General features: G+C 37.4%; 42 protein-coding genes, 2 tRNA genes, 3 rRNA genes, 1 pseudogene and 1 CRISPR repeat array (2 of these 49 running past the window's edge). Of the genes and pseudogenes, 13 read left to right on the top strand and 35 right to left on the bottom strand.

All coding sequences use genetic code 11. From position 1 onward, the window contains the following. Positions 1–167, top strand: partial view of a hypothetical protein gene (locus tag J4O15_RS05005; RefSeq protein ID WP_208099920.1) — the final stretch only. Its footprint begins 322 nt before the window's first position; the window shows 167 of its 489 coding nt (coding positions 323–489); its start codon lies beyond the left edge, outside the window; the stop codon is at positions 165–167. A gap of 236 nt (positions 168–403) precedes the next feature. Continuing rightward, a CRISPR array of direct repeats spans positions 404–1,497; the repeat unit is 36 nt; unit sequence GTTTCCGTCCCCTTATCGGGGTTATCATCTTTCAAC. Positions 1,498–1,846: 349 nt separating this feature from the next. Here the strand turns inward: J4O15_RS05005 and J4O15_RS05000 are convergent. From J4O15_RS05000 to J4O15_RS04900, 22 genes and pseudogenes are all read right to left on the bottom strand, one after another. Beyond that, complete coding sequence (locus tag J4O15_RS05000; protein WP_208099919.1) at positions 1,847–2,059, bottom strand: PF20097 family protein; 213 nt, start codon at positions 2,057–2,059, stop codon at positions 1,847–1,849. 236 nt (positions 2,060–2,295) lie between these two features. After that, a pseudogene (locus tag J4O15_RS16425) lies at positions 2,296–2,427 on the bottom strand (prevent-host-death protein); the annotation flags it as partial. A 594-nt stretch (positions 2,428–3,021) separates the two neighbouring features. After that, positions 3,022–4,302: an L-cysteine desulfidase family protein gene (locus J4O15_RS04995; protein ID WP_208099918.1), complete on the bottom strand. Its 1,281-nt coding sequence runs from the start codon at positions 4,300–4,302 to the stop codon at positions 3,022–3,024. Next, positions 4,286–5,950, bottom strand: coding sequence for a GAF domain-containing protein (locus tag J4O15_RS04990; RefSeq protein ID WP_208099917.1), 1,665 nt, complete (start codon positions 5,948–5,950; stop codon positions 4,286–4,288). Before J4O15_RS04990 ends, J4O15_RS04995 begins: the two co-directional genes overlap by 17 nt. Next, positions 5,951–6,964 carry a uroporphyrinogen decarboxylase family protein gene (locus tag J4O15_RS04985; protein ID WP_208099916.1) on the bottom strand — a complete coding sequence of 338 codons (1,014 nt, stop codon included), beginning with the start codon at positions 6,962–6,964 and terminating at the stop codon, positions 5,951–5,953. Positions 6,965–6,976: 12 nt separating this feature from the next. Next, positions 6,977–7,999 carry a uroporphyrinogen decarboxylase family protein gene (locus J4O15_RS04980; protein WP_208099915.1) on the bottom strand — a complete coding sequence of 341 codons (1,023 nt, stop codon included), beginning with the start codon at positions 7,997–7,999 and terminating at the stop codon, positions 6,977–6,979. Next, on the bottom strand, positions 7,999–8,643 hold the full coding sequence (gene dhaL, locus J4O15_RS04975; protein ID WP_009219233.1) for a dihydroxyacetone kinase subunit DhaL: 645 nt from the start codon (positions 8,641–8,643) through the stop codon (positions 7,999–8,001). Before dhaL ends, J4O15_RS04980 begins: the two co-directional genes overlap by 1 nt. A gap of 15 nt (positions 8,644–8,658) precedes the next feature. Continuing rightward, entirely contained in the window at positions 8,659–9,648 is a 990-nt protein-coding gene (gene dhaK, locus J4O15_RS04970) for a dihydroxyacetone kinase subunit DhaK (protein ID WP_208099914.1), read from the bottom strand. Between the two features lie 11 nt (positions 9,649–9,659). Beyond that, a complete protein-coding gene (locus J4O15_RS04965; RefSeq protein WP_009219231.1) occupies positions 9,660–10,367 on the bottom strand; it encodes an ABC transporter ATP-binding protein in 708 nt (235 codons plus the stop codon). After that, on the bottom strand, positions 10,360–11,136 hold the full coding sequence (locus J4O15_RS04960; RefSeq protein ID WP_208099913.1) for an ABC transporter ATP-binding protein: 777 nt from the start codon (positions 11,134–11,136) through the stop codon (positions 10,360–10,362). The genes J4O15_RS04965 and J4O15_RS04960 overlap by 8 nt, the downstream gene beginning before the upstream one ends. Continuing rightward, positions 11,133–12,167 carry a branched-chain amino acid ABC transporter permease gene (locus tag J4O15_RS04955; RefSeq protein WP_208099912.1) on the bottom strand — a complete coding sequence of 345 codons (1,035 nt, stop codon included), beginning with the start codon at positions 12,165–12,167 and terminating at the stop codon, positions 11,133–11,135. The genes J4O15_RS04960 and J4O15_RS04955 overlap by 4 nt, the downstream gene beginning before the upstream one ends. Positions 12,168–12,169: 2 nt before the next feature. Further along, the gene (locus J4O15_RS04950) at positions 12,170–13,045 is read right to left on the bottom strand and encodes a branched-chain amino acid ABC transporter permease (RefSeq protein ID WP_009219228.1); all 876 of its coding nucleotides are present in this window, start codon (positions 13,043–13,045) and stop codon (positions 12,170–12,172) included. Positions 13,046–13,068: 23 nt separating this feature from the next. Then, a complete protein-coding gene (locus J4O15_RS04945; RefSeq protein WP_009219227.1) occupies positions 13,069–14,214 on the bottom strand; it encodes an ABC transporter substrate-binding protein in 1,146 nt (381 codons plus the stop codon). Between the two features lie 643 nt (positions 14,215–14,857). Continuing rightward, a complete protein-coding gene (locus J4O15_RS04940) occupies positions 14,858–16,468 on the bottom strand; it encodes an ABC transporter ATP-binding protein (RefSeq protein WP_208099911.1) in 1,611 nt (536 codons plus the stop codon). 258 nt (positions 16,469–16,726) lie between these two features. Beyond that, positions 16,727–18,679 (bottom strand): PTS beta-glucoside transporter subunit IIBCA, encoded by a 1,953-nt coding sequence (locus J4O15_RS04935; RefSeq protein WP_208099910.1) that lies wholly within the window; start codon positions 18,677–18,679, stop codon positions 16,727–16,729. A 248-nt stretch (positions 18,680–18,927) separates the two neighbouring features. Then, complete coding sequence (locus J4O15_RS04930; protein ID WP_208099909.1) at positions 18,928–19,830, bottom strand: sugar ABC transporter substrate-binding protein; 903 nt, start codon at positions 19,828–19,830, stop codon at positions 18,928–18,930. Next, complete coding sequence (locus J4O15_RS04925; RefSeq protein ID WP_009219223.1) at positions 19,827–20,537, bottom strand: response regulator transcription factor; 711 nt, start codon at positions 20,535–20,537, stop codon at positions 19,827–19,829. Before J4O15_RS04925 ends, J4O15_RS04930 begins: the two co-directional genes overlap by 4 nt. 24 nt (positions 20,538–20,561) lie before the next feature. After that, a complete protein-coding gene (locus J4O15_RS04920; protein ID WP_208099908.1) occupies positions 20,562–22,283 on the bottom strand; it encodes a cache domain-containing sensor histidine kinase in 1,722 nt (573 codons plus the stop codon). A 178-nt stretch (positions 22,284–22,461) separates the two neighbouring features. Further along, on the bottom strand, positions 22,462–23,526 hold the full coding sequence (locus J4O15_RS04915) for a substrate-binding domain-containing protein (RefSeq protein WP_009219221.1): 1,065 nt from the start codon (positions 23,524–23,526) through the stop codon (positions 22,462–22,464). Positions 23,527–23,600: 74 nt separating this feature from the next. Beyond that, entirely contained in the window at positions 23,601–24,596 is a 996-nt protein-coding gene (locus J4O15_RS04910) for an ABC transporter permease (RefSeq protein WP_208099907.1), read from the bottom strand. Between the two features lie 2 nt (positions 24,597–24,598). Continuing rightward, entirely contained in the window at positions 24,599–26,125 is a 1,527-nt protein-coding gene (locus J4O15_RS04905) for a sugar ABC transporter ATP-binding protein (RefSeq protein ID WP_208099906.1), read from the bottom strand. 217 nt (positions 26,126–26,342) lie between these two features. Further along, entirely contained in the window at positions 26,343–27,701 is a 1,359-nt protein-coding gene (locus tag J4O15_RS04900; protein WP_208099905.1) for an MATE family efflux transporter, read from the bottom strand. A gap of 270 nt (positions 27,702–27,971) precedes the next feature. Here J4O15_RS04900 and secA point away from each other — a divergent pair, with 270 nt between their 5' ends. The 5 genes from secA (at position 27,972) to J4O15_RS04875 (ending at position 36,243) form a co-directional block, all read left to right on the top strand. Beyond that, a complete protein-coding gene (gene secA, locus J4O15_RS04895; RefSeq protein WP_009219217.1) occupies positions 27,972–30,545 on the top strand; it encodes a preprotein translocase subunit SecA in 2,574 nt (857 codons plus the stop codon). Positions 30,546–30,561: 16 nt separating this feature from the next. Continuing rightward, entirely contained in the window at positions 30,562–31,605 is a 1,044-nt protein-coding gene (locus tag J4O15_RS04890) for a hypothetical protein (RefSeq protein ID WP_208099904.1), read from the top strand. Positions 31,606–31,763: 158 nt separating this feature from the next. Next, entirely contained in the window at positions 31,764–34,121 is a 2,358-nt protein-coding gene (locus J4O15_RS04885; RefSeq protein WP_208099903.1) for an endonuclease MutS2, read from the top strand. 17 nt (positions 34,122–34,138) lie between these two features. Next, a complete protein-coding gene (locus J4O15_RS04880) occupies positions 34,139–34,846 on the top strand; it encodes a response regulator transcription factor (RefSeq protein WP_208099902.1) in 708 nt (235 codons plus the stop codon). Continuing rightward, on the top strand, positions 34,843–36,243 hold the full coding sequence (locus J4O15_RS04875) for a sensor histidine kinase (RefSeq protein WP_208099901.1): 1,401 nt from the start codon (positions 34,843–34,845) through the stop codon (positions 36,241–36,243). The genes J4O15_RS04880 and J4O15_RS04875 overlap by 4 nt, the downstream gene beginning before the upstream one ends. A gap of 66 nt (positions 36,244–36,309) precedes the next feature. Here the strand turns inward: J4O15_RS04875 and J4O15_RS04870 are convergent, their stop codons facing one another. The 5 genes from J4O15_RS04870 to J4O15_RS04850 all read right to left on the bottom strand — a co-directional run bounded on the left by J4O15_RS04870 (position 36,310) and on the right by J4O15_RS04850 (position 41,586). Beyond that, positions 36,310–37,221 carry an SPFH domain-containing protein gene (locus J4O15_RS04870; protein WP_009219212.1) on the bottom strand — a complete coding sequence of 304 codons (912 nt, stop codon included), beginning with the start codon at positions 37,219–37,221 and terminating at the stop codon, positions 36,310–36,312. 24 nt (positions 37,222–37,245) lie between these two features. After that, the gene (locus J4O15_RS04865; protein WP_208099900.1) at positions 37,246–37,647 is read right to left on the bottom strand and encodes an NfeD family protein; all 402 of its coding nucleotides are present in this window, start codon (positions 37,645–37,647) and stop codon (positions 37,246–37,248) included. A 144-nt stretch (positions 37,648–37,791) separates the two neighbouring features. Next, positions 37,792–38,166 (bottom strand): choline-binding protein A, encoded by a 375-nt coding sequence (locus J4O15_RS16135; RefSeq protein WP_208099899.1) that lies wholly within the window; start codon positions 38,164–38,166, stop codon positions 37,792–37,794. A 137-nt stretch (positions 38,167–38,303) separates the two neighbouring features. Next, complete coding sequence (locus J4O15_RS04855; RefSeq protein ID WP_208099898.1) at positions 38,304–40,679, bottom strand: clostripain-related cysteine peptidase; 2,376 nt, start codon at positions 40,677–40,679, stop codon at positions 38,304–38,306. Between the two features lie 109 nt (positions 40,680–40,788). Beyond that, on the bottom strand, positions 40,789–41,586 hold the full coding sequence (locus J4O15_RS04850; RefSeq protein WP_208099897.1) for a class I SAM-dependent methyltransferase: 798 nt from the start codon (positions 41,584–41,586) through the stop codon (positions 40,789–40,791). Positions 41,587–42,057: 471 nt separating this feature from the next. On the opposite strand from J4O15_RS04850, the gene J4O15_RS04845 reads away from it, so the two are divergent. Beyond that, positions 42,058–42,885, top strand: coding sequence for a hypothetical protein (locus tag J4O15_RS04845; protein WP_208099896.1), 828 nt, complete (start codon positions 42,058–42,060; stop codon positions 42,883–42,885). 261 nt (positions 42,886–43,146) lie between these two features. Here J4O15_RS04845 and J4O15_RS04840 read toward each other — a convergent pair. The 5 genes from J4O15_RS04840 to J4O15_RS04820 all read right to left on the bottom strand — a co-directional run bounded on the left by J4O15_RS04840 (position 43,147) and on the right by J4O15_RS04820 (position 48,706). Further along, positions 43,147–43,219: transfer RNA gene (locus J4O15_RS04840), tRNA-Gly, on the bottom strand. A gap of 134 nt (positions 43,220–43,353) precedes the next feature. Next, a 23S ribosomal RNA gene (locus J4O15_RS04835) occupies positions 43,354–46,242 on the bottom strand. Between the two features lie 458 nt (positions 46,243–46,700). Then, a tRNA-Ile gene (locus tag J4O15_RS04830) sits at positions 46,701–46,774 on the bottom strand. A gap of 106 nt (positions 46,775–46,880) precedes the next feature. Then, a 5S ribosomal RNA gene (gene rrf, locus J4O15_RS04825) occupies positions 46,881–46,998 on the bottom strand. A gap of 176 nt (positions 46,999–47,174) precedes the next feature. Beyond that, a 16S ribosomal RNA gene (locus J4O15_RS04820) occupies positions 47,175–48,706 on the bottom strand. The 16S, 23S and 5S rRNA genes sit together here with 2 tRNA genes alongside, the layout of an rRNA operon. Before the next feature lie 760 nt (positions 48,707–49,466). On the opposite strand from J4O15_RS04820, the gene holA reads away from it, so the two are divergent. The 6 genes from holA to J4O15_RS04790 are packed head-to-tail and all read left to right on the top strand — an operon-like array spanning position 49,467 to position 53,881. Continuing rightward, entirely contained in the window at positions 49,467–50,435 is a 969-nt protein-coding gene (gene holA, locus J4O15_RS04815; RefSeq protein ID WP_208099895.1) for a DNA polymerase III subunit delta, read from the top strand. Positions 50,436–50,478: 43 nt separating this feature from the next. Further along, positions 50,479–51,066, top strand: a complete 588-nt coding sequence (locus tag J4O15_RS04810) for a xanthine phosphoribosyltransferase (RefSeq protein ID WP_009221059.1) — start codon at positions 50,479–50,481, stop codon at positions 51,064–51,066. A gap of 18 nt (positions 51,067–51,084) precedes the next feature. After that, positions 51,085–51,639 (top strand): phosphodiesterase, encoded by a 555-nt coding sequence (gene yfcE, locus J4O15_RS04805; RefSeq protein ID WP_208099894.1) that lies wholly within the window; start codon positions 51,085–51,087, stop codon positions 51,637–51,639. Further along, complete coding sequence (locus J4O15_RS04800; RefSeq protein ID WP_208099893.1) at positions 51,623–52,783, top strand: THUMP domain-containing class I SAM-dependent RNA methyltransferase; 1,161 nt, start codon at positions 51,623–51,625, stop codon at positions 52,781–52,783. The genes yfcE and J4O15_RS04800 overlap by 17 nt, the downstream gene beginning before the upstream one ends. Positions 52,784–52,800: 17 nt before the next feature. Beyond that, positions 52,801–53,406: an RdgB/HAM1 family non-canonical purine NTP pyrophosphatase gene (gene rdgB, locus J4O15_RS04795; protein ID WP_208099892.1), complete on the top strand. Its 606-nt coding sequence runs from the start codon at positions 52,801–52,803 to the stop codon at positions 53,404–53,406. After that, entirely contained in the window at positions 53,387–53,881 is a 495-nt protein-coding gene (locus J4O15_RS04790) for a metallophosphoesterase family protein (RefSeq protein WP_009221055.1), read from the top strand. The genes rdgB and J4O15_RS04790 overlap by 20 nt, the downstream gene beginning before the upstream one ends. 735 nt (positions 53,882–54,616) lie before the next feature. On the opposite strand, the gene J4O15_RS04785 is transcribed toward J4O15_RS04790, so the two are convergent. From J4O15_RS04785 to J4O15_RS04775, 3 genes are all read right to left on the bottom strand, one after another. Further along, complete coding sequence (locus tag J4O15_RS04785; protein ID WP_208099891.1) at positions 54,617–55,465, bottom strand: MurR/RpiR family transcriptional regulator; 849 nt, start codon at positions 55,463–55,465, stop codon at positions 54,617–54,619. A 33-nt stretch (positions 55,466–55,498) separates the two neighbouring features. Further along, a complete protein-coding gene (locus tag J4O15_RS04780; protein ID WP_330638690.1) occupies positions 55,499–55,984 on the bottom strand; it encodes a class II fructose-bisphosphate aldolase in 486 nt (161 codons plus the stop codon). 467 nt (positions 55,985–56,451) lie between these two features. Beyond that, positions 56,452–57,671, bottom strand: partial view of an IS110 family transposase gene (locus J4O15_RS04775; RefSeq protein ID WP_208099890.1) — the 3' portion only. Its footprint extends 73 nt past the window's final position; only the last 1,220 of its 1,293 coding nucleotides appear in the window; the start codon falls outside the window, past its right edge; the stop codon is at positions 56,452–56,454.

Here is a 57,671-nt window from a genome sequence, read left to right as displayed (position 1 = left end):
TGAACGGGAAAAGAAATGTAAAAAAAATTGACTGCTCCACCGGAGATTTGAATACTTCCTACTCCCTTTTTCTTCCACAAAACGGAGAGAATATTCTTTTGCTTATCACTCCCGATGATAAGATGCTTGATATGCTAAAGCGCATAGCTCCGAGGGCTTTTATGTAGACAAACCTGCTATAGCGGTGGGGGATGGGGGGTAGCATAAAATATTGTAATAAGGGATTGCTATTAAATAATAATTTTAATCCCTCTAAAAATAGAAATATCCTGACAAGTACAAGTTTTTTAACTCTGTGGCTTGTCAGGATTTTTTTTGCCTAATTGAGGCATCTATTCTCTCTAATCAAATTTTCACTTTTTTCTTATGCTGTTTTCTCCCATAGCCCTTCAGTAAATAAGTGAATTTCGTCCCCTTATCGGGGGTATCATCTTTCAACTACAATCGGCTACTATGCAATGTTTGAGTATACAAAGTTTCCGTCCCCTTATCGGGGGTATCATCTTTCAACAATTATATAAATGCTAATACAGTAGGCAACTTTGATTGTTTCCGTCCCCTTATCGGGGTTATCATCTTTCAACTCTTTAACTGATGAATCTTTTAATTGTATAATTTGGAAATTCTGTTTCCGTCCCCTTATCGGGGTTATCATCTTTCAACAGTTAATAATTCTACACAGGTAATAAATATGGCTTATCCTATGTTTCCGTCCCCTTATCGGGGTTATCATCTTTCAACGTTCCATCTATTTGATGTTTTAAATCACCATTTGCAACCTGTTTCCGTCCCCTTATCGGGGTTATCATCTTTCAACTGGAAATTCAATCATAACTAAAGCTAAAGCAACATCGTTTCCGTCCCCTTATCGGGGTTATCATCTTTCAACTCTTATAATCAAGATAATATTTCAGGTACTGGATTTTAGTTTCCGTCCCCTTATCGGGGTTATCATCTTTCAACGTTCCATCTATTTGATGTTTTAAATCACCATTTGCAACCTGTTTCCGTCCCCTTATCGGGGTTATCATCTTTCAACGGTTGCTAAGGCGACTGCTGTATGTGCGGTAATTGGGTTTCCGTCCCCTTATCGGGGTTATCATCTTTCAACAATTACCCAAGTGCAGCAGAACTCTACAAGTTAGAGAATGGTTTCCGTCCCCTTATCGGGGTTATCATCTTTCAACTCTATTAGAGAATTTCTTATCACCAGTCTTTTTATACTGCTCTGTTGCTGTTTCCGTCCCCTTATCGGGGTTATCATCTTTCAACATTGTTTAAATCTATCTAAATATGAGCTATTTGCTTGTTTCCGTCCCCTTATCGGGGTTATCATCTTTCAACAATTCTATAATTTTCTCAACCACATCATCTGGTAAATCTATAGTTTCCGTCCCCTTATCGGGGTTATCATCTTTCAACTCACTAACTTCTGTTGAATAGAATAAAGCATCATATAAAGTTTCCGTCCCCTTATCGGGGTTATCATCTTTCAACCCTACCCCCTTTTAGCCCTTATTCTATAAGGCTTCCAAGGGGCTTTAGCGTGCCTAAAATTTAACAATCGTTTTTCGCCCAAAATCTCGTAACATATATTACTCGAGGTGCTTCAAAACCTTTATTTACAAGGGCCGTCTCAAAATTGTAAATTTTAGAATATATATGCAGATTAAAGTATGAATGAATGCATAATTAATCACACCAATATTGGATTCTTAAGACTATTCTATTCTAGCACATACTTCCTTTTTATCCAAGTATATAAATTTATTGTTTATTTGTGGAGACATCTATAATCCTCATCAATATTTTAAATAGCCAATAAAATATACAAGTACCTTACCCTTTATCCAACATCTATAACAATTTTTTTACAATCTCTACATAAATAAGCTACACATTGTTTATTATCTAAAAATGAAGTCAATTCTACATTTTTCTTCCCTATATTAAAAACACTTTGAATAATACCTCCATCCATTGGTTCCCACTTTAAATTGTATCTATCTGTAGGAATTCTCCCCTCTTCCATATCCTTACCACAATAAGGACATTTCATACTCTACCTCCAATCGCCATTACTTATTTGCACTGTAAATTTTTTACTACTTCTTTTGTTGAATCTTTTTATACGCAGTGTAGGTAAAATCTTTTTATTGTCTACACTATCTCCTTATTACATAGCCCTAAATTCAATGTATATCACAAACAATTTGTAATAACATTCAGTTTGTAATTTTAGTATTATTCACACTTTTCAAATTCACCAAAAATTTCTTTTATCGTCTTTGCAGTATAATCTTCAATATCCATAATTACAAAACATCTTATGCCGTTCTTGGTCAAATATACAGGTTCTCTTTTCTGACAGCTTTTTTAAACTTCATTATAATTTATCAAATCAGATGCAGGTAAAATATTTGCCATATTCCTTTGACTTCACATTTCTTCTACTGCTTTTAGTATACACAAGAAGCTGTAATATTCAACTTAAGTTTTTACAGCTTTTTGTGTTTTATAAATCCACTTTATATTCTGTTACCTTCATAATCAATGCAACAAAAATATAATACCTGTGTACAGTAATTAAACCCTTCATAGCTGTATTGTATGCCCTGCACTTGCACTCTTTATTTGCAGTTTGCTATAAAAAAATTATTATACAAGGTGCAAATATATCAAACGCAAATCTTACATTGAGAATGGATAGTGAGCTGAAAGAACAGGCATCAGAACTTTTTAAAGCAAAATGAAACTGCATATAAGGCTATTGAATCTGCAAAGAATAATGAAGTTATATATTGACTATTTGATATGGTAAAGTATTTAATGAGTACTTTAGATGCTTAAACTCATGCACACATTTGTTACGATTTTATAATAAAAAAGAGACTATACAGTCCCTTTTTTATTACTATCTTGATAAATCACCTGCTTGAACTTTAACATGTTTTTATACTTTATAAAAATAAAGACAAAAAATAACTTTATCTGTTTTAATCATCCATAAAGAACTTCCATTTACTCCTTACCGATCATCATATCTATAATTTCATCATTGGTCGCCTTCATTCCCTCTCTGCCAAGTCTTCCAACATTCTTTATAGTAGGCTCTATCCCGTTTGCAACAATTCCGTCTCCTGAATAAAACTGCTGCCCGGATTTATACATAGTATAACCGAAGATGCCGGCATCCACCGCCGCAGCAATCTTTGCAGCACAGGAAGATTTTGCACCGTCACATATCATCCCGGAAAGTATTGCCACAGCATTTACAACTGTGTGCTCCACTTCTTCAAAGCCTCCTCCGCATAAATATGCTATTCCGGCTCCACTTCCTGCACCTGCACTTACCACTCCGCAGTAAGCTGAGAGTGTGCCTATACCTGTCTTTTGATGTATTGCGGTTAAATTGGAAAGTACCAATGCCCTGTAGAGTTTCTCTTCATCTACACCAAGTTCTTTTGCATAAACTATTACAGGAACCGAAACCGTTATACCCTGATTTCCACTTCCGGAATTTATAATTACAGGCAGTTCACAGCCATTCATCCTTGCATCCGAACCGGCAGCTGCCATTGCCTTTGCTCTGGTTTTAACACTGTTTACATCACTCTCCAGCAAAACCTTCCCTATGTTTGCTCCGTAGTTATTTTTCATACCCTCTATGGATATATTCATATTGCAATCTATCTGAGCTTTTATAATTTCCCTTACATCCTCTAAATCCACACTTTGGGCAAAGTCCCAAATATCTTTCATATTTAATATACTTCTATCAGTGTTTTTCTCAGAAGAATCCGTATATGCCAAGTCTTTTTTTAGTATTTTCCCGTCCTTTTCTATAGACACAACATTTGTATGCTTATCCAGTATATGTACCTTAACACATGAACCTTTTGCATAAGCAAAAAGTATTATTTCAAATGTTGCCCCTCCTTTTAGATGTTCCACCTCAATACAGACAGTCTTTGAATATTTTTGTATTTCATCCGACTTTTCTTTAGGCATATAGGCTATTACTTCCAATTCTTTATCCGGATCTCCTCCTATTACACCTGCACAGATTGCAGCTTCTATACCCTTTAGCATGCCTGTATTAGGTATCACAACAGATTTAACATTTTTAATTATACTTGTGCTGACCTTTACCTCCAATTTTTCAGGTAGAGTTTCCAAATATTTTCCGGCCAATGCCGCCGCATAGGCTAAAGCAATAGGCTCTGTACAGCCCATGGCCGGCTTTAATTCTTCCTTTAATATTTGTAAATAGGAATTATACTTATCACTGTTTTTTTCCATAGCTTGTATTTTTCCCCTCCATCTTTTTTAATCTTCTGTATAAGGTTGAACGTGACATTCCCATAATTTCATATATTTCTTTTTGAGTTTTCCCCTGTTTTATCAGCTTTTGCAGATACTTTTCCTCAAATTCGCTTACAGACATCTCCATAACAGACTTTTTTTTGACAAACTTTTTATATTCACTTGAATTTGACCTTACCATACTCTCTATCAAAGTATCCAATTCTGTAAGACTGTAGTTTTCTTTTATTTCCCATAAATCTGTAATTGTATTTTTTGATAAAGAAAAGCCCTTATTCTTATAAATGCCTGAATAATATTTCACTGCATTTTTTATAAACCCGTCAAAAAGTTCATATTCATCATCTATATTGTCTATGCCTATTTGTGAGATATCGGACAGATATTGATATAATTTTTTGCTGAACAAACCGTTTTCACTGAGATCATATAAATTTTCCGAGGTACAAAATATAAGTCTTACCCTTTCTTTAAATGCCCTGTCATTTTCTTTTATAAAATCCGCAAATCTGTCCTGAATATGCAAATTCATTCCCTCAGGTTGTACTATTACAAAAGCCCCTTTTTGTGTCATCTTTAATATTCCATACTCACTTATAAAAAACTCATCAAGTAAATCCCTATAGATGTTTTGCATATATATTACTCTAATATCTTCAAGCCTTCTTTCAGAATAATTAAAGATAGCCTTTGCTAAAAGTTCGTTCAGTGCATTATCCTTGCTGTGTATTAAAATATCCCCTGTTTTTCCTGCAAGGATTTTTGCCTCATCCAAAACTTCCTGCTTTATATATTTTGCAAGCCATGTAAATGTTACTAAAGAACCACTTAAATAAAATTTTTCTTTTTTCTCAGAATTTTCGTATTCATCAAAACGACATATAAAACCCTTATCTTCTATAGTCAAATTTACAGGTTCTAAACTCAGCCTGCCATAAAAAAGCCTTTCATTATATTCTAAAGACAGTTTTATATTTTCAATTTTTTTATTCTCGGCATATAAGCTTAAAATATCTTTGTATATTTCCTTTAAATTTCCGGGTCTGTAAAGTATACTGTCCTTTTTTTCAAAGAGTTTTCTAAAAGCTTTATTGAAAAATATTATATTTGCGTATTGATCAGTATACACTAAGGCTTCATTTGTAAAATTAAGTATTGATTCTATCTTTTGCATTCTATTTTTTAAAGATTTTCTCTCATTAATTTCATTTATGCGTATACCAATCAAATCCGCCATATTTTCCATAAAAAACAAAGCTGATTCAAGTTTTTCAAATAACTTTTTTACCTTGGATTTTTGCAATATAAGTGCCAGTACACCTATAATTTTGTTTTCATATTTTATAGGCACCCCTATAAATCCCCTCATCTTGCAAATTTTATATTCCTTACATTTTCTGCAACTGTCTATATCGGATTTGTCCTGTACATATATTTTCTCATTCTCACTAAGAACTTTCGCAATTAATGAACCTATCTTTATATCATTATACACGGAAAAGTACTTCAAAGACTTTCCTATAATATCCATGTCATCATCCACAATAATTACATCTGTATCAAGCACATCCGCTATAACAGCCGCAAAGTTATCCACAAAACTCTTAATCTTTTTACTCTTCACTTATTCGGCCTTTGTTTTTACATATTCCCTTGCTATATTTCTTATTAACTCAAGCCTTGACTTATCTATATCCTCAGATATTGTACAGTCGGCTCCCAATCCTACACCTTTTGTACCGGCTTTATCAAGAATATCATAAATATATTCTTTTAAGTCATTTTCACTTCCTGTATACAATATACTTCCCTTTGCATTGTCAAAGCCTCCTATCACAGGTTTTCCGCCAAAGATCTTTTTTCCTTCTTCAAGCGAAATATTCTCAGTAAATACCGCCCAGTTAAAAGCTTTTACAGGGTAATCCTTATACCATTCCAGATTATTGGTATATTTAGCATAACCGCAGATATGCAGTATTATATTATTTGTAAACTCATTTATATAATCCAGTAATAGTAAATCAAGGCTTTCAACATACTTTTTATGAAATTCATGATTTATGCTTTTATCCTGCACCGCCTGAACACTGTAATATACACCGTCTACCTTGGTTTCTTCAAACAACCTTTTTACAAGTATTTTTATATCATCCGCTATCCGTTTTGCAGCTTCACATACCGCATCCGTATCCTCTCTTAAAAGTCTGACAAATTTTGTAAAATCTTCATCATACTCCTCAAAACGAAGTCTTATATATTGAAGAGGAGAGAAAATATTATAATACTTATAGACCTCATCTCCTGCATATTCGCAAATCTCTTTTACATACTCCACCTGCTTATTTATCCAATCATGATCCTTACCTACCGATTTAATTTCTTTAATTTCTTCTATTGTCTGTATATTTTTTTCACAAAGAGAAGGGTGTCCGAAAAATCCGTCTGACATTATCTTTACAAAATCCGGCTTTACCTCATCTATGTATTTCTTTTGTTCATTTACTACTGTTTCATACACTTTACTGTCATCATAATTGTAATGATTGTGGAATGAAACAAAGTGATGCCAGAAAGCTACAGGTACTGTTTCAGATTTTTCATTTTTTAAAAAGCTGTCTAAAAGTTCTTTTCTGTTCATATTAATAATCCTTTATTTATTGTATTTTATTTTTTGATATTTATGTGAAGCATCCGATATGATTCTAAGTCTGTCATCATCTATGTCATTTGGCACTGAACAATCAGCTCCTATTATATATCCCTTATATCCGTTATTTAAAATCAAGTTATGTGTATATTCTGAAAGTTCATTATCACTTCCGGTATCTATCAGTGTACCCGGGCTGTTGGCAAAGCCTCCCATCACACATTTTGCACCGAATATTTTTCTTCCTTCTTCAACTGAGATATTCTCAATAAAAGATGCCCAGTTATAGGCTCCGGCTTTATAATCCTTATAATAAAGCAAGTTGTTCTTATGTCCGGCATAACCGCAGATATGTAAGATATTATACTTACTGTATTGATTTGCAAAATCAAGCAAATCAAGTTCTGTAGTCCTTATATATTTGTCATAAACTTCCTTACTGTATTTTTTGCTCTGAATATTTTGAACACAGTAGTATATTCCGTCCAAGTCCGTTTCTTCAAATAACTTTTTTACCAATATCTTTAAGTCTTTTTGTATTTCCAATCCTGCCTCATTTAGTTCTTTTGGAAAATTTTCCGCTAAATACACAAATCTGTCAAAATCCAAGTCATGAAACTCCAGTTTTATCCTTATTACCTGTAATGGAGCAAACACATTGTAAAATGTCAAAACTTCATCTTTAAATAAATCAACAAGTTTTTTTACATGCTTTACCTGCTCCTTTATCCACGGATGATCCTCACCTATACTTTTGATTTTAAGTAAATCCTCTCCGTTTTGTAATTTATTTTCCATCACCGGCGGATAACCCATAAAACCTTCATTCATAAGCTTCATCATATCAGGATTAATTGTTTCATAGTATTTTTTATGTCCGTCAACTGCTCTTTTCAGTATGTTTTCATCTTCTAATCCTCTGAACTGCTCTTTTCCCAGTATAAAGTGATGCCAAAAACCTACAGGAACTCTTTTCACTTCCTCGTTTGCAAATACTTTTTTTAAAAGTTCCCTTTTATTTTCCATCAAAGCTTTTCCTCCACCGCTTCCATTAGACAAACAAGCTGGTATGACATTGTAACGGCTCCCGGATCCAAATGCCCTACACCTTTGTCCGCCTGATAAGTTGCTCTCCCCTTTACAGCTTCCATCTTTGCCGTCTCATTGGCACCGTCTATAGCAGCTTTTTTAACTTTCTCACACAAAGTTTTATCATCATCATTTTCTCTTAAAGCTTCTTCATAAGCTTTAACAGCCGGATAAAGACTGTCTATCATAGTCTTATACCCCGCCTTTGCCTGACCTCTTGACATAATCGCTTCAAGCATTGCCTTTAAAACTTCATATAAACTTTCTCTATCAAGAAGTTCTACTTCCTTTAAGGTTTTTGCCGCAGCCAGATATGCACTTCCGTATAATACACCTGAAGATCCTCCTATAACGGACATCATTGTCTTTCCTATCTCTTTCATTCCTTCGGATAAACTCATCGCTTCAATGTTTTTTATGTTTTCGGATATTTTTCCAAAACCCATATCCATATTTGCCCAATGATCCCCATCTCCTGTAGCCAAGTCCAAGTCTGTAATATACTCTTTATTTTCATGTATTTTTGTATATGCCTTCACCATATATGAGGCATAATCTTTCATGCTTAACTCAAATCCCATAATCTCACCTATTATTTAGCAGTTTTTCCATGCCGGAGTATCACATGGAGCATCTAAAAGTTCTTTAAGTTCATTATCAAGTTTCATTAAAGTTAGTGAACAACCCGACATATCAAGAGCTGTTGTATAATTTCCGACCATATTTTTGTATACCTTTATATTTTTTTCTTCTAAAAGATTACAAACCTCTCTGTTCAAAATATAAAGTTCCATAAGCGGAGTTGCTCCAAGTCCGTTTACCAAAAGAGCTACCTCACTGTTACTGTAATCATAGTCTTTTAAAATTTTTTCAAGCAAAGTCTTGGCAGTTTCTTTTGCAGACTTTATGGAAGTTCTTTCTATTCCCGGTTCTCCATGTATGCCCATTCCCACTTCCATTTCATTCTCAGCCAGCACAAATCCGGGTTTACCGACTGCCGGCAAAGTACAGGCACTCATTGCCATACCCATACTTCTTATATTTGCTATAGCTTTGTTTGCCGCTCTTTCCACCTCTTCCAAAGATGCACCTTTTTCAGCCATGGCACCTGCTATTTTATGAACAAAAACTGTTCCTGCTATGCCTCTTCTTCCTGTTGAGTAGGTGCTGTCTTCTACAGCCACATCATCCTTTACTATAACAGTGGCAACCTTTTTATCATCCGCCTCCGCCATATCTTTTGAAAGTCCGAAATTCATAATGTCTCCGGAGTAATTTTTAATAACAAGCAATACTCCCTCGCCTTTATCAACTCTTTCTATAGCTTCACTTATTCTGTCCGGACTTGGTGATGAAAATATATTTCCCGCCACTGCCGCATCAAGCATACCTTCACCTACATAGCCGGCATGTAAAGGCTCATGTCCTGAACCTCCTCCTGATATTATACCCACTTTATTTTTCAGTTCTTTTCTGACTATAAGTTCAAATCCGGGAACATACTCCAATTTATCCTTATATGCCATTTGCATACCTTCCAATGCTTCTTTTACAACATCATTAGGATTGTTAATTATTTTCTTCATTTTTTCCCCTTCTAAGCTATTCCTAAATAAGCTTTTCTTATCCTGTCATCCTTTGCTATATCTTTAGCATTTCCGCTAAGACTTACAGTTCCGTTCTCAAGAACATAGGCTTTATCTGATATTGATAATGCCATGTTTGCATTCTGTTCTATCAAAAGTATGGTAACTCCCTGCTTATTTATTTCTTTTATCATATCAAATATCATCATTACAAAATTCGGAGCTAATCCAAGAGACGGCTCATCCAATAAAAGCAGTTCCGGAGCTGACATAAGTGCTCTTCCTACGGCAAGCATCTGTTGTTCTCCTCCTGATAAAGTACCTGCACTTTGCTTATATCTTTCCTTTAATCTTGGAAAAAGCTTATATACTCTTTCATAACCTGTACTTATATCATTTTTTGAACTTACAGTATAAGCTCCAAGTCTTAGGTTTTCTTCAACGGATAACTCAGGGAATACCTCCCTTCCCTCGGGAGATATTCCTATTCCCAGCTTACTTAACTTATATGTGCTTATATTTGTTATATCTTTATCCTTAAAACTTATTTTTCCATTACTGCTTTTGCACACTCCCATGACAGAATTAAGCAAAGTTGTTTTTCCGGCTCCGTTGCTTCCGATCAGTGATACAATTTCACCCTTTCCGACTTCCATATCTATGCCTTTTAACGCATGTATAACACCGTAATATGTATGTAAATCACTTATTTTAAGCATTTGCCACACCTCCCAAATAAGCCTTTATAACATCTTCATTTACGGCTATTTCTTCAGGCAATCCGTTTGCTATAGGTTTACCGTGGTCTATAACATATATTTTATCCGATATATTCATAACAACACTCATGTCATGCTCTATCATTAAAACTGTATATCCCATAGTCCTTATCTTTTTGATAAACTCCATAAGCTCAGCGGATTCCTTTGGATTCATTCCTGCCGCAGGCTCATCAAGTAATATAAGTTTTGCTCCGGTTGCCAGGCATCTTGCAATTTCAAGTTTTCTCTGTTCCCCATAAGGCAGATTCGAAGCATATTCGTCTCTTCTATGATCAAGTCCTATAGCTTTTAACAATTCTATTGCTCTTAAAGTCTCTCTGTCTTCTTCCTCTTTAAATTTCCCGTTTCTAAAGATAGCTGAAAAAAATCCGTATTTAGTATTAAGATGTGCACCTATTAATACATTTTCTATTACACGCAAATCATTAAAAAGCCTTATATTTTGAAAGGTTCGTGATATGCCGGCCTTTACAATATGTATAGGGGCTTTGTTTTGTATCTCTTCACCTTTAAAGATTATGCTTCCCTCATCCAGTGTATAAACTCCGGTTAATATATTAAAAACCGTTGTTTTTCCGGCTCCGTTTGGCCCTATTATACTTACTATCTCCCCCTCATTCAGTTCAAGACTTACTCCGTCAAGAGCCAGTATTCCGCCGAAACTCTTTTTTATTCCCTCTATTTTAAGCATTACTTCTTTTTTCATAGGACATTTCCCTCAAGCTTATCCGCTCTTTCCTTTACGCTTTTTGAAAGAGCATAAGGTAATACGCTTTTATAACCTAAAATCCCCTGCGGCCTGAATCTCATCATTAATACAAGTATAATTCCGTAAAGTACAAATCTGTATTCCATAAGAAATCTTGATACTTCAGGGAATGCTATAAGTATAATCGCACCGACAAACATTCCCCTAAGTGTTCCCATACCTCCAAGTATAACTATACTCAGAATGAGAGTTGACACATCAAAGTTGAAAGTATTAGGATCTATATATCCTATCAAAACTGAATACAGGCTCCCACCAAAAGCACAAATCATGGCAGATACGACAAATGCAATTATTTTATAATAATTAATATTTATACCCATCATGGTTGCAGCAAGTTCATCGGTTTTTATGGCCTGCAAGGCTCTGCCTGTCTTTGATTTTACAAGTAAGTAGCAAAACAAACTTATCAAAATAACAGTTATAAGCATCATATAATATAAACCATAATTCGTAACATTAAGAGTGAAGCCGAAAATACCGGGCTTTGGTATATTCTTTATTCCTAATGTACCGTTTGTCAAAGCGGTAAAATTCATTGCCGTCATCTTTATTATTTCACCGAATCCAAGTGTTATTATAGATAAATATGTTCCGGACACTCTAAGACTTGGAAGTCCCAGTATCATCCCTATGACACCTGCTACAATCATTCCTACAAGGCTTGCAGCAAAAAAATTAAATCCATGCCTTACAACCAATATAGAACTTGCATAAGCCCCTATGGCAACAAATCCTGCATGTCCCAGTGAAACCAGCCCGGTATAACCCGTAAGTATATTAAGCCCCATTGCCAGACATACATATACACCTATTTTTATAATTATGGTCAGAAAATACTGATTGGAAAACACAAATGGCAAAATTGCAAACAATATAAGTGTAATTAAGAGCAAATATATCCTGTAGGTATATGTAATTTTTTGGAATTTATACATTAAATTTCCTTCTTTTGCATCTTTATTCATATCTATACCTTTTTGATACCTTCCCTTCCAAAAAGTCCGTTCGGTTTTACTATAAGTACTATTATAAGTATAATAAAAGCTATGGCATCTCTGTATGTGGAACCTAAAAAGGTTGCCGCCATACTTTCAGATACTCCGACTATCAATCCTCCAAGCAAAGCACCCGGTAAACTTCCTATCCCTCCAAGTACCGCTGCGGCAAATGCCTTTAAACCTGCCATAAATCCCATATTCGGGTATACAATCTGATAATATCCGCCTACAAGTGCCCCTGCTATTGTTGCACACACACCTGCTAAGAAAAAGGTAAATGCAATTACAAAGTCCACATTTATACCCATCATCGCCGCCGCTTTTGAATTTTGCTGTGTTGCTCTCATAGCAAGCCCTATTTTAGTTTTATACACAATAAACATTAATATAAGCATAAGTGCCAATGACACAAGACACATCATTATCTGTGTATGTGTTAAAACTGTATTCCCAAACTTTATACTTCCATCTCCGAATATATTGTTAAAATTTCTTTTTTCCGAACCTAAAAACACTATTAAAAGGTTTGTTATTATATTTGAAATACCTATCGTTGTTATAAGAGAGGCTATAGGTTTGGATTTTTTCTTTCTAAGCGGTTCAAGTGCCAGCTTATCTATACATATACCAAGGACTCCTGTTAGTATCATTGCTGTAACTATACCGGCAGTTATGCCAAATCTCATTCCTATAAATATCATTGCCATTTCCGCACCAAAGGCATATATGGCTCCATGTGAGAAATTAACCAATCGTAATATTCCGAATATTAAAGAATAACCTACAGCTATCAGTGCATATCCCATTCCAAGAGCCAAGCCGTTAAATATTTGTTGTACAATCATTGCATTCCTCTTTTAATAATCCCTTAATTCATCTTTATGAACTTACCGTCTTTGATTGTCACTTTTATAAAGTCTTTGTCCACATCACCGTTTGCATCAAATTTTGTATCTCCGGTCACTCCTTTATAATCCATTTCGTATAGCTTATCCTTAACTTTTTCAGAGTCTGTTGTGTCACATTCTTTAATTGCAGTAAGAAGTAAACCTACTGAATCATAGGCCTGTGCTGTGAGTGCTGAAGGTGCTGCCCCGTAAGCCTTTGTATATTCATCTACAAATTTCATTACATTTTCATCATCTGATTCTGAGAAGAATATTACAGGGAAACAAACTCCTTCCACCGCACTTCCTCCAAGGTCTATAAGCTGTTGGCTATATGCATTTGAAAATCCTACTATGGCTATATCCGGATTAATTTGCTTATACTGTTTTGCTACAGGAGCTACCAAGTTATACATTCCACAACAAATAACTACATCAGCTCCTGCTTCATTAAGCTTTGTTATAGCCAAAGAGTAGTCATCCGAGCCTTCCATTATCTCCTCATGTGCAACAACTTTAGCTCCGTTTCCCTCTTTTTCTACAAGTTCCTTTATTATCTTTGATGTATTGGTTCCCCAATCAGTCATTATGGATATTATTCCTATGTTTTTCTTCCCTAGGTCATTGACTGCTATATCAACACTTGCAGCTGCTTCTTTTGATATAACTGTATTATTTCTGAATATATAATCTCCTATTAACGAATACTCAGGATGAGAAGCTGAAGGTGAAATCTCTATTATTTTGTTTTCCTGATATAAAGGAGCTGCCGTCATACAAACTCCTGATGAAAAATGACCTATTACACCTGCTACTTTTTTATCTGATACTATTTTTTGTGCTATAGTAGTCGCTTCTTCTGCCGTATTTTTGTCATCATAACGAACAATTTCTATTTGTCTTCCAAGCACTCCTCCATTGTCATTCCACTCCTTGGCTTTTTGCATTGCAGCATTATAAAATCCTATGCCATATTCTGAATTATCTCCTGTCATAGGTGCTGCAACCGCTATCTGTATACTGTCTCCTTTAGCCTGACTCGATGCATTACCCTGCTCCTTTGAACATCCCATTGATAAACCTGTCAACATAGTAGTTACTAAAAATATAGCTATTTTTCTCTTCATATGAAGTTCCTCCTTGTTTTATATATCTGCATTATATATATATTTACAATATAGTTCTATACATTTATAAATACTCATCAAAGTTCGTATAAAGACCACAGATAACACTACTTAATATTTAAATAAATCTATTCTAAATATACAAGTTTTCCTTAGTTGATGTTTCATTTTGATACATCTTGATACATCTGCTAACTATACCTATTGCAAAACATAAGTAAACCTGCATATTCTTGCCTTAGGTATAGCACCGGCAATAAAAGTATGGCATATTTAGAATCATGTAACTGATGTCTTAAGTGGTAAATAACTTTTCTAATATCTTATTTAAAAGCTTTTCTTGCAAAAATTCGCTTAATGCATCATAACAGTTCAGTTACCCATTGAAATTTGTCTATTTATGAGTTTTTGTATACACTTCTAGTATAAACTGAGGAGGTTTCCGTGTTCACTATGGTGGCTATTTTAAAAGATAATATTATGTATTGCTAAGGTTATGCCATTTCTGACTGGATTTTATGGTGAAAAAAGTATTAAAAAGTGAGTGTAAAGTATTTAATGAGTGCTTTAGATGCTTAAACTCATGCACGCATTTGTTACGATTTTACAATAAAAAAGAGACTATACAGTCCCTTTTAAATTACTATTCTGATATTAATTCTATTTTCTTTTTTATTATTCTACGCAAATCACTGTCATGGGAGATAATTATTAATATAGTATCTTGAGTATCGCATATAAATTTACATAAATTGTTTTTAGTCTCTTCATCAAGGTATGTAGTTGGTTCATCAAGTATTAACACACTTGGTTTCTTTATTAGAGCACGTGCAATAGCTATCATGCGTTTTTGCCCACCTGATAAATTCCTTCCACCCTCAATAATGCTTATGTTTAATATTTCATCAATACTAAGTCCCGGTAAATTTCTTACCAACCCAACTTCTTTTATTACATGTATAACTTCATCTCTACCTATATCTCTGTTTCCACAAATTATATTGCTATACAAAGTTCCGTCAAATAAGAATGTTTCCTGAAATACAATTGATATTTGCTCTCTTAGACTTTTTAGGGAATATTTTTTTGAGTCCATATTATTTAACTCAATCATACCATTATAGTTATCATATAATCTTACAAGTAATTTTACTATTGTGGTCTTTCCTGAACCATTCTCTCCATCAATTAAGACCTTCTCATTTTCCTTAATTGTAAAACTGATATTTTTTAGCACCTCTTTAACATCATAACTAAAGCTTACTTTATCAAACTTAATTGAGTAAATTGTGTCTAAATCTGTACCGGTGTCATCCTGTCTTTCAGCTCTGTCAAAAAAACTCAGTCGCTTAATTATAACTATGATTGGTTGTATCATACTTATTCCGGAAGAAATCATTTGTGCAGGTGCCATTATCAATCCTGTATACTGAGTTAATGCAATATATGTTCCCAAAGTAAAGTTTTTTCCGCAGAAAAAATATGCATATAATGCAGTAATGCTTAATGAGGCAGCCACATTTATCAAAGTAATTATCTCCACATTAAATGCATAACAAGAGTTTTGAGCTTTTGTTTTCTCATAAATGTCCTTATTCAATACACTAATTGAATTTCTTTTAAGATTTGACAAATTATTTGTTTTTATCTCATTCATTCCTACTATGCTTTCATTAACAATCCTGCTAAAATCCGTGTTCAGCCTTACCAACTCATATGTAAACTCTTTATATTTGTTGGAGAATTTACATGAAACAGTTAACAGCAATAAAAAGGCAATAATATAAATTATAACCATTCGTATATCTAAATATACAACCTTAATTAAAGATAATACTCCTGTTATAACAGAGATGATAATTGATAAAAGCTGAGGGTTAAAAATCCCGGATATTGCATCTACTTCTTTGATCCTCTGTACCAACTCACCGGTTCTGACTTTATCAAAAAATTCATATGATGAATTAAAAACTTTTTTAATTGTATTTTCCTTCAATTCTTGTGAAACATATAATCCTATTTTATTTATAGTAATACTATTATAAATTTTTATTATGCTGTTTAATACTGTCAGAGCCAAAATACTAACAAGTATTTTATAAATATATCTTAGGTTAGATGTCATAATACCATTATCAACAATAGAACTATACAAACCCGGAATTGTACTTGTTATAAAAGATGACAAACCTGCCAACAACAGCATAAAGAAAAAATGAGCAAATGCTCTTTTAGGCACAATATCTTTAATCATTCTATCCTTATATAGTATACCGACAATCCAATATACCACTTTCCCCTTTCTTATTGATGCTGTATTCAAAACAATTCATATATTTTAAGTCTTATTTATTTCTGACATATAAGCCACTTAATACTATATATTACTGTTATCACTATTCCTATTTTTGATAAAAAAAAGCCGGGCTTACCACAGACTGACTGCATGGCCTTCATATCAAAAAATAGGCTGTCTATTGACAACCTATTATACCAATTTCTATTTAATTTATCATCCTTTAATCGCCGTAATCAACTTATCTCCTACCGACACATCACCGAAAGGTGCACAGCTTACATCATTGTACTCAAAGCTGTTTGTCACGAGCACAGGGGTGGTCATCAGATATCCCGCCTCCAAAATCGCCTTTGAATCAAACTTCATAAGGGCTTGCCCTTTCTTTATCTTATCACCGTTTGATACCAATGATTCAAAGTATTTTCCGCCAAGCTCCACTGTGTTTACTCCAACATGTACTATAAGTTCCACGCCGTTATCAAGCTTCATACCTACCGCATGTCCCATAAGAGCTATTACAGTGCCGTCATCAGGAGCATATACGGTATCTCCGTCAGGTATAATACATACGCCTTTCCCGAGTATACCCGCTATAAAGGTCTCATCCTTTGTTTCTTCCATAGAAACTATCTTACCGCTAAGAGGTGATGCCACATCAGCCTCTTTATCATTAGTCTCCTTTTTAATATCAACCCTTAAACCGCTGTCAACTTCTTTTGAATCCACGCTTCCTACAGCCTGTGCGTCACTGTTTTTCTCTACTGCCGGAGCAAGATTTGCATCTATAAGACTTGAAGGAGTCATTATCCAGCTTGCCGCAAATGCCACTGCCATTGATATGATAAACATAAGTACATATCCTATCGGGTTTGAGAGTGTAAGGAGAATTCCGAATATACCTGTAACTCCTGTTCCCGTAGCTCCAAGCCTTATGATGGAAGCGAACATTGCACCTATAGCACCTCCAAGACAGCCTGCTATAAACGGTCTGAAAAATCTTAAATTCACACCGAATATTGCCGGTTCTGTAATACCCATAAATGCTGAAAGTGATGACGGAAAGCAAAGACTCTTAATCTTTGGATCCTTGGACTTTACAGCGATTGCAAGACATGCACCTCCCTGCGCTATATTTGCTGCGGATGCAAGTGGCAGCCAGTATGTTACTTTGTATTTTGCAATCTGTCCGAAGTCAATAATGGTATACATATGGTGAATACCCATTACAACTGTCGGGGCATATAATGCACCCATTATAAATGAACCTATTCCAAGAGGTATTGCTATAAGAATCTGTACCGCATTTAAAAATCCGTTTTCCACAAACACAAATACCGGTCCGATAATTGCAAGTGCCAGATAGCCTGTAGCAAATACCGATACAAGCGGAGTGACAAATAAATCAAATATTGCAGGCACTATCTTATGCAGCCTTTTTTCAATCTGACACATTACCCAAACCGAAATCATTATCGGTATAACATGCCCCTGATATCCCACCATCTGAATTTTCCAAAGTCCGAAAAATACGCTTTGAGTTGCTATATCGGTAGCTGTTGCGACATTCCATGCATTTGTAAGATTCGGGTGAATCATAATCATTCCTATAACCGCACCCAGATACTGATTTCCGCCAAATACTCCTGCTGAAGAATATCCTATCAATATCGGCAGGAATATATATGCGATATTTGAAAACAGATTTGCAAATACATATATTGATGATGAAGTATTTATATTTAAAAATCCGTTTTTTACCATGAAATCCAATGCATTCATAATACCCATCAAAAATCCCGAAGCAACGATTGCCGGAATAATCGGAACGAAAATATCGCCCAAAGTCTTTATAAATCTTTGGAAAACATTTATATTGGCTGCTGCGGCAGCCTTTGCTTCTTCCTTTGTGGCACCCGATATACCTGCCACATTTATAAACTCATTATATACCTTATCCACCGTACCTGTACCATAGATAATCTGTAATTGTCCCGAAGCCTCAAACACTCCTTTTACGCCATCCACATTTTCAAGCGTCTTTTTATCAACCTTGGAATTGTCAACAATTACCAAGCGCAACCTTGTGGCACAATGTGCGGCAGAAGCAATATTGGAGCTTCCGCCTATCGCAGCCAATACTTCTGTGGCAGATTTGCGATAATCCATAATTTTCCTCCATATCCTTAAAATACGAAACAAAAGCATCCTGAGAAATATTTAAGAAGCTGTAGAAAGTCTACATTTTCTTTAATTTTCTTTGTATATTATAAAATAAATAAATTAACAACGCAATCTTAAACAAAGTCAACATATATAACTATTTGTTTTGCATATTATTTCAATATTATATTTATATATTTTGATTATTATTTTCATCATTTTTATTTTTATCTTTGTTGTAATAAAAAGGGGGATTAATTTCCCCCGATAGTAATTCTTTCTTTTACTTCTTTGCCAAGATATAGCGCCTCTCCTGTATCCAAAATCTCCTTTGCCATACTTTCATAATTTATCCAATGAAAATCCACATCGCCTAATTTTTCTATACTTTTTTTGGTATCCATACCGTAAAATTCCATATCAAAATTTCTAAGTTTTTCCGCTGCCAGATATGCACCATATATGCTCTGAGCACTTAATCCCGCAACAGCTTTTATATCATTATTTGAAATAAGAAAGTATTTCATTGCTCTTTCCGCCTCATCCCTGTTTTCTCCTGCCTCAAGCATGGTAAGCTTTTGCCTTTGCTCGAGTGTAAGTGCTTGTAAAAAACCTTCTTTTCTTTGTACACTTACGGGATTTTCCTCCGGACCTGTAAGCAGCAAAATCTCTTCTACAACCGGATATTTATTTAAAATCATCTTTGCTAAAGCTCTTCCTCCTTCGATATTATCATATTCCATATAAACTCTGCCGACATCACTAAACTCGGAATTTTCAAGAATAATCACCGGAATATTAAGCTCCTTTATAGCCTCCCTCACCTCTTCACTGCTTATCGGAGAAATAACCATCACATCCACTCCATAGGATGCCAGTTGGCGTATATCCATGCATTGCTGCAAATCATCCCCTCCGGCTTCCTTCATAATCACATTTATATCCCTGTTCTGCTTTTTTTCATGTATCTCATCCATCAGCTCTCCATATGACGGATTCTCCACCTCGGGCAAACTAAGTCCTATCAAACAGGAATAGGATTCCACCTTTTTATAGCTTTCCCCATAGAGTTTTTCCGTAAGGAAAAGTCCTGATATACATAGTAAAATAAAAGCAAGAAGAATCGCTCCCCTTGTACGGGAAAGAATTTTTTTCATGTTTTTCCTCCATACTGCTTTGGTGACTTGCCCATATATTGCTTAAACACCGTAGAAAAGTAATGCTGATTGGCAAATCCCACCATATCAGCCACGGCATTTACAGAATATTCACCCGTTTCCAAAAGCTCCACCGCCCTTTGTATCCTTAACTTAACAAGCCACTGTGTAAACCGAAGTCCCGTTTCTTCTTTCAGCTTATGTGAAAGATAATCGGGGCTTACAAAAAGCTTTGCTGCGGCATAGCTTAAATCCATATCTCTGTTGGTATACTGCTCCTTTAAAAGTTCCAGACAGTCCCCTACAAATCCCTTTCTTTGCTTTTTAGGCTCTTTAAAAGGTACTTGAAGCCTTTCCAAAATACTTTTTAACTCATCCTCCTTTACAGGTTTTAAAAGATATTCTCTCACACCTAAAGAAATAGCCTGTCTTGCATATTCAAACTCATGGAATCCCGAGATAATAATAATATCCGTCTTTGTTTCTTCCACCTCACGGAGCTGACTCACAAAATCAAGCCCCGACAGCTTTGGCATACAAATATCCGCAAGAATAATATCAGGTCCCAGTGTTTTAGCCATATTTAATGCTTCTATTCCGTTTTTAGCTTTTCCTACAATATTCAGTCCCATATCAAAATCGGTCAGCATATCCGACAATCCGTCCCTAATCATAGGCTCATCATCTGCAATCAATACTTTTTTCATTCCTACCTCCAAAGGCAAAAAACTTTATTCTTCCTTTAAAATCAATAAAGTTGCCACGGTAAATCCCTGCTCATCCTTTGAATAATGCAGTCCGCTTCCCTTTGCAAAACTGTGCCAAAGTCTTCTGCCCACATTTTTAACACCGAATCCTCCATGCCAATCATCCCAATTATTTGCCGCCAGGCAGGAGTTTAAATGCTCCATCACGGTATCATCCATTTCACAGCCGTTATCTCTTATTTGTATACACATTCCACCCAAAACCTCTTCTGCCAGAATCTGTATTCTTGCATGCGGATTATCCGATTCCTTGATGCCGTGATACAGGCAATTTTCAACCAATGGCTGAAGGCACATCCTAAGTACCATCTCATCTCTGATTCCCGGCGAGCAAAAGATTTCATAGGAAAAAATATCCTTATATCGCATACTTTGAATCTCAAGATATGCCTGTATCATTTTAAGTTCCTCTTTTAAAGGTATCTTCTCTCTTCCCTTGCTTAAGCTTATGCGGAAAAACTCCGACATGGTTTCAACCAGATGTACAATATCTGTCGCACTGTGTTTTCTTGCCATCCATGCAATCATATCCAATGTATTATATAAAAAATGCGGCTTTATCTGCTCCTGCATTACCATCAGTTCCGCCTCTCGCTTTTGTTTTTGTTCAAGTCTCATCATTTCCATAAGACGCTTTAGTTTTTCCACCATCTTATTAAAGGCATCACCCAAAATACGGATATCATCTCTTGATTCCTCTTTAAACCTCACATCCAGATTTCCCTCGGAAGCCGATTGCATCAAATATGAGAGTTTTGTCAAAGGCTTTGTTATCTCCAAAAGAAAGCAAACCGACCATATCATTGCCGCCACAAAACAAACCGCTGCCATTACAATTGAAATCTGAGTCATACGAAGAGGTATTACGCTCTCCTTGTCCATATCATAGGCTCCAACTATCAAAAGCTTATTGTCACGAAAGCGGTTAAAGACAAATTTATAATTTTTTGAGTCTATCGAGGCAACCAATACTCCCTCCTCACCTATAAACCACTTCGGATTAACCCTGTATACTATTTTATTTACCGGGCTTAGAATAATTTCACCGCTATCATCCATTAAAAAGAAAAAATTTTCTGTATCCGTTTCGAGATTTTGATATGCCTCTTTAAATTCCTCCAAAGATACATCAATCATCAATACGCCAAGAGCTCTTCCGTTCTCATACACCGTCCTTGCAATGGAAATATAGCTGTCGCTGTCATAATGTTTCCAGCTTTGCAAATTTCTAAGTCCGCTGTCAAACCTGTAAGAATTTCCGTTTTGTATAGCCTGTAAAAACCACTGTTCACCATAAAAACTCTCATGTACCGGTCTGTATAAATCATTGGAAATATAGCTTTCACCGTCTACCGATACCAAAATCATATTCAAATAATCGGTATGGATTTTTTCATAGGTATCAAATAAATCACGCACAGCCTGTTCACGGCGAATCTTTATTTCTCCGGCTCCTCCATACAGGCAATCCTTTACCTCCCTGCTGCTTGCCAAAATCTCCAAAGAATCATCCACAGAACGGATTTTAACTTCAAAGGAGTGTGCAAGCTGTCTTTGCAACTCGGTAATATATCCCATTCTGGAGTGTAGCATCTCTCTTTTGTAAATATAATTTCCTGCCAAAGTCAGCAAGGCTACCACAAATAAAATCATTGCACCCTGAAATATTAAAAGATCTCTTTTCATGCATTTACCTCTGCCTTAATTGTATCATAAAATCGCCTGTATTTTATTTGTTTTTTAGTAATAAATCCGACTTGCATTATAAAAGGGGCATAAAATATGCCCCCTTTAAAAAAATTGCTATAATAAATGTTTTATTATCCTCTTTTAAATTTTAAATATACTTACTAAATATCCCGAATTATTTTCCGCCGTACTTTGTTAAAAGCTCTTCGGCATTTTCAGGTACTACCACTTCAGACTTTAAAGTAATATTCTTTTCAAGTTCCTTACCTTCAACCAGCAGTTCATAAGCACTCTGGATAGCCTCCGCTCCACCTGTAGGATATACCTGTGTCATATTGATTCTCTTATCTATAACACTCTTGATTCCGCCGTCAGGAGTAGGCAATCCGTCAAAGCCTACAAACATAATATCCTTTTCTCTGCCTGCCTGCTTTGCCGCAATATAAGCACCCTCAGCCATAGGATCGTTTAAGGCGATGAAAAGATCAATTTCCTTATTGGTCTGTAGCATTTCCTCAGCCACTGTAATAGCCTTTTCTCTTAACCAGTCGGCATTGTTTACCGCAACGATTTCAATATTCGGATTAGATGCTATACCCTCTCTAAATCCCTTATCTCTGTCGATTCCGCCTGAGGTACCCTCAAGTCCTTTAATCTCGCAGACTTTTCCTCCATCCTTTAAAAGAGTGTTGGCAACATATTCTCCGGCAACTCTACCCATATCCACATTGTCGGCACCTATAAACTGAGTATAGCTGTCACCGTCAATCTTACGATCAAGCAGTATTACAGGGATTCCTGCATCATAGGCTTCTTTAACAACATTTGTAAGAGGTGTCGCCTCATTTGGAGAAGTGATAATCAAATCCACCTTCTGCTGTATAAAGTTTTGAATATCCGCAATCTGCTTTGAATTATCCTGTGCGGCATCCGCATAGATTATCTTAAATTCAGGATGCTTTTCAGCCGCCATCTTAATCTGATCATTCATTGCCACACGCCATGGCTCTCCCAGATTACATTGTGACATACCTATTACAAATTCCTTTTTATCCTGTGTACCTGCAGCCTCACTTTTACTCTCAGCCGCCTCGCTCTTGCTCTCTCCGGCTTCGCTCTTTGCCTCCTGACTCTGCGCTGTGGTCGATGCACTTTGTCCGCCTCCACAGGCACTAAGTCCGAAAGCACATACAGCTGCCATACCAAGACCTAACATTCTTTTAAAACCTTTTTTCATCATACGATTCTCCTTCCTATAGTATCTGCCACTATAAAGATTATTTATAACACCGGAAACTCCGGTATAAAGGGGATCTAATCCGCCTTTCTTTCAGATTGCATAAATACAGCGACGATTATAATAAGTCCCTTCACCATCAACTGCAAATTGGAGTTTACTCCCTTTAATCCAAGTACATTATCAAGTAATCCCAAAATCACCGCACCTACCAATGTACCAATCATTGTTCCCTTACCGCCTGCCAATGAAGTTCCACCGATTGCACAGGCTGCTACAGCATTTAATTCATAGCCGATACCCTCATTAGGACCGCCCTGACTTATCTGTGCCGCATGAATCATTGCAGCCACCGCCGATAACATGCTACAAAGTACAAAGGCAATAATCTTTATTCTGTCTACCGGTATACCTGCCAGATAGGATGCATTTTTATTTCCTCCGATTGCATATACCTTTCGACCGAATGAGGTCTTTGAAAGAACACATTGGAAAATCAAAAGCAAGCTTATAAATATAATTACTGGTGCAGGTATTACTCCGAAAGCCTTTTCCTGAAGCAGTCCGAATGCCGGAGGTGCAAAGCCCTCTCCCTCTCCATATGCCAGAGGTATTCCGACTCCGTTTGACCAAAATCTTGCAAGTCCTCTTGCAATATTCATACTTGCAAGAGTTACTATAAATGCCTGCAATTTAAGCTTGGTTACACATAGACCGTTAAAAAGTCCGTACAGCCCTCCGATTAAAAGACTTAAAAGTACTGCCGGAAACATTCCCAGTCCGTTTCTTACCATTAAAGAAGCGCAGCCTGTGGAAACCAGTCCGACAATGGAACCTACAGACAAATCAATATCTCCAAGAATCAGAATCATTGTCATACCTATAGCAATAATTCCCGTTTCAGAAACCGCACGCAGCACATTCATAATGTTTGGAACACTTAAGAATACATTTTCCCCGTCCTTTATATTTATAAGGGTAGCCACCACTACAATAATAATCAGAGCGATATAGCTTTGAAACTGTTTTAAAAAGCCTTCTATTTTTTGAATCTTTAACCTTTGTGCATCCATTATTATGCCCCCACATCCTTTCTCTTAGTGGCTGCCGCCAGTAATATCTCCTGAGTAGCCTCTTTTTTTGAAATCTCTCCTGTAAGTCTTCCCTCACAAATAGTTATAATGCGATCACATATTCCTATAACCTCGGGAAGTTCCGATGAAATCACCACTACAGCCAGCCCCGATGCCGCAAGTTCATTTATTAAAAGATAGATTTCCTCCTTGGCACCTACATCAATACCTCTTGTAGGTTCATCCAGTAAAAGCACCTTGGGTTTTGTTAAAAGCCATCTGGCAAGAATAACCTTTTGCTGATTTCCTCCGGATAAAGAACCCACAGGCACCCTTGGGGATTTTGCTTTAACTCTCAGCTTTTCCATATATTCAAGCCAATCTTTTTTTTGTATGCCGTCCTTCATAAATCCGAAGGTCGCATAACTGTCATATAGGGGTAGTGAAATATTATCTCCTATGCTTCTTCCAAGCACCAGACCTGTACCCTTTCTATCCTCGGTCGCAAATGAAATACCTGCACGAATCGCATCCCTTGGAGAGCGAATCTCTAAAACCTTACCCTCCATCAGTATCTCTCCCGAAACACATGCCGCATTCTTACCTACGATACTCTCAAAAACTTCAGAGCGTCCGGCACCTGCAAGCCCTGCAATACCAAGTACCTCTCCCGCTCTTACCTTAAATGAAATATCACTGAGTGAACGCTTAAAACTTCCCTTTGGCGGAGTGAAGCTTAAATTTTTTACTTCCAGTACAACATCACCTATTTTTACATCTCTTGGCGGATATTGGTCCTCCACCGAGCGACCTACCATCATAGAAATAATTTCTTCATTGTCGGTTTCGGATGCCGTTTTGGTACCGATATACTCACCGTCTCTCATTACACTGAGCCTGTCTGAAATTTTAAAAACTTCTTCCATACGATGTGTAATGTAGATAATTCCACATCCTTTTTTCTTTAATTTTTCAATCACACGAAAAAGTTTCTCCGCCTCAGGTTCACTAAGTGCCGAGGTCGGTTCATCCATTACAATGATTTTTGCCTCACAGGAAATAGCCTTGGCAATCTCCACCAGCTGCTGCTCACCTATACGCAAATCTTTAAGCTTTGTATGGGTGTCTATATCCCATTCAAGCATCTTTAAACATTCTTTTGCCATCTCATGCATTTTTTTCTTTTGTACAAAGCCGAGTGTAACACTCTGCCATCTCCCAAGAAAAATATTTTCCGCAATATCAAGCTCCGGTACTATCTGTAGCTCCTGATGAATCTTTACGATTCCCAGTTTTCTTGCTTGAATAGGGTTTTTAATCTCTCTTTGCACCCCTTCAAGTAAAATCTCGCCCTCATCCGGATGCAATGAGCCGCTTAATACATTCATCAAGGTGGATTTTCCCGCACCGTTTTCTCCCATCAATGCGAGCACTTCCCCCCTCTTTAAATTCAGGGATGCCTTTTTTAATGCCTTTACCGCTCCGAAGGACTTGCTTATCCCCTTCATCTCCAATAAGTAAGATTCCATTTCCCCTCCTACTATCAGTTTTTATAAATAGATTATATATTTTTTATTTTAATATCGGTTCTTTACGAATATATCCTACTCATTTCTACTATATCCGATTTCACTCTGAAAGTATTTGCAAAAATCCAAGGTGTTTTTATAATTTTCTTTGCTATAATTCTTCCCGACATAAAAAATCCCGAAGCCATGACTCCGGGATTTTCATAATATATTATTTTTATAAATTCGCTATTTTCTTATCATATATCTTTTTCATTAAATATATATCAAAGAATGAACAGCCAAGTTCTGCAAGAGGTATCGCATACCATACCGTTTCAAGCCCGTATACTTTTGAAAGTGCGTAGGCAAAGGGCAGTATCAATACCAGCTGTCTTAAAAATGAAGCATATAGTGCATATAAGCCGTTTCCAAGAGACTGGAAGGTCGCAATGGCTATTACATCAAAAGCCGCCAGTATAAAGCACAGACTACATATCCTAAGTGCAGGTATACCAAGCTTAAGCATTTCCTCATTCGGACTGAAAAGCAGCATAAGCTCCTTTGGAAAAATCCAAAAGATTGCAGTTCCTATCACCATTATAATAATTGAGGTCAAAAAAGAATATTTAAGAGCTTTCATTATTCTGTCCTTATTTCTTGCTCCGTAATTATATGCTACAATCGGTGTCATTCCGTTGTTCAGCCCAAATATAGGCATAAATACAAAGCTTTGAAGCTTATAATATATTCCAAGCACATTAACAGCCATATCGGAATATGCAACAAGTATTTTATTTAATCCCAGCATCATAATAGTTGACATAGCCTGCATTGCAATGGAGGGCACTCCCACCCTGTATATATCCTTGATTATAATAAAATCAGGCTTAAATATATGTTTTCCGAGGCTTATATCCACCTCTTCATTATATTTTACATTAAAAATATAGGATAAAATCATAGCTATAATCTGCCCGATTACAGTAGCAATGGCTGCTCCGGCTATACCCAGCTTTGGTGCTCCAAGGAGTCCGAAAATAAGTATGGGATCCAGTATAATATTTATAATAGCACCTATGCCCTGGGTAATCATATTGTAGATAGTCTTTCCCGTAGACTGTAAAATCCTTTCAAAAGCTATTTCAAGCATCAGACCGAATGAAAATATGCTTACAATGGAAAGATATGAATATCCGTAGTTTCTTACAATCTCACTGTTTGTCTGTGAATCGAAAAATATCTTTGTAGCCAGTACTCCAAATATTGCAAAAGCGACAGATGAGATTATAGCCAAAAGTATGCAATTATCCGCAGTCTTTTTAGCCCTTTCTTTTTTTCCTTCTCCAAGCAGTCTTGATAAAAGTGCATTTACACCTACTCCGGTACCTACAGATACGGCTATCATAAGTATCTGTATCGGATATGCCAAAGACACCGCCGCGAGTGCATCCGGACTGTATCTTGCCACAAATATACTGTCAACTATATTATATAATGATTGTACCAAAAATGAGATTACCATAGGTGCACTCATTGTGAAAAGTAGTTTGCCCACCGGCATAACTCCCATGCGATTTTCTTTTTCTACTGCCATATTATCTCCTAACAAATGTTTATCATACTATTCTACAACTTATAAAAAAAATTTTCTATTCAAAATTGATTTATACCCCTTTATCTCTTTATTTTTGACTTTTATTTTACTTTAAACCGTCTATATATGAACATAATATGAATATTTCTTCTAAAAGTTGCTAAAGTACTCGCTAAGTGCTAAAATAGCTTGATTAGTAGACAATTTTACAATAATCTATATTTGGTGTATTATTGTATTATAGTCTAATTTATTTTTGGAGAAACCATAATGAATTTTATTGAGAAGATATTTGGCACACATAGTGAAAGAGAACTTAGAATAATAGAACCTGTTATTGATAAGATAGAGAGTTTACGCCCTGCTATGCAAGCCATGAGTGATGAGGAATTAAGAGAACTTACACCAAAGTTCAAACAAAGACTGGCTGATGGTGAGACTTTAGACAGCATTTTGCCTGAGGCATTTGCTGCCGTTCGTGAGGCTTCAGTCAGAGTTACAGGTATGGAGCATTTCAGAGTGCAGCTTATCGGAGGTATGGTCCTTCATCAGGGACGTATTGCAGAGATGAGAACAGGTGAGGGTAAAACCCTTGTTTCCACCTGTCCTGCATATTTAAATGCCCTTGCAGGTAAAGGCGTACTTATAGTAACGGTTAATGATTATCTCGCACAGCGTGATGCTGACGAGATGGGACAGATTCATAAATTCCTTGGACTTAGCGTAGGCTGTGTTTTAAACGCTATGACCTCGGAGCAAAGACAGGAGCAGTATGCCTGTGATATCACATATGTCACCAACAATGAGCTTGGTTTTGACTATCTTCGTGATAATATGGCAATCTATAAAAAGGATCAGGTACTTCGTTCACTCGATTATGCGATTATCGATGAGGTGGACTCCATCCTTATAGATGAGGCAAGAACCCCTCTTATTATTTCAGGTCAGTCCGGCAAATCCACAAAGCTTTATGAGATTTGTGATATGCTTGCAAAGCAGCTTGAAAGAGGTGAGGCAAGTGCCGAGTTTACAAAGATGGGTGCCCTTATGGGTGATGAAATCGAAGAGAGCGGAGATTTTATCGTAAATGAAAAGGATAAGGTGGTAAACCTTACAGAAGAAGGTATCAAAAAGGTAGAAAAATATTTTAATATAGATAACCTTGCAGATCCTGAGCATCTTGAAATACAGCATTGTATCATCCTTGCCCTCAGAGCAAATAACCTTATGTTCAGGGATAAGGACTATGTTGTAAAGGATGACGAAGTTCTTATAGTAGATGAGTTTACCGGTCGTATTATGCCCGGTAGAAGATACTCTGACGGTTTGCATCAGGCTATAGAAGCCAAGGAGCATGTAAATGTTCAAAGAGAATCAAGAACTCTGGCTACCATCACATTCCAGAACTTCTTTAATAAGTTTAAAAAGAAAGCAGGTATGACCGGTACCGCTCTTACCGAGGAGAAGGAGTTTAGGAATACCTATGGCATGGATGTTATTGCCATACCTACCAATAAGCCTATAGCAAGAATCGACCATGAGGATGCCGTTTATAAGTCCAAAAAAGAAAAATTCAATGCGGTCGTACAGGATATCAAGGAGACTCATGCCAAGGGACAGCCTGTTTTGGTGGGTACCATTACCATAGAGACTTCCGAGATGCTTTCAAAGATGCTTAAAAAAGAGGGTATTCCTCATACGGTACTTAATGCCAAGTTCCATGAAAAGGAAGCTGAGATTGTAGCCGGTGCGGGTATACATGGTGCCGTAACCATAGCTACCAACATGGCAGGTCGTGGTACCGATATTAAGCTGGATGAAGAGTCTGTAAAGAATGGCGGTCTTAAGATAATCGGTACTGAAAGACATGAGAGCAGGCGTATCGACAATCAGCTTAGAGGTCGTTCAGGTCGTCAGGGAGATCCGGGTGAATCAAAATTCTATATTTCACTTGAAGATGATCTTATGAGACTGTTTGCATCTGAAAGACTTATAAAGATTTTTAATGCCATAGGTGTGCCTGAGAATGAAGAGATTCAGCACAGCATGCTTACAAGAGCCATTGAGAAAGCTCAGATGAAGATAGAGAGCAATAACTATGGTATCAGAGAAAATCTGTTGAAATATGATGAAGTAAATAATGAACAAAGAGAAGTTATCTACGAAGAGAGAAATAAGGTATTAGAGGGCGATAATATGCGTGATACCATTCTTCGTATGATAAATGATATAATAGAGCGTTCTGTAAATATGGCTATCTCTGATGAGGTTCCTTCTTCCGAGTGGAATATTGCAGAACTCCACGAAATTTTATTGCCGATCATTCCTCTGTCTCCTGCTGATTACAGCAATGTGGAGAATATGAAAAAGGATGAACTTGTCCACAAGCTAAAGGAAGAGGCTGTAAAGCTTTATGAAGCAAAAGAAGCCGAATTCCCTGATGCTGAGAAGATTCGTGAACTTGAGCGTGTAGTTTTACTTAAAGCTATCGACAATAAGTGGATGAATCATATAGATGATATGGAACAGCTTCGCCAGGGTATCGGCTTACAGGCACTTGGTCAAAGAGATCCTCTTGTAGAGTATAAGATGGCTGCCTATGATATGTTTGATGAGATGACTGTCGGAATAGCCGAGGATACAGTGCGTATTCTATATCATATAAAGGTAGAGCAAAAGGTTGAAAGAGAGCCTGTAGCCAAGGTTACCGGTACAAATAAGGATGACAGTACCGTAAAGAAGCCTATTCGTATAGAGGCAAGAGTTTATCCTAATGATCCATGTCCATGCGGAAGTGGAAAAAAATACAAGCAATGTCATGGTAAACAGGGAATGACATTATAAAATTCGGGGAGAGATTATGAATATTAAAAATAATAAAATCGGTTTGTTATCATCTATTATTCTGGGGATAGTGCTGATCTTGGGAGGATTGGTCTATGCCTGGTATAATTCAGAGGTATTGCTTACCTTTAACTCTGCAAGTAAGATGTACAAAGACGGATATTATTTTACTTCAGCTGCAAAGAATGATACTGAAAGTATTTATTCTGTAGCCATATATGATATGTTGGATACCGGATACGGAACAGATGACGGAAAGTCTGAGGTTTACAGCATCTTCGGTGATGACGGGATATATTTTTTGGAAGCCAATCCAAATGATTCAAAAATCAAGTCAATGATTGAAATGTATGATAAATATGCCAATGAGGAGCATGGCGAAGATGAGATGCCTCCTGTATCATATTTGATGGTGGAGGTTAATAATGACAGCTACAGCGTTCTGGAAGAGATTGCAGATATGATTGATTCCAATCGTACCTACAGAGATGCCGGACAGCTTTTTGATGACTTCTATCTTTCAAAAACTTCTTTGACAACCAATATTGCTATGCATCTTGGAATAACCTTGGTGGCTATCGGTCTCGGTATCGGAGTTATAGTAGTAGCATTGTTTAGAAGATCCAAAAATCAGGATACCTATGAAAAGCTTTGCGAGCTTGATAAAAGGCTTATAGATAATGTGGATGAACTTGAAAATATCGCTGACTATGTAGATAAATCTTTGGGGGTTTATATCCATAAAGATCATCTGATACTTAATACCAAGTTCGGATTTGATATGTTTAATCTTAACAATCTGGTATGGATTTATCATAATATCACAAAGCATAAAATGTATGTTTTTATCACTGTAAGTGTGGATTATTCATTGCAAATCAATCTGTATGAAGACGGAAAGTTCCGTGAGCAAAGAGTTATGCTCAGCAATAATAAAAACGCACAGGGTGCGGTAGAATCACTGCTTACCTATATAGGTATGAACTATCCTAATTCAATTGTAGGATTCACACCTGAGACAAGAGAAGCATACAAAAACTTTAAACTCTCACACAGATAATTTAACCTGTCTTAAAATCATAAGTAATCTTATGATTTTAAGACTATTTTTTTTGTCATCAATAATTTTTTTTGATATAATGTTCTCTAGAATAGCGAAAACACTTTAGCCGTATTTGATATCATTTGTATGAATGCTATAAAACTTAAGGATAGATTATGAATAAAAAAACATTAAAAATACTTGAATATGAAAAAATAATAAACAGCCTGGTAGATATGGCAAGCAGTGAGCCTGCAAAAAAGCTCTGTGCAAAATTGCAACCGTCTACAGACATTTTGGAAATACAAAAAAATCAAAGCCATACCACCGCCGCATTGGATAGAATCAGACTGAAAGGAAGTCTTTCATTATCTGAGGTAAAAGATATCTCCGACTCCCTAAAAAGACTGGAAATCGGATCCTTACTTTCACAGCCTGAACTTATGAAGATTCTCTCCATACTGAATGCCGCTTCCAAGGCTATAAGCTACGGACTGCACTTTGATGAAGAAGATTATGATATTTTAGAAGAATACTTCAGCGCTCTTGATGAGATAAAAGATCTCAAAAAAGAGCTGTCCCGATGTATTATTTCAGAAGAAATAATGGCTGACAATGCCTCTCCCGAACTTAGTCATATCAGGAGAAAAATAAAGCAGATAAACTCAAAGATGCATACCGAACTCAATAATATATTAAATGCACATCGGGAATATCTGATGGATGCCGTCATCACACAAAGAGACGGCGCATACTGTCTGCCTATAAAAAGCGAATACAAAAACAAGGTTTCCGGTGTAATACATGACCAGTCAGCCACCGGTTCCACAGTATTTATAGAACCTATTGCTGTGATTAAAATGAATAATGAGCTTAAATCACTGTTTATGGATGAGAAAAAAGAAATAGAAAAAATACTTGAAAATTTGAGTCTTTTATCCGCACAGTATATTGAACCGCTCAGACAGAATGCAAAAACCCTTATCTTCCTTGATTTTGTATATGCCAAGGCAAATCTCTCAAAGAAGATGAACGCAAGTGAGCCTAAATTTAATTCCAAACATTATATCAATATAAAAGAGGGAAGGCATCCTCTGCTGGATACAAAAAAGGTGGTTCCTATAAATATTTCAATAGGGGATAATTATGATTTACTTATTATTACCGGACCTAATACCGGAGGTAAGACCGTATCCCTAAAAACTGTAGGGCTTTTTACTTTGATGGGGCAGTCAGGGCTTCATATACCTGCATTTGAGGGAAGCGAACTGTCTGTATTTGATAATGTATTTGCGGATATCGGTGATGAACAAAGCATTGAGCAGTCACTGTCCACATTCTCGGGGCATATGAAAAATATTGTCTACATTCTAAACCATGCCGATGCCAATTCACTCTGCCTTTTTGATGAGCTATGTGCCGGTACGGATCCTACCGAGGGTGCCGCACTTGCAATATCCATACTTTCATTTCTGCACAGGATGAAAAGCAGATGTATAGCCACCACCCACTACAGCGAGTTAAAGGTATTTGCTCTGAATGAGCCCGGAGTAGAGAACGCCTCCTGTGAGTTTGATGTGGCAACCCTCTCTCCTACTTACAGAATACTTATAGGAGTTCCCGGCAAGTCAAATGCCTTTGCCATAGCCGGCAAACTTGGGCTTCCCGATTACATCATCTCGGAAGCGGATACACATCTTGAAAAGGATGCCAAGGACTTTGAAGACCTGCTTACAAGACTTGAAAATGACAGACAAATCATAGAAAAGGATAAATTGTCCATTCAAAAATATAAGCGAGAAATAGAAAGCCTGAAGAGGCATTATGATAAGCAGGAGGAAAACCTCGCTCTCAGAAAAGAAAAAATTCTGGATGAAGCCAGAGAAGCCGCCAGAAAGCTTTTGGAAGAAGCCAAGGAAACTGCGGATGATACTATAAAAAATATAAATAAAATAGCCTCAGGTGCAGGACTTGGTTCGGCTCTTGAGGAACAGCGTACAAGGCTTAGAGAGTCCATAAATAAAAATACCAGGACCATGGAGATAGCGCAGCCTTCCAAAAAGGTTAAAAAACCTAAGGAGCTTAAACTTGGTGACAGTGTTCATGTTATCAGTCTGAATCTTGACGGCATAGTATCCTCTCTTCCAAACCAAAGCGGCAATTTCTTTGTTCAAATGGGTATACTAAGATCACAGGTCAATATATCGGATGTGGCTTTAGTCGAGGAAGAGTCTGTAAAGACCGAGCCTAAGACAAGAAGCAAAAGCTCTTCCATGGTAAAATCCGCTACAATCTCCACAGAGATAAATGTAATAGGTAAAAATGTGGATGAAGCCTGCTCGGAGCTTGATAAATATCTGGATGATGCTCTCCTTGCACATCTGCCCGGAGTGAGGATTATTCATGGCAGAGGTACCGGTGCATTACAAAAGGGCATACATGCCTATCTGAAGAGACAGTCATTTATAAAAAGCTACTCTCTTGCAGACTTTAATGAGGGCGGCAATGCTGTAACAATTGTGCGTTTTAAATAATATAATAAAGGTGAAATATGGCAGAAAAGCAAAGAATTTTAATTGTAGATGATGATGAAAATATAGCAGAGCTGATTTCATTATATTTGATGAAAGAATGTTATGAAACAAAAATAGTAGGTGACGGAGAGTCTGCATTGGCTGATTTTGATGAGTTTAAACCGCATCTGATTCTCCTTGATCTTATGCTTCCCGGTATAGACGGTTACCAGGTTTGCAGAGAAATCAGGGCAAAGTCCGGCACACCTATAATAATGTTATCTGCAAAAGGTGAGGTCTTTGACAAGGTTTTAGGTCTTGAACTCGGTGCGGATGACTATATGATAAAGCCCTTTGATTCAAAAGAGCTTATTGCCAGAGTAAAGGCTGTAATAAGGCGATATCACAGCAGCAATATATCGATTCCGGATTTACATACCGGCGGAGAATATGTTGAATATCCTGATCTGGTGGTAAATATAACAAACTATGCCGTTACCTACCTTGGAAAAAATGTAGAAATGCCCCCAAAGGAGCTTGAACTTCTATACTTTTTATCCTCCCATCCAAATCAGGTATTCACCAGAGAGCAGCTTCTTGACAATATATGGGGCTATGAATATATCGGTGACACGAGAACCGTGGATGTACATATAAAAAGATTGAGAGAAAAAATACATGACAATCAGTTTTGGTCAATATCCACTGTTTGGGGTATCGGATATAAATTTGAGGTCAAAAAATGAGAATACCTCTCTATCTGAAATTTATACTTGCATATATAATTTTTGGAATAGCAGGATTTATAGTAATAGCCACTATCTCCAGTGATTTGACCTATTCATATCTGGTGGAGTCAAGAAGTCAAACTCTCTATGATGAAGCAAATCTTATAGCTTCCACCTACTCCACCGTATATGAAGGTCAAAATATCTCACTTGCAGAAAGTTACCCTCAGCTAAAGGCTGTGGCTACATTCCTCAATGCAAAAATATGGGTAATGGATAAAAACGGTAAAATAATAGTGGATGCGGACAATAAAATGGTATCTGAAACCATCTCAGACTTTGATCCTACCGCCACAGGAAATAAATCCTTTATGGTAGGTGATTATTTTCATTCCTTTAATGAAGACTATTTAAGTGTTTCCGCACCTATTACAGGTAATTTCCGTACCTATGGCTATGTGGTCATTCATCTTTCCATGAAAAATGTTACCAAAAGCCAGTATCATATTTTGAATATAGTATATATAACATCATTGATAGTATTTTTACTCTCTCTGATTATTTTAATAGTATTCCAGCGCATAGTTTATTCTCCTCTAAAAAAGATAACCGATGGAGCCAAGGCTTATGCGGACGGTGATTTAAAATATGAAATAAAGGTACATTCAAATGATGAAATGGGATATCTTGCTGCAACCTTAAACTATATGTCGGATAAGCTGGATGATACGGAAAATTATCAAAAAAAATTTATTTCAAATATATCCCATGATTTTCGCTCACCCCTGACCTCAATAAAGGGATATCTTGAGGCAATACTTGACGGAACAATCCCCTCTGAAATGCAGGAAAAATATTTACAAAGAGTTATAGATGAGACCAACAGACTGACAAAGCTTACCGAAAGCCTGCTCTCTCTTGATTCTATTGAGAGCGTAAAGCTTAATAAAACAAGCTTTGATATAAATAAGGTAATACGGGATACCGCAAGCAGCTTTGAGGTACAGTGCAACAGTAAAAATATCACTATTGAATTGATTTTAATAAATGTATCACAGTATGTTATTGCAGATTTAAGTAAGATACAGCAGGTACTTTATAATCTTATTGATAATGCTATAAAGTTTTCTTCACAGAACTCTTCAATCATCATACAGACCAGTCTGAAAAAGGAAAAAATTTTTATTTCGGTAAAAGATACGGGCATAGGTATTGCAAAAAATGAGCAATCCAAAGTCTTTGACAGATTTTATAAATCTGATCTTTCAAGAGGTAAGGATAAAAAGGGCACAGGGCTTGGGCTTGCCATAGTCAAGGAAATCCTGCAAACTCATGGTGAAAATATAGATGTTATAAGCACCATAGGTATAGGAACCGAGTTTATTTTCTCATTACCTGTAAGCAAGGAAGTTTAGCTATATTATTCATACCAAAATAAGGGCTTTCGCAATGCGAAAGCCCTTATAGCATATTTTCCTTATTTATTTTTCTTCTTTTTTAAGTTCAACTTTTTGATTCAACTCTGCAAAACTTGTAGCTAATGATGCAAGACCGCTAAGCTCTGTAGGTATAATAATCTTTGTCGACTTTCCGTCGGCAACCTTTTGGAATGCCTCAAGTCCTTTTAATGTAAGTACCTTTTGACTTGGATCAGCCTCTGAAAGCACTCTTAAAGACTCAGCCTGTGCCTTTTGAATTGCAAGTATAGCCTGTGCCTGTCCTTCCGCCCTCTTTATAGCGGTCTCTTTCTCAGCCTCTGCATTTAATATAGCAGCCTGCTTATTACCCTCTGCAACAAGGATGGCACTCTCTTTCTTAGCCTGAGCTTCAAGAATATTTGCTCTCTTCTCACGCTCCGCCTTCATCTCTTTTTCCATCGCAACTCTGATATCCTCAGGTGGCAGAATACTCTTTAACTCCACACGGTTTACCTTTATACCCCACGGATCTGTAGCCTCATCAAGCTCCGATCTCATTGCCGTATTTATGGTATCTCTGGATGTGAGAGTCTGGTCTACAGTCATATCACCTATTATATTTCTAAGTGTGGTGGCTGTAAGATTCTCAATAGCTGATATAGGTCTTTCTACACCATAGGTATAAAGCTTGGGATCCGTTATCTGGAAATACACTATGGTATCTATCTGCATAGTTGCATTATCCTTTGTAATAACCGGCTGTGGCGGGAAGTCTACAACCTGCTCCTTTAATGAAATCACCTTTGCTATTCTGTCAAAGAAGGGATTTATAAAATGCAGTCCCGAACGAAGTCCCTGAGAATACTTTCCAAGTCTCTCAACCACATATACCCTTGACTCGGGTACTATCTTTATTGATTTAACCGTAATTAACAAAATAATAACCAACAAAACAATAATAATTGCGTAGCCCATATTTTAATGTCTCCTTTAAATAAATTAGTTTCTGCCAAGAATTATCTTATTGCCCTCGAACTTGACAATATTTGCAATATCTCCGGGTTTCAGTTCTAAATTGGCAATAGCCGTCCATATACCGCCCTTAAATCTCACATCATAGATATAATTATCATTTTCTACAGATGTAAGCTTTACTATCTTCACCTTTTCTGTGCCAAGACTCTCCTTACCGTTCAAATAAAACTTAAAGATCTTTCTAAAGAATGCTATAAAGATCAATGAAAGTACACAGAATATGATTGCCTGTATCTCAAGTGATTTAACAAACAAAGATATCGGCATCATAATAAGTGCTGCAATAGCCAGCCATACCGAAACCAATCCGGGAATCAGAATCTCTCCAATGGCAAATATAGCAAATAAAACTCCCCAATAAAACATATTTCCTCCTTTTGCCTGTAAGTAATACTACCAAAGCTTTTTAGAAAGATAAATTTATAATTATCATATATATTATAGCATAAATTGTACTTATATGCTAATAAAACCTCAAGGAAGACCTTGAGGTTTTTTATAATATACGGTTTATCTAATCCACTTACCGTTACCGTCTACTCTATAGCCGTCAGGAGTAGTTGCATTATACCACATTGCTCCGTCAGCACCTACATAGTAATAGTCTCCCTTATATGGAATCCATGCATCTCTATACATATAGCCCCATTTATCAAAGTAATACCACTTACCGTTATCCTTTGTCCAGCTACTCTTAACATATCCCATACCGGAATTTACATTCAACATATAATACCAGCCGTGCTCGTCTTTACGCCACTCGCCTCTGTCTGCCGGCATACGCTCCAAAATCTCTGCTTGTGCTGTCATAGGGGGAACTACCACACCTCCAAGACTAAATGCTGCAAATAAAACCGCTACTGATTTGATTAAACCTTTTTTCATCATTCCTCCTTCTATCCTATACACTTTACAAAGTGACATCTTATTGTCTATATATAGTATATACGATATTTACCTTTTATATCTTACATACTGTTTACAATATATTTTCTAAATGCGTACATAATATATAGGAATTTCTATCTATTTTTTAAAGTCGGTGTCCAGTAGCTGTTATTGTAAATATCTGTAAGCTTATAGGTAATCAGATTGTCCTCATCAACAGTAGTATAGTACACCTCAGGTGTCTTACTTACTGTATACTGCTCCCCGATTTTATAATCAGTTACAAATTCTCCGTTATAATTATAATAATCAGCCAAAAAGTCTATTACATCCCCTGATTTGATTTCGGTGATATTTTTTGCAATGGCCTCTGTCTCATTTTGCTCATACCGGGTATTGGCACCTGCCAGATAGCCCTTAGGATGCTCAGAGTCAAAAATTATTATCAAATTAGCCTTTTCTCCGTTTAAAAGTGCAGGCACACGACCTATGGTAGTGCTTACTTTGCCGTCTTTTACAGTTGATACATGATAGTATGATACAGGCTGACCGTCTATATACATCCAGGCTCTTGCACTGTCTGCAAGCATATCACCGTTTTCATCAAACTCTAAGAAATTATCAAGCCCCATATCAATATAGCCCTGTCCGTCATCTACAAGCATCTTTTCCTCTATTGAGGATACAAGCCTCCATTCCTCCTTGGATAAATGTATCTTAGGTGTAGAGCCGGTATTATCCCATTGAAGCTTGGAAGCATCCAGTCTGTTTGATATAACATAATCCTTGATTACATCATCGGATATCGCCCTGTTTTGCAAGAAACCTATACTTGATAAATCAAGTCCTATAGACGATAGGCTCTCAGATGAAATACTTCCAGATAAAAGGCTTTCTATCATACCGCTTAAATCTCCGCTTGAGAGTGAACCTATGGTATTTCCTGTTAATGTACCGGCAGGAGTACTCTGTGTGCCACCTGCTATCTGTCCGCTTGCCTGTATGGAAGCGAATTGCTGTATCATCTTAGTGTATTCACTGTCCATACCTATATCGCCATAGGTATTAACCATTTTGTCAACCTTTGACAATTTCTTATATGGGAAATATATGGAAAGCCCGTAGGAATTTGCCATATTCGAAGAAGTACGATTATACTTTACAGCACCGAGTACCGACTTGATTGTAGGAGCATTCTCATCCTTGTTCATATTATACACAAAGCTTACCAAATCAACCTGATCAATATTGGATGATTTTGCAAACTCTCTGCTTGCAGTTCTCGCATTTGATACTCTGCTGTATTCTTTATTTCCTATATATGCAGCAGTATCTTTTGCAAAGCTTGAAAGACCTGAAGGCATGGTTGCCTTTAATTCCGCCAAATCCACTACAGAAAGTGTGGTGGACTGTCCTCCGGCAATTCTTTTGCTTTCATCTATAAAATCATCCACTATTCTCTTGCCTATATTCAAAGTAGAAGTGGCTGTATTATTGCTCAAATCTGAAAGCCAGTTTGTATAATACCAGCCTGTTCCAGGTTCGGTTTCCTCCGAAGCTATCATATAGTCCGCATAGTCTGAAAGTGCAAGTGCAGTCTCTGTAGTCGCCATCAGACATGCATCAAATCCTATAAAATCATATTTTATATCTGTTGCCGCAATTGCAGACTTTATTTTAGACAAGCTCATAGCTCCGGCATTGGCATTTAACTCATCATATCCATAACCTGTTACCGAGCCGCCGCCATGATCCCAGAATATAAGCTGATATCTGTTTGCCGGAAAATTTTTCTTACAATATTCTACGAATCTTATCAATGTATTGGGATCTGTCATAGGCTGACTTCCATTATCATCCGCCAGCTTCCTTAATTTACCGTCCTTTATCTGATAAATCTGATTATTGCTTGAAGATATTATTGAATTTTTCCAAATTTTAGTACCGCCTGTATATACCAATACATTTACATTATCCGAAATATCCGCCTTAGTCATCTCGATAAGGTCATTGGTTGCCATACCATGCTTTGACTCCAGATCCGTACCGCACATATATATCATTACATTGACACTGTCGCCGCCTGTAGGTCTGTAAAACTTCTCTCTGGCATTTTCATTTACCGATGTGTCAAGCTGACCTCTGTTATCGGATACACCACTCCATGCACTGCTGATACCGCCTATGCTGTTTGCTGTAATATCCCCCAATGTGGAACTTAAAGAAGGTATATTTAACTGTGGGGTTTCCGTATTTACATAACTTGTTGAATTGCCCAACAACATATTTAATATATTGGTTTTATTACCTGTAAATGCTCCTATTGCCAATACTATTATTACAATCAAGATACTGACAGGGGAACCTCCTCTTCCACCTCCCGACCTTCTTGGACCTGTAGGCATTCCGCCGCTTCCTACCCCTCCTGTATTGGCAGCTTCTCTTCTAAAAATCCTTTTACCTGAACCCGGACTTCTCAGATCTCTGTCATGGCTTGTCGGTCTGTCCATCTGCTCTCCTCCTATATTGTTTTTATTTACACCTGCAGCATTTTGCTTTAAGCATAGTTTATTCTAACAATAATTTCAGAATACAGCAATAAAGGATTGCAAATAGTTTTTATTTTTCATCATATTTGCATATTACAAGTCTGTTATTAATAAGGTATATCATTGGCAGGAAGATTTTACCATACCATTTCATCTGCTTTTCTATCTGTGTTGTAAAGTTTATCAGTCCGGTCTGCTTTAATTTAGGATTAAGTTCTATAAGCTCTCTTCCGTCCGTGACTCCAAAATGGTATTCCGATTTGGTTCTCTTTACAGCCTTGTTCTTTTTTGCCTTATTGACAAGCCTTTTTGATAAGCAATCCAAATGAAGCTCAAATTTATCAAAGCTGTCTGTAAGTATATTTAAAAACTCCTTCACCTGCTCAGGATAAAAATACATAATCATACCCTCTGAAATAATCAAAAGCTCCTCTCCCTTTGTATCTATCTCCTTTGTCCAAGTTCTGTCCAGTGCAGATTTTTCAATATTTTTTACTCTGTCATTTTCTTCAAAGAATTTTTTTCTTAAATTTATCACCTCCGGAAAGTCTATATCATACCAATGTATCTTTCCGTTATCTACACGAAAAAATCTTGTATCAAGTCCTGAGCCAAGTGAAACTATATGGCAGTCAGGATGCTTTTCTATAAACCTTTTGACCTCATCATCCATAACCTTGGCTCTGGAAATAATACCCAGATGATTTATCTTCTCTGTATTAAAAGAATCAAAATCATAGTCTATCATATCTACCATTTCATACGACTTTTTATCTTTTAATATAGATTTCTCCGCCTTGTAATCTCTTGCTCTGGCATCCAAAGTTATAAGCATGGTTTCCATAACGCCTTCAAGTTTTATCTTCATAACAGCCTCCATAACTCCACAATTGTGCTGTGGTATAAGCAGTAATAAAATATATTTCAAATATAGTTTATGTTAGGTATCACTAACTTTTGTTATATCATACTTCTATCTAGGTTAAAACTCAATCAAATTTTTCTATAAAGTCTTGCCATATTGATATTTTCTAAGAAAATTATAAGAATTATGTTATTATAATTATATAATTCCCCGATTTATTTAATACTTCACTTCTTTGAAGTATTAAGTTTTTTTTGATATTTTTTAGTATTTTAGACTACAAAAAATATATACAAACTATTTCTCCCTTTATATATGTATATTATTTAATTAAATATATATACTTTTGTTTACATCTTCTAATATTATGTTGTATAATTGACTTTTCATTTTCTTTTGCTAAGATTATATCCAAGAAATAGATTTGTAAAGTAATTTTTTCTTTGCTATCTTATTATAAACTTGGAGGAATATATGTATAAACTAAAAAAGATACCCTTACTGCTTTCTGTTTTATTACTGTCTTTGCAAGGATGTTCAAGAAATGAAGTTACAGCTTCAGATATGCAGGGGACAAAGACTTTTTATCAGGTTGTAGATAATTATAATACTGATAAGTATACACAGAAAGAACTTGCACAAATAACGGGAAGTGATTCATTTATAGATACTTTGCAAAAATTTAATGCTGAAATGAATTCAACGGATACTGTAGATTTTTATGATATGAAATATGAAACTGTAGCTTTTATAGGTAAATGGGACAAGCCCAAGGATTTGGCAAACGGCTACGGTCATAAGGATTTAACGGATCAGAAAGTGACTATCAAAGGAAAAAATGAGTATATAACTCCGGTAGATGCATTTATTCTAAATAAAAAAACAATGGAAAAACTGGGACTTGATTATTTTTCAGAACAGGATTTTATATATAATGGTGAGTTTCCCATGGTACTTGGCTCAGGCTTTGAAGAGTATTATAATATCGGCGATACAATTCCTATAGAATATTTAAGAGAAAACTTTAACGGCAAAGTAGTCGGTTTTTATGATAAAGATTTAGTCTTTGATGAATTTTCACATTGTGACAGCTATTCCACCATTATAATTCCATATATGGATAATCTTGAAAGCAAGGATGATTATGAAAACAGAAAGGAATTTTTCTATACATATAACATATTTAGAAATTCAGCCTACATATATTTCCCAAATACCCTAGATTATGAAAAAAATAAAGATGCTGTGGAAAAAATAGCTCAAAAATATAATTTAGATTATACCGTACTTAGAGGTTATTAAAATAGTTTAAAAATGTCGGCTTGTACAGGTCGGCATTTTTAATTTCCGGGTTTGTGGGAATTAAACTTTTTAAATGTATTTATCTATAACTAAGACCGAAACTTTGTACTAAGCTCGGGTATTCATATTTAGTCTATATCTTTGTATTTAACCTGTATTTTTGTGTTAAGTCTGTATCTTCATATTAAACCTGCATCTTTGTAGCGATATTAGGTATCTCTACAAACAAAAAAGAAGCCTTAAAACTAAGACTTCTAAAAGAGCGCGAGACGGGACTCGAACCCGCGACCCCGACCTTGGCAAGGTCGTACTCCACCAACTGAGCCACTCGCGCATATACATTCAAAACTGCCTACCAAACTGCATTTCTCACTTGGCGAAGAGCTTGGCCTTAGTGAGAAAGTACACCTCAAATTCGCTTGCGGATTTGATGGTGTCTCCGATTATATACATAAATTTTCCTATCTTTTGGTTAAACCCTCGACCTATTAGTAACCATCAACTTAATACATTACTGTACTTACATCTTGGCCCTATCTACCTCGTAGTCTTCAAGGGGTCTTACTGTTTTCACATGAGATATCCCATCTTGAGGGGGGCTTCACGCTTAGATGCCTTCAGCGTTTATCCCGTCCCGACATAGCTACCCTGCCATGGAGTTACTCTCCAACAGGTACACCAGCGGTCAGTCCGTCCCGGTCCTCTCGTACTAAGGACGGCTCCTCTCAAATATCTTACGCCCACGCCGGATAGGGACCGAACTGTCTCACGACGTTCTGAACCCAGCTCGCGTACCGCTTTAATGGGCGAACAGCCCAACCCTTGGGACCTGCTACAGCCCCAGGATGCGATGAGCCGACATCGAGGTGCCAAACCACTCCGTCGATGTGAACTCTTGGGAGTGATAAGCCTGTTATCCCCAGGGTAGCTTTTATCCGTTGAGCGATGGCAATCCCACTTTATACCACCGGATCACTAAGTCCTACTTTCGTACCTGCTCCACCCGTCGGTGTCACAGTCAAGCTCCCTTCTGCCTTTGCACTCTTTGAATGGTTTCCGACCATTCTGAGGGAACCTTCGAGCGCCTCCGATACTCTTTCGGAGGCGACCGCCCCAGTCAAACTCCCCGTCTGGCATTGTCCCCCAACCGGTTAACGGCTGCAGGTTAGAAATCCAGCAATACAGGGGTGGTATCCCAACGGCGACTCTGCATAAACTGGCGTTCATGCTTCAACGTCTCCCACCTATCCTGTACGAGTATTACCGAATCCCAGTACCAAACTGGAGTAAAGCTCCATGGGGTCTTTCCGTCCTGGCGCGGGTAACCAGCATCTTCACTGGTACTTCAATTTCACCGGGTGCATTGTTGAGACAGCGCTCAAATCATTACGCCTTTCGTGCGGGTCGGAACTTACCCGACAAGGAATTTCGCTACCTTAGGACCGTTATAGTTACGGCCGCCGTTTACCGGGGCTTCAATTCAAAGCTTCGTTTCCTGACTTCTCCTCTTAACCTTCCGGCACCGGGCAGGCGTCAGCCCATATACTTCACCTTACGGTTTCGCATAGACCTGTGTTTTTGCTAAACAGTTGCTTGAGCCTTTTTTCTGCGACCACTCTTTTAAAGTGGCACCCCTTCTCCCGAAGTTACGGGGTCATTTTGCCGAGTTCCTTAACAATGCTTCTCCCGCCGGCCTTAGGATTCTCTCCTCATCTACCTGTGTCGGTTTGCGGTACGGGTACATATAATGCAATAGCGGCTTTTCTTGACGGCTCCCTAACCGACTTCCCTACTAATTTTCGGTACGCATCACGTTTTCCCTTTGCATGGTGGTTTTGCCTCCCATACAGGTACTTCGCTTGCCCCGGTTTTTGTCCTCCCGGGTTCGGTTTTCAGTCTCCGTGTCCCCACAGTTCTGATTATATGTAGTACAGGAATCTGTACCTGTTATCCATCGACTACGTCTTTCGACCTTGCCTTAGGCCCCGACTTACCCTGAGTAGATCAGCTTTACTCAGGAAACCTTAGATATTCGGCCAAGAGGATTCTCACCTCTTTCTCGCTACTCATTCCGGCATTCTCTCTTCTTATTACTCCACCACTCCTTCCGGTATGGCTTCTACGCTTATAAGAATGCTCCTCTACCAATGTATTACTACATTCCCAGGCTTCGGTGTTGTGTTTAGCCCCGGACATTTTCGGCGCAGGACCTCTCGACTAGTGAGCTGTTACGCACTCTTTTAATGTATGGCTGCTTCTAAGCCAACATCCTAGCTGTCTTTGAAATCCCACATCCTTTTCCACTTAACACACACTTTGGGACCTTAGCCGTAGGTCTGGGCTCTTTCCCTTTTGACTACCCAACTTATCTCGTGTAGTCTGACTCCCGTTTATCATCTAGCCGGCATTCGGAGTTTGATATCTCTTGGTAGGCTTTGACGCCCCCGCAAAAATTCAGTGCTCTACCTCCGGTAGACTGTTAACGAGGCTAGTCCTAAAACTATTTCGAGGAGAACCAGCTATCTCCGGGTTCGATTGGAATTTCTCCCCTATCCACACCTCATCGCCACCCTTTTCAACGGATGTGCGTTCGGTCCTCCATTCACTTTTACGCAAACTTCAACCTGGACATGGATAGATCACCCGGTTTCGGGTCTACACATACTGACTTAACTCGCCCTATTAAGACTTGGTTTCCCTTCGGCTCCGTATCTTTAATACTTAACCTTGCCTGTACATGTAACTCGCCGGACCGTTCTACAAAAAGTACGCGGTTCACCTTGCGGTGTTCCACAGTTTGTAAACATAGGGTTTCAGGTTCTTTTTCACTCCCCTCCCGGGGTTCTTTTCACCTTTCCTTCACAGTACTATACGCTATCGGTCACTGACTAGTATTTAGCCTTGGGGGGTGGTCCCCCCTGCTTCCCACAAGGTTTCTCGTGTCTCGTGGTACTCCGGATACTGCAGGATTTTATACATTTTCCCTTACACGGCTCTCACGCTCTTTGGCCCGCTTTTCCAAAACGGTTCAGGTAATATATCTTTCTCCTTTTGCAGTCCTCTACCCCGCAGTGCACGCACCACGGTTTGGGCTCTTACGGTTTCGCTCGCCACTACTCCCGCAATCACTGTTGTTTTCTTTTCCTCCGGCTACTTAGATGTTTCAGTTCACCGGGTTCCCTTCTGTATGTTATGTATTGGCATACAGATGCTTGGAGTCTTTCCAAGCGGGTTTCCCCATTCAGACATCTGCGGATCACTGAATATGTGCTTCTCCCCGCAGCTTTTCGCAGCTTGTCACGTCTTTCTTCGGCTGTCAGTGCCTAGGCATCCACCCTACGCTCTTTATGTTTAACCTCTTAAATCATATAGATTTAGTGTTTGTATGACACTAGCGTGTATCATACACTATGTTTAAAATTTATTGTTTTTGATGTTCTTCACACTCACTTTGTTTATATGAAGAACTACTTATTTACTAAAATCAAACTTCACTTATGCTCGTTTTCATTAAGTAAATAATGCATTAAATATTAATTACTTCCGCAATTAATACCTCGGATGTCTAATTATAAAATATTTATATAATTTCTCGTTTGGTATGCAGTTTTCAAGGTACATCTTATGCAGAAAACTTTTCAAATTCTCCGCAAATGAGATTTGAAGATTCGAACTCCAACATCTTTCATCCTTTCCAAAGGAATATCTGATGTAATCTCTTCTATATGGTAATATCGTCATCTTGTTTTAGTTGATGAGGCGTACTTTTACACTGAGATTCAAGCTTTACTTATTTTCATCAAGTGAAAAATACATGGGCTTAAGTGGACTCGAACCACCGACCTCACGCTTATCAGGCGTGCGCTCTAACCGGCTGAGCTATAAGCCCTTATTATTAACTTTTGGTAACACCATCATCTCGCTTCACTCGATAAGGTGTACTTTTTCACTAAGATTCAAGCTTAGCTTCACTCGCTTTTATCAAGTAAAAAATGCAGCGGCATCCACCTACTCTCCCATATCGTCTCCAATATAGTACCATCGGCCGACTGAGTCTTAACCATCGTGTTCGGAATGAGAACGGGTGTGTCCCCCAGACGCATCGACACCGCTAATGTTGATTTTTAGTATTTTGCACCAAGCAATTTAATACTAAACAGTACTCACAACCCTTACTAAAGCCTTTAATGATGTTCTATCATACTCACTTCGTTCGTATGAAGAACTACTTTTTCACTAACACTCAAACTTCGCCTTCGGCTCGTTTTCATTAAGTGAAAAATGTATAGAAAGGAGGTGATCCAGCCGCACCTTCCGATACGGCTACCTTGTTACGACTTCACCCCAGTTATCCTCCCTGCCTTCGGCAGCTCCTTCCTTACGGTTAGGTCACTGACTTCGGGCATTGATGACTCCCATGGTGTGACGGGCGGTGTGTACAAGACCCGGGAACGTATTCACCGCAGCATTCTGATCTGCGATTACTAGCGATTCCAGCTTCATATAGTCGAGTTGCAGACTACAATCCGAACTGAGACGTTATTTTTGTGATTTGCTTGGCTTCGCAGCTTTGCTTCACTTTGTTTACGCCATTGTAGCACGTGTGTAGCCCAAATCATAAGGGGCATGATGATTTGACGTCATCCCCACCTTCCTCCGGATTATCTCCGGCTGTCTCGTCAGAGTGCCCATCTTAATGCTGGCTACTGACGACAAGGGTTGCGCTCGTTGCGGGACTTAACCCAACATCTCACGACACGAGCTGACGACAACCATGCACCACCTGTATCCCTTGTCCCGAAGGACTAGTCTCATTACAAGGCTATTCAAGAGTATGTCAAGATTTGGTAAGGTTCTTCGCGTTGCTTCGAATTAAACCACATGCTCCACCGCTTGTGCGGGTCCCCGTCAATTCCTTTGAGTTTCATTCTTGCGAACGTACTCCCCAGGTGGAATACTTAATGCGTTAGCTTGCGGCACCGATGAGTTTACCTCTCCGACACCAAGTATTCATCGTTTACTGCGTGGACTACCAGGGTATCTAATCCTGTTTGCTCCCCACGCCTTCGAGCCTCAACGTCAGTTGTCGTCCAGTAAGCCGCCTTCGCCTCCGGTGTTCCTCCTAATATCTACGCATTTCACCGCTACACTAGGAATTCCGCTTACCCCTCCGACACTCAAGCTATACAGTTTCCAAAGCAGTTCATGGGTTGAGCCCACGCCTTTCACTTCAGACTTGCATTGCCGTCTGCGCTCCCTTTACACCCAGTAAATCCGGATAACGCTTGCCCCCTACGTATTACCGCGGCTGCTGGCACGTAGTTAGCCGGGGCTTCTTAGTCAGGTACCGTCATTTTCTTCCCTGCTGATAGAGCTTTACATATCGAAATACTTCTTCACTCACGCGGCGTCGCTGGATCAGGGTTTCCCCCATTGTCCAATATTCCCCACTGCTGCCTCCCGTAGGAGTTTGGGCCGTGTCTCAGTCCCAATGTGGCCGTTCACCCTCTCAGGCCGGCTACCGATCGTCGCCTTGGTGAGCCTCTACCTCACCAACAAGCTAATCGGACGCGGATCCATCTTATACCTATAAATATTTTACCCCTGCACCATGCGGTGCTGTGGTCTTATGCGGTGTTAGCGGAAATTTCTCTCCGTTATCCCCCTGTATAAGGCAGGTTATCCACGCGTTACTCACCCGTCCGCCACTAAGTCTACCTAAATTCCATCCGAAAACTTCCTTTAAGTAGCTTCGTTCGACTTGCATGTGTTAAGCACGCCGCCAGCGTTCATCCTGAGCCAGGATCAAACTCTCATATAAAAGTTTAATCTAGCCTTCTCGCTAGCTTGCATCTGTTTTCACAGATCTACTGTTTTTTAAGGTTGTTCTATCGTACTCGTTTCACTCGTACGAAGAACTCTCTTTTCACTAAGATATTAAACAAGCTTTCGCTCGTTTTCATCAAGTGAAAAATGCATCTGAAACTTCATCATATTTATATGTAACACCATCGTCTCGCTACGCTCAACGAGGTGCGCTATTTTTCTAAATTCAAGTTTCGCTTACGCTCACTTTCACTAAGAAAAATATGCGAAATATGCAAATTTTCAGGGTTGTGTGTACTGTTTAATCTTAAATTATCAAGGTTCATTGCTTTGCTGTTTGAAACAGCTTAGCTATTATATCAAGGGGGATTTTATATGTCAATAACTTTTTTAAAAAAATTTTACTTTTTCTAAAACCTCCATTGCTTCTAAAGAGCAACTTTTGCATGATATCAAATATTTTAAAATATGTCAAGAATGTTTAACTTAAATCTTAATCTTATTTTAAATAATTATGCCCTTAAAAGGCAGTGATATAACTATACACTCTATCCTCTTACATGTCAATATTTTAAAGGATATTTAATTAAGTTTAGATAATATCAACTTTTAATGGCTCATATCCATTATTCATTTTGATTAACTATTACATATTTTATAAAGAAGAATAAACTTTGGATTTATCACTGTAATTTCCTATGGCTTTCACAGCTTTTTACTGGATGGTTTTTTCTATTCATGCTATAATCATCCTCATGAAAGTATTAAATAATGATTTGAAAACATCCATATTCAAAGGCATTTATGTACTATCAGGTGATGATGAATTTTTAAAAAATAGCTATAAGAAAAGATTAAAATCAGCTATTGTAGGTGACGACCAAATGAACTTTGCCTATTTTGAAGGAAAGGGGATAGATATTGATGCCATTATTGACTTTAGCAATACTCTTCCGTTCTTCTCTGAATACAGATGTATCCTTATAGAAGACAGCCAATGGTTTAAATCCGGAAATAAAAAGTTTTTTGACCATATTTCAGATAAGCCCGATAGTACAAAGATTATTTTTGTAGAAAAAGACCTTGACAAGCGCTCCAAGCTTTATAAAAAGGTTAAAGATATCGGATATATCGCAGAGCTTAATCATCCTACCGATGAGGAGCTGAAGAATTGGGCAGGCAATATTATAAATAGAGCCGGTAAAAAAATCACTGTTTCAAATATGGATTTTTTTATAGCAAGAGTTGGAAATGATATGGAAAGAATAAAAAGCGAACTTGACAAATTACTTTCCTTTACTCTTGACAAAGATATTATAGAAGAGGAAGATATAAGGGCAATAACAAGTATAAGTCTTACCAATAGAATCTTTGAACTTGTTAAGATGATTACAAATAACAAAATCAAAGAAGCTTTGGATATATATGAAGACTTAGTTGCATTAAAAGAACCGCCGCTTAAGATAATGATTCTTATCACAAGGCAGTTTAACCAGCTCTTACAAATCAAGGAATTAACTGCAGCAGGTTTTGGCGAAAAGGATGTAATATCAAATATGAAACTAAATCCTTATGTCGCTAAAAATCTGATACGCCAATCAAGAGGCTTTGACATAGCCTTGCTGCTATCCTATGTTAAAAATGCAATTGATTTGGAAGAGGCTATTAAACAGGGTAATATTAATGATAAGCTGGCACTTGAGTTGCTGATGCTTACACGCTAAAGTAATTTACTTTTGTGTATTTTCAAAAAAGAGAGGATTTTTCATGAAGTTATTAGAAGAGCGTATCAAAAAAGACGGAGTAATCAAAGAGGGTAATGTTGTAAAAGTTGATTCTTTTTTAAACCATCAAATGGATGTTGAACTCTTTTTAGAAATGGCAAAGGAATTCAAATCAAAATTTGCTGCAAATAATATAAATAAGATTTTGACAATAGAATCCTCCGGCATAGGAATTGCTGCTATAGTAGCACTTGAATTCGGTGTTCCTGTAGTATTTGCCAAAAAATCAAAGTCTATAAATATTGATGGTGATATGTATACGGCAGAAGTGGAAAGCTTTACCCATAAATGCAAAAATCAAGTAATAGTTTCAAAAAAATTCTTAAACCCTGATGACCATGTTCTTATTATTGATGATTTCCTTGCAAACGGATGTGCCCTGCAGGGGCTTATCTCCATAGTGAACGAATCCGGTGCCGGCGTGGAAGGCATAGGTATCGCTATCGAAAAAGGCTTCCAAAGCGGTGGACGCACTATCAGAAACCTTGGCTTCCGTTTAGAATCTCTTGCCATAATTGATGCTATGGATGCCGCTACTCAGACAATAGAATTCAGACAACAGGAGGAATAAGTCTTCGGGCTTTTATTTATGAAATATTTTTTTGCTTCCGATATTCATGGCTCCGCATTCTATACAAAGAAAATACTCGAAAAGTATAAAGAAAATGCTGCCGATAAATTGATACTGCTTGGTGACCTCTTATACCATGGCCCAAGAAATGATCTTCCAAAGGATTACTCTCCAAAGGAAGTATTTGCTCTGCTAAACGCATTTAAAGATGATATCATTGCAGTCAGGGGAAATTGTGATTCCGAAGTGGATCAGATGGTACTGGAATTCCCTATGCAATCCGACTATTGTGTAGGTATTTTTAATGATATTTATTTTTTTATAACTCATGGGCATATTTATAGTGAAGACGGACTTCCAAAACTGTCCAAGGGTTCAGCTTTCATATATGGACATGTACATCTGCCTATAGCGAAAAATGTTGACGGTATTTATATATTAAATCCGGGCTCGGCATCTCTTCCAAAGGAAAATAATCCGAACTCCTATGCAATACTTGATAATGACATTTTCTCTATATATGATTTTGATGGCAATGTATTAAAGGAGATAAAACTTGAGAAAAATATTTGAACTGTATGCTCCATGCCATTTCGGTCTTGAAGCTGTTTTAAAAAAAGAAATCATAGATATAGGCTATGATATCACCAAAGTCGAAGACGGCAGAGTGTATTTTGAAGGTGATGATGAGGCAATAGCCAGAGCTAATATGTGGCTTCGTACTACTGAAAGAGTATTACTTAAGGTTGCGGAGTTTAAAGCCACCGGTTTCACTGAACTTTTTGATTCCGTTGCAGATATACCTTGGGAAGAGTATATTCCTGCTGACGGCAGGTTTTGGGTGAGCAAGGCAACATCTATTAAAAGTAAACTCTTCTCTCCTTCCGATATTCAATCCATTGTTAAAAAAGCAATGGTGGAAAGACTGAAAAAGACTTATAAAAAGGAATGGTTTGAAGAAACCGGTGCCGATTATCCGCTCCGTGTTTCCATAAACAAAGATATTGTTACCATAGGTCTTGATACCACCGGAGTATCACTTCATAAAAGAGGCTATAGGACAATGACTGCCAAAGCTCCTATTACAGAAACTTTAGCAGCCGCACTTATTATGCTTACTCCATGGAAAAAAGACAGAATACTTGTAGATCCTTTTTGCGGAAGCGGTACATTTGTAATAGAAGCCGCAATGTTGGCGGCAGATATAGCCCCCGGACTTAAACGTGGTTTTTTAAGTAATAAATGGTCAAATCTTATCTCAAAGGATATTTGGGATAATACCTATGAAGAAGCCCGTGATATGGTGAATATAGATACATCTGTGGATATACAGGGATATGATATTGATAAAAATATTGTAGAAGCAGCCAGAAGTAATGCCACAAGAGCCGGCGTTGTCGATATGCTGCATTTACAATGCAGGGATGTTTCAGCCCTGTCACATCCCAAAAAATACGGGTTTATTATCACAAATCCCCCTTATGGAGAGCGATTGGAGGAAAAAGAGAATCTTCCGGCTATTTATAAGAGTCTTGGAGAGAGATATGCAAATCTTGATTCCTGGTCATTATATCTTATAACATCCTATGATGAAACCCAAAAATATATAGGAAAAGCTGCAGATAAGAACAGAAAAATCTATAATGGTATGATGCAGACCAGATTTTATCAATATATGGGTCCAAAACCTCCTAAAAGAAATAAGCAGGAACTCTGATTTACAAAGGTAAGACAATGAGAAGAAAGATTATTTTTGCAACCGGAAACCAAAATAAATTAAAGGAAATAAGGGCTATTTTACCAACATTTGATATCATATCCGCAAAGGATGCCGGTATATCTATTGATATAGAAGAGACCGGAACAAGCTTTAGAGATAATGCCTATATAAAAGCAAAGGCGATATGGGATATTACAGGCGGTATAGTGCTTTCCGATGATTCCGGTTTGGAAGTGGATTATATAGGAGGGGAGCCGGGGGTATACTCCTCAAGATATATGGGAGAGAATACCTCCTATACCATAAAAAATCAAAATATTATATCCAGGCTGAAAGATGCCAAGGGAAATGAGAGAAGCGCAAGATTTAGAGCCTGTATCTGTGCTGTTTTGGAAGACGGCAGTGCCATATTCACAGAAGGAAGTATGGAGGGGCTGATATCACAAACTATATCGGGTGAAAACGGATTCGGATATGATCCTATACTTTATTTACCTGAATATGATAAAACAAGTGCCGAGATTGATCCTGATGAAAAAAACAGGATAAGCCACAGGGGCAAGGCACTTACTGCAATGAAGAAAAAGCTAGAGGAAATTTATGAAAATACTGATTGTTAGTGACACTCACAGAATGGATGATATACTCAAAAAGGTGATTGAAAGAGAAAAACCTTTTGATATGTTTATCCATCTTGGGGATGTCGAAAGTAGTGAAACCAAAATAAGCTATATGCTTGAGCCTGATTGTTCCTGCTTTATTGTGCAGGGAAATAACGACTTCTTTTCACAACTCCCCAAGGAAAAAGAGGTTAACATCAAAAATCATAAGGCTCTTTTGGTACATGGGCACCAATATGGTGTCAGCATGGGAGTTGAAATTTTAAAAGACGAGGCAATATCAAGAGGTTGTGATTTTGCTATGTATGGTCATACTCATAGACCTTATGTAAAGACAATAGACGGTGTAACCATATTAAATCCCGGTTCTCTCGGCTATCCCAGGCAAGCCGGTCATATGCCCACATATATGATAATGAATGTGGATGATGATGGTAAATTTCAAGTGGAAACAAAGGAAATTGCCGGAGCATAATATAGCCGGTTTGAAAATCAATCCACACCAAAATTTGACAAAGAACCACATAATAAGAAGAGAGCATTAACTTTTTATATCAATGCTCTCTTCAATACATTTCCGGCTCCAACGGATTAATCCTCACTTTCATAAAAGCCTATTTTCTATATTTTTTGATGTCCTTTCACGATTTATTGGACATTCTATATAGATGTTACTATTCAGTTTTTAATTTTTCTCCTATAAGTTTCCTTTCGCTTTTAAAAAATACATGGTTGTTATCAATCTATCTACACGGTCCATTCTTCATACAAATCCTACTTTCTCGTCATAAAACCTGTATGATACTATCCTAACCGATTCTTCAGATAGTAACTTTTAAAGTTTTCAATAATATATTATCTAACAATCCTCTTATAGGTTCCGGATTAGATCAAAGTCTAATCATTACTTAAGTTTTCTTTGGACCATACCTCCTTTTACATTTTTCCACTTTTTAAAGCTTTTTGCTTCTCCCCTGTGGATTTCATTTATTAAACTTTTTAAGAATATATTCTTTCTTTGTTTATGTCTACAGTATATCAGATTTTTAAGTCTTGTCAATAGTATTTTAAAACTTTTTATAGTTTTTTTCTTTTTTTATTTTATTATATTCTTATATTGATATTTTAATCTGTTTTAATTGTACATATTGTTTTAATTTTCTGAATATTATATTTAATATATTTATTTACTACTTTTACTCCGATATTTTTAAACCTTATATTCCGATAAAATTATCTCCGGCCTATCTGCCTGCTTTTTTCTTATAGATTCCTCATTTGTTAAAAATTCCAGTAGAACATCTATTGTTGCCATCATATTTGTATGTGAATAATCTTTATAATAATTAAAGGAAATATCCTTTCCTCTTGAAAGCAATATATAATCTGCCATTTTTGCTACCGGTGATTCCTCATAAGCTGTTATTGCAATAGATTTTAAGCCTTTTTCCTTAGCCAGTTCCATACCCATAAGTATCGGCTTTGATGCACCTGACTTTGAAATTGCGATTACAATATCATTTGGCTCTGCCAAATTGATATGATTCATATAATATTCGGTAGCCAATCCAAAACTGCTCCTCACTCCTAAACGTCCAAGTCTAAAGCCAATATATTGTGATAAAGGTACTGTATTTCCAACTGCTATAATATGTGCCATACCGCAGTTTCTTATGAGCTTTACGCAATTCCACATCGTTTCAGTATCTAATCTCTTTCCGATTGCTATCATATTTTCAGCATACTCTCGAAAAAAAATCTCTATTTCATCTGTACTGTTTGATACCTTTATATCACTATATTGACTTTTCCCCATATCTCTTGCCAATGTAATCCTAAATTGATAATAGCCTGTATAGCCTATATGATGGCACATTCGAACTATTGTTGCATCACTTACACCACTAAGTTTTGCCAGATCGGCCACATTGCAATCTACAGTTTTATGAGGATTCTTTACAACAAAATCTGCTACCTTTCTTTCAGCAATTGACATTTTCTTATACTTTTCTCTCATCACACTAAGGACTTCTCTATTTAATATATTACTTTCTTCCAAAATCCATCTCCTTTTATAACCCACTATTCAATATTAAAATCTGCATAAAGTTCTTAGTCTGTTTTCTAAGTAAGGCTGTAGCCTCGACTGAACATATTCCGGTAAGTCAATAATCTTTACCGGGTTTGAATTATATTTGTTAACATTTATATATTCTTCCATCGCAGAATAATATCTTCCCAAAAATTCTGTACCCAAGTTAAATTTGTTTATGCCTTTAGAAAATGCAATCAATAATTGATCATCCGGAATTCCGCTTCCTCCATGAAGCACCAATGGAACATCCGTCATGTCATGTATCTCCTCTAATCTCTTTATATCCAACTTCGGTATGGATTTATACTCTCCATGTGCATTGCCTATTGAAACAGCCAGTGCATCAACTCCTGTTTCATCACAGAATTTTTTGGCAACCTCCGGTTTTGTATATAAATCTTCTCTACTATCAGCATCTTCCTTTGCAAGTCCTACATGACCTATTTCTCCCTCAACGCACACATTAAGGCTATGCGCCTTAATTACTACCTCCTCATATAATCAAGTGTTTTTTGTTGAAAATTCAAAGTTTTTTGACCTTGTCTATCTCAGTAAATAAGCCAGAGTTATGAACATTTCGGTGTATCGGGTACTGAAATAGCGGTAAAAGGGTACACGAAATAAAACGTCATTGATTTTCGCTTTACTGGCCTTGTGTATACCCATCCCTCTATGGCAGCTAACCTCCTATATCCACCAGGATCATCTCTGTCTCCAGAGGTCCTAACTTCCTTCGTCCTGCCTGCCCATAACCAGGGTGTCAGCTATGCTCCTTTACGGGGTCATGCCCCATGGTTACAATTCCTGCCGACTACCGGCTCATTCTTTGTATTGTTGATTACTGACTCGATTCCTGTACCAGCACTGTGATCAGTGGACGCTATCTGCTACATTCTGCTTTGTTTAGTGACCGCCCATAGGACGGCCGACGTATTGATTACATTGTACGCTTATGCTACCTGCAGATATACTGCCGGTCTCTTTATATCACCAACCAGCTTTTTTGGATCATAGTCCACGCCCTTGGTCAGCATTGCAAAAAAGACACGGAGCAGCTTTGCCGCCACAGCCATCAGCGACTGCATCTTCTTTAAGGGATTCAGCTTTCTGGTTGTATAGTATGAATGGAGTTCCCTGAACTCCGGATTCTTTGACACAAGGGACATTGCAACCTCGAAGAGCAGATATCTTAGTCTCTTTCGACCTCGTCTGCTTATTGTTGTCTCACCCTTATGTTTACCCGAACTATTCTCAACCAATGCTAAACCTGCAAGTTTCTGCAATTCTTTTGGGTTATTGAAGCGGCTTATATCGCCTACTTCAGCCAGGAATCCCGACACCGTCTTGATTCCTACTCCCTTAATTTCCAATAGCTTTTCAGCCATTGGAATCTGTTTTACCAGCTCTTCAATCAGAGCTAATACTTCCTGAAGACGACTATTTCCGGACTCATAATCCTCTAGAAGCATACGTATTTCCATCCTCGCAGATATTTCACCTTCTTTGCTTCCAACACTGTGCTCAGCAGCTTCTATCAGGGTCTTTGCCCTCGCTTTCCCAACTGCTCTCACCTTCGCATCTCGCCAGATTTGGTTCACCCCATCGATACCCAACGTCAGGATATCTTCCGGAAGTGGCGCCACCTTAAGAATCAGCATTCCGCTTTTAGCATTCGGATGCCCGTACACTGTTTTGTATTCAGGAAAATATATATTGAACCAACGACTGATCCTGTTCTGAATTCTTGTAAGCTCCGCTTGTAACTGAAATCTCATGTTAGATGCAGTTCTAAGATCTGCATAAACACCGTCTGGTAGGTATGGGATCATGTAACGTCCCTCTCTAACTAGTCCTGCTATGACTTTCGGATCCTTACGATCATTCTTTGTCGGATTGTTATCGTCGAGTTCTTTTGATTTCTTTACATGATGAGGATTCACAAGAACCGGCTTCATCTCATTGTCCTGAAGGAACTTACCAAGATTAAACCAGTAGTGGCCGGTAGGCTCCATTCCGGGAACCACCTTGTCCTTACCATGCTTTTCTTTGATGTCCAGAACCCATGCCTTAAACGTCACGAATCCGGCCTTATCATTACTAAACTTGAATGGTTTCTTAGAATACTCGATTCCTCGGTAATCAAAAGCTCTGGCATAATGCGTTTCACTTC

It is taken from the genome of Lachnoanaerobaculum sp. Marseille-Q4761 (assembly GCF_017565785.1).
Lineage (GTDB): Bacteria > Bacillota > Clostridia > Lachnospirales > Lachnospiraceae > Lachnoanaerobaculum.
This window is presented reverse-complemented; position numbering and strand designations above follow the sequence as displayed.

Bases quoted from the DNA above. Each gene is read 5' to 3' on its own strand.
- J4O15_RS05000 (WP_208099919.1), bottom strand. From the start codon at position 2,059: ATGAAATGTCCTTATTGTGGTAAGGATATGGAAGAGGGGAGAATTCCT.
- J4O15_RS04995 (WP_208099918.1), bottom strand. From the start codon at position 4,302: ATGGAAAAAAACAGTGATAAGTATAATTCCTATTTACAAATATTAAAG.
- J4O15_RS04985 (WP_208099916.1), bottom strand. From the start codon at position 6,964: ATGAACAGAAAAGAACTTTTAGACAGCTTTTTAAAAAATGAAAAATCT.
- J4O15_RS04980 (WP_208099915.1), bottom strand. From the start codon at position 7,999: ATGGAAAATAAAAGGGAACTTTTAAAAAAAGTATTTGCAAACGAGGAA.
- dhaL (WP_009219233.1), bottom strand. From the start codon at position 8,643: ATGGGATTTGAGTTAAGCATGAAAGATTATGCCTCATATATGGTGAAG.
- dhaK (WP_208099914.1), bottom strand. From the start codon at position 9,648: ATGAAGAAAATAATTAACAATCCTAATGATGTTGTAAAAGAAGCATTG.
- J4O15_RS04965 (WP_009219231.1), bottom strand. From the start codon at position 10,367: ATGCTTAAAATAAGTGATTTACATACATATTACGGTGTTATACATGCG.
- J4O15_RS04960 (WP_208099913.1), bottom strand. From the start codon at position 11,136: ATGAAAAAAGAAGTAATGCTTAAAATAGAGGGAATAAAAAAGAGTTTC.
- J4O15_RS04955 (WP_208099912.1), bottom strand. From the start codon at position 12,167: ATGAATAAAGATGCAAAAGAAGGAAATTTAATGTATAAATTCCAAAAA.
- J4O15_RS04950 (WP_009219228.1), bottom strand. From the start codon at position 13,045: ATGATTGTACAACAAATATTTAACGGCTTGGCTCTTGGAATGGGATAT.
- J4O15_RS04945 (WP_009219227.1), bottom strand. From the start codon at position 14,214: ATGAAGAGAAAAATAGCTATATTTTTAGTAACTACTATGTTGACAGGT.
- J4O15_RS04940 (WP_208099911.1), bottom strand. From the start codon at position 16,468: ATGATTAAAGATATTGTGCCTAAAAGAGCATTTGCTCATTTTTTCTTT.
- J4O15_RS04935 (WP_208099910.1), bottom strand. From the start codon at position 18,679: ATGGATTATCGCAAATCTGCCACAGAAGTATTGGCTGCGATAGGCGGA.
- J4O15_RS04930 (WP_208099909.1), bottom strand. From the start codon at position 19,830: ATGAAAAAAATTCTTTCCCGTACAAGGGGAGCGATTCTTCTTGCTTTT.
- J4O15_RS04925 (WP_009219223.1), bottom strand. From the start codon at position 20,537: ATGAAAAAAGTATTGATTGCAGATGATGAGCCTATGATTAGGGACGGA.
- J4O15_RS04920 (WP_208099908.1), bottom strand. From the start codon at position 22,283: ATGAAAAGAGATCTTTTAATATTTCAGGGTGCAATGATTTTATTTGTG.
- J4O15_RS04915 (WP_009219221.1), bottom strand. From the start codon at position 23,526: ATGATGAAAAAAGGTTTTAAAAGAATGTTAGGTCTTGGTATGGCAGCT.
- J4O15_RS04910 (WP_208099907.1), bottom strand. From the start codon at position 24,596: ATGGATGCACAAAGGTTAAAGATTCAAAAAATAGAAGGCTTTTTAAAA.
- J4O15_RS04905 (WP_208099906.1), bottom strand. From the start codon at position 26,125: ATGGAATCTTACTTATTGGAGATGAAGGGGATAAGCAAGTCCTTCGGA.
- J4O15_RS04900 (WP_208099905.1), bottom strand. From the start codon at position 27,701: ATGGCAGTAGAAAAAGAAAATCGCATGGGAGTTATGCCGGTGGGCAAA.
- secA (WP_009219217.1), top strand. From the start codon at position 27,972: ATGAATTTTATTGAGAAGATATTTGGCACACATAGTGAAAGAGAACTT.
- J4O15_RS04890 (WP_208099904.1), top strand. From the start codon at position 30,562: ATGAATATTAAAAATAATAAAATCGGTTTGTTATCATCTATTATTCTG.
- J4O15_RS04885 (WP_208099903.1), top strand. From the start codon at position 31,764: ATGAATAAAAAAACATTAAAAATACTTGAATATGAAAAAATAATAAAC.
- J4O15_RS04880 (WP_208099902.1), top strand. From the start codon at position 34,139: ATGGCAGAAAAGCAAAGAATTTTAATTGTAGATGATGATGAAAATATA.
- J4O15_RS04875 (WP_208099901.1), top strand. From the start codon at position 34,843: ATGAGAATACCTCTCTATCTGAAATTTATACTTGCATATATAATTTTT.
- J4O15_RS04870 (WP_009219212.1), bottom strand. From the start codon at position 37,221: ATGGGCTACGCAATTATTATTGTTTTGTTGGTTATTATTTTGTTAATT.
- J4O15_RS04865 (WP_208099900.1), bottom strand. From the start codon at position 37,647: ATGTTTTATTGGGGAGTTTTATTTGCTATATTTGCCATTGGAGAGATT.
- J4O15_RS16135 (WP_208099899.1), bottom strand. From the start codon at position 38,166: ATGAAAAAAGGTTTAATCAAATCAGTAGCGGTTTTATTTGCAGCATTT.
- J4O15_RS04855 (WP_208099898.1), bottom strand. From the start codon at position 40,679: ATGGACAGACCGACAAGCCATGACAGAGATCTGAGAAGTCCGGGTTCA.
- J4O15_RS04850 (WP_208099897.1), bottom strand. From the start codon at position 41,586: ATGAAGATAAAACTTGAAGGCGTTATGGAAACCATGCTTATAACTTTG.
- J4O15_RS04845 (WP_208099896.1), top strand. From the start codon at position 42,058: ATGTATAAACTAAAAAAGATACCCTTACTGCTTTCTGTTTTATTACTG.
- holA (WP_208099895.1), top strand. From the start codon at position 49,467: ATGAAAGTATTAAATAATGATTTGAAAACATCCATATTCAAAGGCATT.
- J4O15_RS04810 (WP_009221059.1), top strand. From the start codon at position 50,479: ATGAAGTTATTAGAAGAGCGTATCAAAAAAGACGGAGTAATCAAAGAG.
- yfcE (WP_208099894.1), top strand. From the start codon at position 51,085: ATGAAATATTTTTTTGCTTCCGATATTCATGGCTCCGCATTCTATACA.
- rdgB (WP_208099892.1), top strand. From the start codon at position 52,801: ATGAGAAGAAAGATTATTTTTGCAACCGGAAACCAAAATAAATTAAAG.
- J4O15_RS04790 (WP_009221055.1), top strand. From the start codon at position 53,387: ATGAAAATACTGATTGTTAGTGACACTCACAGAATGGATGATATACTC.